Raw genomic sequence first — 57,671 nt, forward strand, 5'->3', positions numbered from 1 at the left:
CTGAGTAATTTTATCTTACATCAGTTTGGAGGTTTACACAAACTTTGGGATACTCCCCCATCTCGGCATTCTTGCGCTCTGCTGTCGCCGCCCGAAAGAAATAACCGGGCGTATTTCGTTCTTTTCCCCTTCTTTTTCCAATATCAATACCAGAAATCGTACGGATTGCTGATCTCCGTGGCATCCTTCTTTCTGCGCGTTTCTGTGTATGTAGAGTAGAAATTCTGCGTAGTGGAAACATTCTGATGCCCAAACATCCTGGACACTACTTCAATCGGAACATCATGATCCAGCAGATAAGTTCCTGAGGAACCACGCAGAGAATGAGGATGCAGATTTTTAGTAATTCCGGCCTCAGCCAGCTACCTCTTCAGTTTTTTATTAAGATTAGAGGGGGATAATAAATTTTTCTTTGTTCCTGGGAAAATCAAATCATCTGTGGATATTCCGTAACAACGCCTATTTAAAATTGCCGCAGCAATTTCTGGTGGAGTCAAAACACGAACAGACCCTACCGTTTTTGTACGACCGTCCTCATACTCTCCTGTTCGCTGAATTGATAATTCTCCTGTCTTTTCATTCCAGTCTCTTTTCTGGAGACCAAGAATTTCTCCCGGGCGTGCACCAATTAATAGAGCTACCGTAAATACATCTGCGCATGTAATATCCAATGCATATTTAGGCTGCTCTCTTATCTTTTGGAAATATGCTAATGCTATTTCAAACTCTTCTCCTACTAAAAAGTCCGCTTCTGTCTTGGCAGGACTGCTTTGCTTAAATTGCTTTAATACAATCGCCGGCGATTTTTCCGGACGATACAAATAATAATCATCAATAGCGGTCACGACAAGGCGGATAATTCGATTTAGCGTGGAAGCACTGTAGTATACATATTCTGGCTCATGCTTCTTCTTTGTAACATGCTTATCATAGCGCGCATTTGAAAGCTGTTTTCGGTAAGTTTCTATATCTTTAACAAAAATGCAGTTCAGCTTTTTGTTTGCAATTTCAAATGGGCAAAGCAGCGAGTGAAAGACATCCCATTCTCGTTTCGTAGAAACGTCTCTACGGGCTTCTCTGCCCTTTTCCCTATCATACTCCTTAGCACACTCTTCAATAAGGTTCTTGACGGCCTCAGCAAGCGTAATATCCCCATCGTCTTTCTTCATTCCATACTGGATACGCTCATTGCGTTTTTCGATATTCAACTGTAAGGCAGCTCTGGCATCTATCCGATTTTTTCCACTTCCTTCCATCCGCTCAACTGATTCATCTATTAATGTTACCCACTGACGTGCCCTTACATAAGAACGTCCACTTTTTTTATATTCGCTAAAAGTTATTTCATCTGATTTTCTATTTTGTTTTGTCATCATAGTCCACCTCGTAAAATTATTTCCTATATAGACTATGGAGGATTAGAAAAACACCGAGAGAATTTTTTCACACTTATAAATACTTATTAGCAACTAATATATCCATTTTTCGATGAAAAATGGTATTTTCTGGTGGAATGCTGGTGGGAAGGCATTTTTCCACCAGTTCCCCCTAAAAACTTCTTAAAATTGCTTATTCATACTTAATCTTAAAAGTATAAAAAAATCTCCCTAAAATGCCGGAAACCCTTAATTTTCCTTGCTTTTTAGGGAGATTTTCTTTTTTCTTATAAGCTCCTGGCCGGACTCGAACCGGCGACCCACGCATTACGAATGCGTTGCGCTACCAACTGCGCTACAGAAGCGACCTAACAAAAATGCTTTGGACTTACATCCAAAGCATATGACCTCATCGGGAATCGAACCCGAGTTTACGCCGTGAGAGGGCGTCGTCTTAACCGCTTGACCATGAGGCCATTTCTTCAGGCATAAGCTGAAGTGAGTCGAGGCGACAAGATTCGAACTTGCGACCTCTGCGTCCCGAACGCAGCGCTCTACCAAACTGAGCCACGCCTCGCTACGTTCTGTAGTATAATATAAATTGTGTTAATTGTCAACAACAATTTGAATTTTTTTATTTTATATTTTGCAGTTACCCGGCATACAGGTGAAGAATGCCGGGTAACAAACTATCATCCCAGTAGATTCATGACCATTTCCCGGTCAAATACCACCGCGGACACATGATCGACTTCTATCTGATACAACGCATTTGCTGCAATGTGCTCGGCCGCCTGCTCCAAATCGCGGATTCCGCTGGTTCCGGCGAAAAACTCCACAACTGCATCCAGTCCGTCTGGCGCTACCACGCACTCTCCGGCCTTTAAGCCCATGCGCTTTAAAACCTTTGGCAGCGCAAACCTGGAGAAGATTATTTTCTTTTCTTCTGCCGTATAATCAGGAATATCAATCACTGCAAAACGTGACATCAGCGGCGCACTGATCTGAGCTTTATCGTTGGCGGTCGCAATGGGATACACGCCCACAGTCGGGATCATACACTCCATGTAATTGTCCGTGAAACCAAGATTATCCAACAGGGTTAAAAGCACATCTGCCGGATTGCCGTTGCCCTTGCCGGAAGCCGCCTTGTCCAGCTCATTGATGATAAACACCAGATTGGACTCGCCGGCCATGGAAAACGCATCCATAATGATGCCGGGCTTTGCATTGGCATAGATGCGGGAGCTTCCGGTAAGCTGCTCCGGGTCATTGATCGAACTCATGTCCAGCGTGGTCCACGGCAGCTTCAGGATCCGGGCTACCGCATAGGCAATCTGGGATTTACCGGTTCCAGCCGGTCCTACCAGTAAAAGTCCATAAGCCGGAAGCGTGTGGGTACGGTTGATCTGAATGATCGTCTCAATGATACGCTGTTTTACCCGCTCCATGCCGTAAAGCTCTTCATCCAGAATGCGGCGGGCCTCCTTCGGGTCGATGGACTCAAAATAATTGCTCTTCCACTGCACATTCATCATGATGGAAAGCGCCCGCTGCGCATGACGGCGTTCTTCCGGAGACACTTCATGAGATCGTGCCACTGCAAGATTTCTTCTGGCCCAGAGACGGATGTTGTCCGGCAAGGTTCTTCCTGCACAATTCATAAAGTCCGTAATACTTTGAAGGCTGGTAAGCTTCATGTCATCTCCGGCCTCTTCCAGGCTCTCATCGCTCTCCGCTTCCCCGGGAGCATTGCTTGCAAACAGGCGCTCGATCATGAACTGCAAAAATCCGTCCTCCGCAGAAAGCTTCGTACCACCGCCAAAGGCAGTTTCCCGGATTTTGTAAACCGCATATCCTTCCGGACGGTTTTCTCCGGATAAACGGACACTGATATGGTTTTCGCCAAGCCATTTTAACAGACTGACAAACCGCGCGTCAATTTTCAAAATATCGGCACTGACGGTGCCGTCCTCCTCATGAAATTCAAAGGTCGTACGTTTGACCGGATTGGTAAACATTCCACAGGAATGGTGCTGCCACTTTTTCCTGCTGTTATCCAGGATCAGGATTGGCTTTTCCGGTGATGCCTCCGGCTCACTGGACTGAAATGTGGTGTATGTACATTCGGCCGGATTCTTTTTGTCCGGCGCGTCACTGAAATCAAATACTGGCATATGGTTCCTCCCGCTTATGCATGCTAAAATTCAAAATCTGCGTAATCTTCCGGTAAAAAACGGTGATAAATGATGTGGCATCCTTCATCTTTAAAACAATAGTAATAAGGATCCTCTGCCTCTTTGTCAAAACGGATCAGAATATCAAATTCTCCGTTTTTCACCGGCTCCACTGTTACCGGCCAGGGCTGTTTTTCAAATAGTGCTTTGATCTCCTCCATGGTACAGCCGTGCTTTCCCACCAGTTCTACAAGATCGCGGATAAATTCATTGGGTCTGGTATGTTCCTTTACATAAGCAACACCCTCCTCCGGAATCAGAAAACAGAAGCGTTCCTTCTTTGCCGCAACCGTCACGCCGCCGAGACATGTCTTTGTTTTTTTGCCGAATTCAGTCAGCAGGGCCAGCATCTCCTGTTCTCCAAGCTTTTCTCCGGTCAGATGGACCAGGGAACTGAGGGGATAATACAGGCGGATATTTTCCCTCCGATAACCAAGCTTGGCCTGCTCCTCCTTGATCATATCAATAATGTTCTGTTCCAGTTTATCAAATTTCATGTCATTCTCTCCTGCCAATACCAAAAATGGGGATGCCTGGCATACTACCATCACATCCCTCATTTTATCGGATCCTGTTGTTTTATACTTCGGTCATCTGAAAGCCCTTTGCTGCCAGACATTTCTCCACGAACTCACAATCATCGGTGTGGAGTACCATGACCGGCTTGCCGGACTGGCGGTTAAAGGACAGATACTGGTAATTTACGTTAATGTTGCTCTCAAGGAATGCTGCCAGCACACGGTTTAAGCTTCCAACCTCATCCTCGACCTCAATGCCAAGCACATTGGTCAGGCGGCAAAGATAACCTGCCTTTTGAAGGATTTCCTGCGCCTTATCCGGATCCGTGACTACCATGCGGATGATTCCATACTCCGCGCTGTCGTTGGTAACAGAACCCAGTATGTTGATCTGAGCTTCAGTCAGAATTCCGGTAATGACCTTTAATGCCCCCTTTTTATTTTCAGCATAAACAGAAACCTGTCTTAACATCGCAAATTTCCTCACTTTCAGTTCTTTGTAATAACATCGCTATTACCTATTGTAACCGAAAAATAAGATTCGTCAATATTTTATTGCTTCACATTGCAAAAGTGGCCGCATTTTCCGGGCTTTTTGTTTTTATGACTCCAGTGCACGGATCAGATTCACCATCTCAATGGCACCGGTGGCGCACTCGTATCCCTTATTTCCCGCCTTGCTTCCGGCCCGTTCAATAGCCTGCTCTATATTGTCGGTTGTCAGCACACCGAACATCACCGGAATATCGCTGTTTAAGGAAACATTGGCAATCCCCTTGGAGACCTCGCTGCACACATAATCATAATGGCTTGTGCTGCCGCGGATCACTGCGCCAACGCAGATCACTGCATCATATTTTTTGCTCTTTGCCATTTTAGACGCAATCAGCGGAATCTCGAAAGCACCCGGCACCCAGGCCACATCAATATCTTCCTCTTTTACGTCATGACGTTTCAGCCCGTCCAGGGCACCTCCCACCAGCTTCGATGTGATAAACTCATTAAATCTTGCTGCCACGATTCCTACGCGGATTCCCTGTGCTACTACTTTTCCTTCCAGTACTCTCATGATTGTTCCTTCTTTCTTCTATATATTATATGATTCTCAATAACCAGTTTTAATACCGCAGCAGATGTCCCATACGCTGCTGCTTAGTCCGCAGATAAAACAGGTCATATTTTGTGGCACTCATCTGAATCGGTACCCGTTCCCTGATCGTCATGCCAAACTCGGAAAGCTGGTACACTTTATCCGGATTGTTGGTGAGAAGCCGCATACTCTTCACCCCGAGATCTTTCAGGATCTGTGCGCCGATGTAATATTCCCGCTCATCTCCCGCAAAGCCCAGAGCCAGATTTGCTTCCAGTGTATCCATGCCCTGTTCCTGCAGCTCATAAGCCTTCAGCTTATTGATAAGGCCAATGCCCCGTCCTTCCTGACGCATATACAAAAGAATACCTCTGCCTTCCTGTTCAATCTGGGTCATAGCTGCGGCAAACTGCTGTCCGCAGTCACAGCGCAGGGAACCGAAGGTATCACCTGTCAGACACTCTGAGTGGATACGGCAAAGAACATCCTCACCATCGCCGATGCTGCCCTTCACCAGTGCCACATGATGCTCGCCGTTCAGACGGTTTACAAATCCGTATGCCGTAAATTCTCCATATTTTGTCGGCATGCGGGTTGCAGTCACCCGGTCCACCAGTTTCTCATGGCATTTCCGGTATGCCTGCAGGGCCTGGATCGTGATAAATTTCAAATCCCACTTTTTCGCCAGCCCTATCAGCTCCGAAGTGCGCATCATCGTTCCGTCCTCCCGCATGATCTCACAGCAGAGGCCGCATTCCTTTAAACCGGCCAGGCGGCACAGATCAACGGTTGCTTCTGTATGTCCGTTTCGCTCCAGCACTCCGTTTTTCTTTGCCACCAGTGGGAACATATGACCCGGTCTGCGAAAATCTGCCGGCTTTGCATCATCGGCTACACAGCGCAATGCCGTCACAGAGCGTTCCGCCGCAGAAATACCGGTCGTAGTATCGACACAGTCCACAGAAACCGTAAATGCAGTTTCATGATTGTCCGTATTGTTCGAAACCATCTGCGGAAACTGGAGCTTTTCCGCATAAGCTGCAGACATCGGCATACAGATCAGGCCTTTTCCGTGTGTTGCCATGAAATTAATATTCTCGGTAGTAGCGTACTCTGCCGCACAGATAAAATCACCCTCATTTTCCCGGTCTGCATCGTCTGTCACCAGGATGACATGTCCCTTTCGAAGCTCTTCCAATGCTTCCTCTACTGTATTGTACTGAATCATAATGCTTATTCTCCTTCCTGTATCCTAAAAACCATATTTGGTCAAAAATTCTTTCGTGATGCCGCCAGCGGATGCTTCTGTCTTATGCTTCATGCCGGCTCCTGTATTCTTATGCGTCTCCGGTTCTTCCGGACGCATAAGTCTCTCCACATATTTTCCGATGATATCGGTTTCCAGATTGACCAGATCTCCAACCTTCCGTTCTCCAAGCGTTGTCACCGCATTTGTATGTGGGATCGTGGATACAGAAAAGTGGTCTGCAGTTGCAGCTGCCACCGTCAGGCTGATACCGTCGATGGTGATGGAGCCTTTCTCTACGATATAGCGGAGAAGTTTTGGCCCCGCACTGATCGTATACCACACGGCATTGTCATCCGTCCGGATTTCCCGGATTGTTCCGGTTCCGTCAACGTGGCCGCTCACAATGTGGCCTCCGAACCGTCCTCCTGCTGCCATAGCACGCTCCAGGTTCACATGCATGCCGGGCTTTGCCCCTTTTAAGGAGGAACGGTTCAGCGTCTCGTGCATCACATCTGCCGTAAAAGCTGCATTTCCCAGACTCGTGACCGTCAGGCAGATTCCGTTCACTGCTATGCTGTCACCTACTGCCGCGTCCGAAAGAACACGATCTGCCTGAATGGTGAGTGCCGCCGAATGGGTGCCCCAGACAATCCTTTTGAGCGTTCCGATTTCTTCAACAATTCCCGTAAACATCCTGCACCTCACTTTCAATCAGTAAATCCTCTCCCAGGTGACGGATTTCCCTGACCTTTAAATGTACCGCCTCTGCAGGGTCAGGCACGCCCCGGCCTTCCACCGGAGTTTTTGCCTCCGAGCCGCCAAAAAGCTTTGGTGCCATATAAGCATGTACCTCACGTACGATTCCGCTTTTTAAGGCTGCCCAGTTCAGGGTTCCTCCGCCCTCTAAGAGAACACTGTCGATCCGTTCTTCCCCAAGCTTTTCCATAAGGGCATTCAGATCCAGATGGCCATCAGCATCAGGCAGTGTCAGGATCTGACATCCGGCCTCTTGATAAGGCTGGTATCTGCTCCTGTCTGTCTCACAGACTGCCAGGATCGTAGGGATTTCTTTTGCCGTCTTCACAACCTGAGAAGAAACCGGTGTCCGCAAATGCGTGTCACAGATAATCCGCACCGGATTTCTCCCGCCGGGCATCCTGCAGCTTAACATGGGGTCATCTGTCAGCACGGTACCGACTCCCACCATGATTCCCCGATAGCGGTGCCGCTCCTGCTGAACATATGCTCTGGCCTGCTCTCCGGTAACCCACTTCGACGCGCCGGTATAAGCAGCAATCTTTCCATCCATCGTCATGGCATATTTCATAACCACGTAGGGCGTTTTTTTTCGGATGTAATGAAAAAATACCGGATTCAAACGATCGCATTCCTCTTTCAGCACATGGGTTTCCACTGTGATGCCCCGCTCCCGCAGATACCGGATCCCTTTTCCTGCTACCAGCGGATTCGGATCATCCGAACCAACGAACACCCTCCGGATCCCGGCCTGCACAATGGCCTCCACACAAGGCGGCTGCTTCCCGTAATGGCAGCATGGCTCCAGCGTTACATACAGATCCGCCCCCTCTGCCGGTTCTGTGCAGGCCATCAGGGCATTTCGTTCTGCATGATATTCACCATATCTGGCATGATAGCCTTCTCCAATGATCTGTCCTTGCTTTACGATCACAGCGCCAACCAGCGGATTTGGACTTGTCCAGCCCTCTCCTTGTTTTGCCAGCTCTATGGCCCGGCGCATCCATTCATATTCCGTCAAAATTACATGCCTCCCTTTGCAGGTCCCAGGTCCAAAAAAAGAAAAAGCTCCGGAATTTGAATTCCAGAGCTTTGATTCTAACTTGATACGGTACATTCCCACCGGAAATGCACATCGTTTTTCTTCTTTCATCCAGACTGTACTGTCGGCTTCGGAATTACACCGAATCATGCCTTGCGGCTCGTGGGCTTTACCACCGGTGGAGAATTTCACTCCGCCCTGAAGACTGTTTTATTTTGCTGATTTGAATGTTACCACGCAATTTTCAGAAAATCAAGTAGTTTTTTAAGAATTTTTCTTTTTCACCATTTTTCTTTCCTATCCTGTCATTCAGTGTTATAATCTGTTATAATCATTTTGATTGTAAAAACGGAGGTTGCACATACATGAACTTACAGGAATCCATTCTGAAAAACCTTGATATAGATTACTCCTACCGGCTGGCCAAGCGTATGGAGCAGTTTCGCACCAATCCGGTTCTGGGCTACCGTCCGGCCGGTTCCCGCGCCGAGTTTGAGACCGGTGAAATGCTGAAACAGGAAATGGAAGCCATTGGCCTTTCCGATGTGAGAAAAGATGCCGTCAAGGTAGATGGCTGGGAATTTAAAAAAGCTGTTCTTTCCTACTCCGGTGAAGATGGTACTCGTCACGAGATCCAGCTTGGCGCTTACCAGACGACGTTTGTTACCGACGGACCGAAGGAATTTTCCCTGATGTATCTTGGAAAGGGAACCGCTGCTGACTACGAAGGGAAGGATGTCACCGGCAAGCTGGTTCTCGTAGATATCAACCAGCGCGATGAATGGTGGATCAATTACCCGGTTTACCAGGCACACTTAAAGGGCGCTGCTGCGCTGATCGCTGTGCAGAGCGGCGGCTACGGAGAGATCGATGACGAAGCCTTAAATGCCCAGGATATCGCAGGCCCGGAGAATGCACCTGCGTTCTCCATCTCCCGGAAGGACTCCGATCCCTTAAAAGAGCTTTTGGAGCGCACTGCCGAGATAACCATCACCCTGGATGCAGACAGCCGTGTCACCCGGGACTGTACCACCTACAACATCGTGGGAAGTATTCCCGGCCGTCATCCGGACCGCATGGTTTTACTGTCTGCCCACTATGATTCTTACTTCAGCGGCTTTCAGGATGACAATACGGCCATTGCCCTGATGTTTGGCATCGCGAAAGCACTTCTCGCAAGTGGTTTTACACCGAATAATACCATTGTGATCTGCGCCATGGCTGCTGAGGAATGGGGGGTTGTGGATTCCAACTTTGACTGGTCCACCGGTGCATACGAGCAGGTGTTCACTGCACACCCGGAATGGGTAGGAAAGGTCATTGCTGACTTAAACTTCGAGCTTCCGGCCCTGGCGCACGGTACCCGCGCACGCATCCGCAGCTGCTACGAATATACACGGTTTCTGGAGGAATACTTATCTGAGCTTCCGGATCTGACCCAGGCATACCCGGAGGAGACCCGCGTCACGTCCCCGATCGAGACCTGGTCCGATGACTTTTCCATGGCCATTGCCGGCATCCCGTCCATGGTCAACGATTTTACGGGCGGAAGCTTTATGGAGACTCACTATCACTCTCAGTTTGATAACGATGCCTTTTATGATGAGCAGGTCTACCGGCTTCATCATGAGCTCTTCGCCCTTCTCATCATGGCTCTTGACGAAACCTGCGTCATTCCGTTATGCTCCGCTCCGGTCATGAAGCGTGCCCTGGACGGCTACAACGCATCCAGTGAGATTCTCCGTTCCTTCGTTGCCATGGATCTCATCAGTCCTATGACTCTGGCTTCTCTGGCAGAAAAGATTTCTGACCTGGAAAAAATGCTCTCCGATGCAGCGGATGTTGCGGAAAGCCGTTATGAATCCCGCAGAAGCTTAAACAGTCATTATCGTGCGCTTCTGGCAGAAGGAAGACAAAAAGAAGCCGAATGCCTGTATCTGGAATCCCGGGAAGCCGAAAAAGAAGCTCTTCGCCGTTTCAAATACGCCCAGGATGAGCTGGTACGCATTGACTGGTACGGCAATGTCCACTACCCGCATGAAATCCTGCTGCAGAACATCCGCCTGATCGGCGGTGCCATTGCCAACTTAAAGGAGCAGAACCTCTCTTCTGCCCTGCGAAAGCTCTATCAGGTAGACAACAATGCCTACGCTTTCATGTTTGATGAAGAGGTTTACAACCATTTCACCGACTATGTGTTAAATCAGCCGCAGGACCGCCTGAAATGGGGATACCGGCGTCTGATGCCGCACGAGAATATCTATGCTCTGGTGAAGGACCTGCTTCAGAAAAAAGAAGAAGAGCCAGACGAGATTTCGCTCTCCGGTGAGATCAGTCATCTGACCAGGATTTTCCAGGATCAGTGCCGCCTGCTGCTGCAGACCACCGATCAGATCCAGAGTCTGGTGCATGACCAGTTTCTGATCTGAGTTTTTACCAACAATATCATGAAATACAGAAAGGACAGACGAAGCTTCGTCTGAACATACTATGGAAAGTGATAAACTATACCGCGTACAGCGTGAAGATCTGCCAAAGCTGGAGCAGCTTTTGTATGCCTGCTTCAAACACGACCCGCTCTATGAGACTCTGATTCCGGATCCTGAAGTCCGTGAGCGCCTTATGCCGGAGCTTTTTCACTGCGATATGGATGAATTTTACGAAACCTGCGAGATTTTCTCCGACTGTGCAGACTTAAACGGAATACTGGTTGTCTCTGACGAGGCCGAGCCCTACAACATTTTCCAGTTCTATTTTGCAGAAGCCCGGGCCACGCTCCAGACCGACACCTACCTCATCAGGGAGGATCACACCCTGAGAACCTTTCACAACTTTTTAAAGGGCGTGGACTATTTAAATTCCAGCTGGACAGACCAGCTGCACCAGAACCAGCGTCTCCATATCATCTATCTTGCGGTAGATCCTAAGATGCAGCATCATGGCATTGCCGCCCGGCTGATGCAGGAAGCCATCGACTATGCTGACTCTCACCGCATGATGATCTCCCTGGAGACCCACAACGAAAAGAACGTAGAATTCTATCAAAACCTTGGCTTTAAAGTCTATGGAATCATGAAGCAGAATTTCCCGCTCAAGCAATACTGTATGATCCGGGAAATTCAGTAACAGAAAGAAAAGGGACAATCCGCTTCATTGGACTGTCCCTTTTCCTTTTGTTTTCTTAATTCATCGCCACCAGTTCTGCGCTCATCAGTGTGGTATCTTCCTTCGTGAGATAACCGCAGGCTTCCATTCGGCTTATAACCTTCTTCTGACGTTTTTCGGCCAATGCCAGATTTTTGCTCGGTGCGTATTTGGATGGGGCGTTTGGTACGCCTGCCAGAAGCGTGCACTCATAATCATTCATCTTTGCTGCCGGTTTTCCGAAGTATCCTTCGCTGGCTTCTCCGACATTGTAGTATCCGTCTCCAAAGTAAATGCTGTTTACATAGAGTTCAAGAATCTCATCCTTAGTATAGTTCCGTTCCAGTTCCAGTGCCAGAAAAACCTCAGCTGCTTTGCGGTTCATGGTCTTTTCCTGGGAAAAGTACAGATTTTTTGCAAGCTGCTGTGTGATGGTGCTGCCGCCCTCTACATAGCGTCCTGCTTTTATATCATTGACCAAAGCCCGGCCGATCGCGATCAGATCCAGGCCGAAATGCTCGTAAAAGCGGTGATCCTCCACCGATACCACAGCCTGCACATAAGTCTCCGGCATCTCTTCCAGGGAAGTAAAACTCTCCCGGCTGCGGATCTCGTTTACCTTTTCCTCCAGGCTTACAGTCTGTACTGCATTTTTATATAATCCATAGCCCTCTCCGGCTAAAGAAAATCCACAGCCTGCCATGACCGTGCATGCAAATGCAAATACCCATCTGGCAATTCGTTTTCCTCTCATCATAATGTAAGCCTCCTCTTTCGTGCTGTCTGAATTCTGTCATCGTTTTCTTATGATAGAATTCTAGCACAAAGAGGAGGCTTAAGACTTTACCGTTCTCTTAGCGATTCTGACACTATTTCTACAATTCTGACGAGAATTGGAAGATTCTGACAAATTTCTTACAGACCGTCAAAAGAACCTTATGGTTTCGGACACAGAATAAACACGATTTTCATTATGCGCCAATGAGCAGGGCCGTCAGAACCTTCATGACTCCGGCCAGCACCATGACCAGGATCGGATTCATCTTTCCCTTCTGCAGCAGCACTACACAGATCACAAAGATTCCCACCATGATCCAGTTGGTTCCCCAAGCAGTAATCTGCGCGCTGTTTTCCCAGAAGGCATTGGTCAAAATGGCAATGCCCGCAGAGCCGATCAGGGCGACCACCGCAGGTCTTAAGGAGGCCAGCACGCCTTGCAGCAGTGACATGTTCCGGTATTTGAGATACAGCTTCGCGATCAGCGTAACGATGACGCAGGAAGGCAGAATACATCCGAATGTTGCTGCGAGAGCTCCAGGTACACCGGCAATCTTCGTTCCGACAAAGGTGGCAGAGTTCACTGCAATAGGACCGGGTGTCATCTGGGAAATCGTGATGAGATCCGTAAATTCCGCCATGGTCAGCCACTGATGCCCGTTCACTACCTGTCCCTGTATAAGAGGCATGGCCGCATAGCCGCCTCCAAAGCTGAACATGCCAATCTGGAGAAAGCTGATAAAAAGCTTAAGATAGATCATTTATGCAGTCTCCTTTCCGGTAAGGAGGGTCCGCGCGACGCCAAGAAGGCCGCAGGCAATCACCACGAAAATGACATTGACCCGGAAGATACAGGATGCAGCAAAGGCACAGACCATAATAAGGATAGATGTCTTGTTCCTTCCATGAACAATACCGGCTCCCATCTCATAGGTAACCGACGCGATGACTGCTCCTACTCCGGACTGCATGCCCTGCAGCATCTGACTCACAATGAAATTGTCTTTTATCAGATTGTAAAAAACCGAGATTGCAGAAATGATCAGAAACGGCGGAATAATGGTTCCAAGAATTGCAATCACCGTTCCGGCCATTCCGGCCAGCTTATATCCCACCACGATGGCCCCGTTGACCGCAATGGCTCCCGGAGAGGACTGGGCGATCGCGACCAGATCCAGCATCTCCTCATTCTCGATCCAGTGATATTCATCTACAAATTTTTTCTTCAGAAGCGAAACGATCACATAACCGCCGCCAAAGGTAAAAGCACTCAGGTAGAGCGTGGAGACAAACAGCTTCCACAACACCCTTCTCTTGTTTTCCATCTTTGATACTTCCATTATCGATATTGCTCCATCCAGACTGCCTTCCCGGCTGCAAGGGAGCGCGCCACATCCAGGATCCGCTGGTTTTCGGAGCCGCGGAATTTCAGGCTTAAATTCTTTAAATCTTCCACAAATTTTCCATCTACCAGAACATCCAGAAGCGGCACCAGCTCCCGTGTTACCTCCGATTCCTTCATCATGCGTCCCAGAATGTCCTTCTCGAAATCATATCCGGAAAAGCACCAGATCGTTTTTTGGGGAAAACGCTTTTTCAGTTCTTTTAAAAACGGCAGCAGCCCAGCCTGGTTCTCCGGCTCCATAGGCTCCCCGCCAAGCAGGGTAATGCCTTCCATGTAGTCGTGATCCAGAGCGGAAAAGATCTTCTGCCAGACCTCTTCCGTAAACGGTTCACCGTACTCAAAATCCCATGCCTGAGCATTGAAACAGCCCTTGCAGTGATGTCTGCAGCCGCTCACAAAAAGCGACACCCGCACACCCGGACCATTGGCAATGTCTACCGGCTTGATGGTTGCGTAATTCATAATTCCAACACTCCTTATTATCCCGCGAACTGGCTGTTATACAGGTTCGCGTAAAATCCGTTCTGTGCCAGCAGGGTCTCATGGGTTCCCTGCTCAATGATATGGCCATCCTTCATCACCAGGATCACATCGGCCTCACGGATAGTAGAAAGACGATGTGCAACAATAAAGCTGGTACGGCCTTTCATCATGGCAGCGAAAGCCTTCTGGATACGGATCTCGGTGCGGGTATCGATGGAAGAGGTTGCCTCATCGAGGATCAGCATCGGAGGCAGGCACAGCATGACGCGGGCAATGCAGAGAAGCTGCTTCTGCCCCTGGGAAAGATTGCCACCATCCTCGGAGATCACCGTGTCATATCCATCCGGCATACGCTTGATAAAGCTGTGGGCATGCGCCTCCTTTGCCGCCCGGATGACCTCCTCCTCGGTCGCGTCCGGCTTGCCGTAGGCAATATTCTCCCGGATGGTTCCGGCCTTTAACCAGGTTTCCTGCAGAACCATTCCATAATTGGTGCGCAGACTCTTTCTTGTAACGTGGCGGATATCTTCACCGGACACCCTGATAGAACCGCTTACTACATCGTAGAAACGCATCAGCAGATTGATCATGGTGGTCTTGCCGCAGCCGGTCGGTCCGACAATGGCAATGCGCTGTCCTGGCTTTACATCCAGGTTTAAATCCTCGATCAGGGAAGTATCCGGAGTGTAGGAGAAATTTACATGCTCCAGCTTTACACTGCCGTCCACGTTCTGAAGATTGACTGCGTCGGCATCCTCCGGGGTAAACGGCGGCTCGTCGATCAGCTCAAATACCCGTGCCGCGCAGGCCAGGGCATTCTGCAGCTCGGTCACAACGCCGGAAATCTCATTGAAAGGCTTTGTGTACTGGTTCGCATAGCTTAAGAACGCAGAAAGCTGTCCCACGGTAAGCAGTCCGCGGATGGCAGCGAAAGCACCGGCGACACCGACGCTGGCGTATACCATACTGTTGACGAAACGGGTGGCCGGGTTGGTGATCGAAGAGAAAAAGATCGCACGCAGGCTGTAGCCCTGAAGGCGTCCGTTGATCTCCTCAAAGCGCTTCTGCGCCTCATCCTGATAGCCAAAGGCCTGTACTACTTTTTCATTTCCCACCATTTCATCTACCAGGGAAGTCAGTTCACCCCTGGTCTGGGACTGAAGCCTGAACATGGAATAGGTTTTCTTTGCGATAAAGCTTGCCACAAACAGGGAAAGCGGAGTCACGCACACCACCACAAGCGTAATGAACGGATTCACCACCAGCATGAATCCCAGGGTTCCGAGAATCGTCAGGACACCGGTAAAGAGCTGGGTAAAGCCCATCAGCAGTCCCTCGGAGAACTGGTCAATATCTGCGATGATACGGCTGATGATATCGCCGTACTGGTGGGAATCAATGTAGCTCAGCGGAAGAATCTCCAGATGGTTGAAGGCCTTCGTTCGGATGTCCTTTACCACCCGGTAGGTGATCTGGTTGTTGATATGGTTCATGAGCCACTGGGCAAGCGCCGTAACGACGATCACGACCGCAATTTTGCGAAGGATCGCAAGCAGTCCGTTAAAATCCACATTGCCGGGACCCAGGATCAGGTCGACACCCTCTCCCACCAGGATCGGCGCGTAAAGGGTGGTTGCCACGGTCACGGCAGCCAGGATCAGGGAGAGAACTACGAGCCATTTGTAGCTTCCAATATAGTTCAGGATCCGCTTTAAGGTTGATTTATGTTTTTCAATCTCAAGTTTTGCCACTTTACTGCACCTCCTCTCTGGAAAGCTGGGACAGACAGATCTCGCGATATACCTCACAGCTTTCAAACAGCTCCTCATGAGTACCAATGCCCATAGCCGCACCATCATCCAGGACTACGATCTGGTCCGCATGCCGGATCGTGGTCGCACGCTGGGATACAATGAAAACAGTCATATCCTTTGTGCCCTTCTGGATCGCCATACGGAGTTTCGCATCCGTCGCGAAGTCCAGTGCAGAGGCACTGTCATCCATGATCAGGATCTCCGGCTCGCGCACCAGGGCGCGGGCAATGGTCAGGCGCTGCCTCTGTCCGCCGGATAAATTCTTTCCGGCCTGGTCAATATAAAGATCCAGTCCCTTTTCCTTGCCATCCACGAATTCGCGGGCCTGTGCGATATCCAGGGCACGGTAGATTTCCTCATCGGTGGCATTCTTTTTGCCCCATCTCATATTTTCACGAAGAGTTCCCTGGAAGAGGATTGCCTTCTGCGGCACAACACCGATTTTTTCTCTCAGGGTTTCCAGCGGATAATCCTTTACATTCACACCATCCACAAGGACTGCACCCTCCCGCACATCATAGAAACGCGGGATCAGGTTTACCAGAGATGATTTTCCGGAACCGGTACCGCCGATGATACCGATAGTCTGTCCCTTCTTTACGGTCATGCTGATGTCTGTCAGGGAATCTGCCTTGGCGCCCTTATAAAGAAAGTTCACATGGTCAAACTGTACCTTGGCCGGTGCTCCTGCTCCCTCTGCCGCAGCTTCCGAAGCCGTTACCATACCCTTAGCAGGACTGACAATGCTGCTCTTTTCTTCCAGGACACTGCTGATACGATTTGCGCAGGCCAGTGCCTTGGAAATGGAAATGATCAGGTTTGCCATCTTGATCAGCTCTACCAGGATCTGCGACATATAGTTGACAAGCGCCACCGTCTCACCCTGGGTGATAATGCCGGCATCCACCTGTTTTCCGGAGATCCAGACTACTGAAATAATGGAAAGGTTGACTACCACATAGGTCATCGGGTTCATCAGCGCGGAAATCTTACCGACAAAGACCTGGAACCTTACGAGAAGTCCGTTGGACTCGTCAAAGTTTCGGATTTCATCCTCCTGTCGGTTAAAGGCACGGATCACACGTGCGCCGGTTAAGTTTTCCCGGGTTGCCTGGGTCACATGGTCTAACTGCTTCTGAACCTTTTTGTACAGCGGCATGCTGACAGCCATGATACCGAATACGATCACAGAAAGCACCGGAATGGCAACTACAAAGATCATGGCTGCCTTCACATTTACGGTGAAAGCCATAACCATGGCTCCGAACACGATGAACGGAGAACGGAGGAGCAGCCGCAGTGTCAGATTCACACCGGACTGTACCTGGTTGATATCGCTGGTCATGCGGGTGATCAGCGTGGAGGTTCCGATGGTATCCTGCTCACTGTAAGAGAGGCTTCCGATATGGGCAAACAGATCATTGCGCAGACCGGTCGCAAAACCGACTGCTGCCTTTGCCGAAAAATATTGTGCCGTGATGGAACAGGTCAGGCCGATCACTCCCAGCAATACAAGAAGTCCTCCCATTCGCAGGATATAGCCCGGATCCTGATTTTTGATACCAACATCCACGATCTGAGCAACAACAAGCGGTACAAACAATTCAAAACTGGCTTCCAGCATTTTAAAGAGAGGGGCCAGCACCGTCTCTTTTTTGTAGGCGTTTAAATAACGCAGCAGCCTCTTCATAGTAAACCTCCAGGTGTCATAGGTTTTTCGTTTTGCAGTTCACAGCAAAACGTATTGGATAATTATAGCACATATTTCCGGCATCCACAAGAAGCCGAAAGCCTCTCCTTGCCATATTCCAAAGCTCATGCTACTATGATAAAGAGTAAGACTTCAGAAAGGAAACGCTATCTATGATTTCTTTTTTCCTTCATTGTAAACAGATCTGGGACCGGTGCGTAAAGGATGAGATCACCGTGTACGCAGCACAGGCATCCTTCTTTATTGTAACCGCATTCTTTCCCTTTATCATGCTGCTCCTGACCCTGATCCAGTTTCTTCCGGACGTCGGAAAATCTGACCTGCTCGCTGTCATGGTAAGGATCATGCCCCAGATGCTGCACGCTCTGGTTGTCAGCATTGTAGAGGATCTTTACATCAAATCTCCGGGAACCATTCTGTCTGTAACCGCGCTGACAGCCCTGTGGTCCGCCTCCAAGGGAATGCTGGGCATTGAGCGGGGCTTAAACCGGATTTACGGGGACTTTAAACGCCGCAATTATCTTTTACAGCGCCTGCTGTGTTCCTTTTACACGCTGATCTTTATGCTGGTCTGTGTCATGTCCCTCGTGCTTCTGATCTTCGGCAAGAATATTGAGCATCTGCTGCTTCGCTTTCTTCCGATCCTTGCCCCGACAGCCCGCATTCTCATCAGTCTGCGCTTCCTTTTTGCCATGGCCATCTTCCTGCTTACCTTTGTGGGACTCTATACCATCGTTCCGTCCAGAAAGCAGAAACCGCGGCAGCAGCTTCCGGGAGCTGTCTTTACCGCGGTTTTATGGCTGGCATTTTCTTATGCCTTTTCTATTTATTTTTCACATTTCCGTAATTTTTCCTATATGTACGGGAGCCTGACAGCCATTGTTCTTCTGATGCTGTGGCTTTACATATGTATCTGTATCCTGTTTATCGGGGCAGAGCTGAACAATTTCCTGAACCGGGAGCATGTTCTGAGCCGGTGGCAGGAGCACTGACCTGATATAAAGACACAGTCTACTCGTGCAGACGGCGGATGATCTTGAAAATGATCGTGCCCTCCATCACCGTAGGCTCATGATAGGCAAAAAAGACAATTCCGTCTGTCGGAGACAGGATCTGGCTGATCACTTCACCCTCCAGCGGGTCAATGATGGAAGCCAGCACCTCTCCCCGGTGCACCTCCTGTCCCGGCTCCACATGCCTGCGGAAAAGTCCCGGAAGATCATTTTTGACATTCGTCAGGTCATCTTCCCGCAGGACGCTTGCAATATAGCCGCTGTGGCTGGTATAACGCAAAATCCCCATACGGGTCAGGAAACGCAGCACGGATGCGACCGCCATACGGGCTGCCCGCTCATCGATCTGCGCTGTGGCACTGCTGTAAACAGAAAACGCATTGGTATTCCAGATCTGCCAGTTATAATTCAGCGTAGCCGTATCGATCGGCTGCGGCTGGCGGATCACTACATACGGAAGTCCGAACAGGTTCGCCAGGCTTGCGTTCTGGTAACCGGTGTCCATCATGCGGACATGCGGCACAAAATCTCCTGGAAGGTAAAAGCTGGTAAACTGAATGCCGTAATTGTATCCCTGGATTGCCCGGAACACACCATCTGCGATCCGCTGGGTAGTTTCTCCGGCATGATATCCCGGAAACATCCGGTTGATATCGGTATTGTCCGTTGCCCAGAAGCGCTTTCCGATGTTCATGGAACTATGGTTGACCGACGGGATTACCAGAATCTCATTATCGTGCACAATGGCGCCCTTCTCCTCCAGTTTCCTTAATGCCTTTACCAGCTGGGAACAGATATACAGCTGCTGTATCTCGTTGCCGCGTATGGCACCTACAATGCAGGCTGCCTTCTCTCCCTTTCCGAAGTGGAAGCCGTACACGTCCATGTTATCCCGGTAACAGTTTTCCAGCGTAAATATAATCTCTTTTCTCATCGGTAGTCACCTCCCAGCACACGGGCGATCAGGGAGCCGCAGGATACCACCGGATATTCCCGCAGCGTAAAAAGCATTCCGTGGATCGGTGCTTTTACTTCCTGGGCAATTTCTCCGGTCAGCGGATTTAAGATCCGTCCAATGATCTGTCCCTCTTCCACATTTTTCCAGTGTTCTACAGAAGGGATAAAGATTCCCGGATGCTCTGCATTCAAAAATCCGACCTCTCCATCATCGGAAATGATCGGTTCCTTTGGAACGATCACATCGCCGTCCCAGATTCCGAGATCCTTCATCACACAGAAAATTCCGTCAGTCAGCTGATGGCAGAAATGCTCCGTAATACGCATGCCTACACCCATCTCAACAACAACCGTCGGGACCCCGATGGAGTTTAAGCTGTGGGCCAGCGTCGATTCCAGCACAGTAGCCGCCGCATGGACCCAGACAAAATCCAGATTCAGACGTGTCGCGAAGGGCAGAAGCTGCTCCCTGGTGTTGACATTGATGCGGGCCTGTGGAATTTCCCTCAGGAAAATATTGCTGGCATGAATATCAATACACAGGTCTGCGCCTGCAATATCCTCCACGATTTTTGCCGCCACATGCTCTGCCACTGAGCCTTCCTCGCTTCCCGGGAAGATCCGGTTCATGTCCAGGTCAAACATAGGAATACCCCGGGATATGGAGTCCACGCCCAGGGGATTTAATGCAGGGTATATCTCGACGATTCCCTTTAAATGTTCCTTCTGTTCTTTTAAGATCCGGTTCAGCTCATAACAGACATACTGGCCTTCCAGCTCGTCTCCATGGGTACCGGTTACCACGCAGATCCTCTTTTCCTTTCCGGTTTTGTATTCCGGCTCGATCACGTGTTTTAAGATCCTTAATTTTTCATCGACAGCAAGTCCTACTTCTGTCACGGTTTTTATCGTAGCATCGTGCTTCACTTTTCTTCCACCTTTATCAATATTGTCTGCTCCTGGCCGGCTTTGCCGAGGAAGCAGCCCCGGTCAACGGCAGCATCCATAAAATCCCATCCAGGCATGACTTGCGCCTTCTCCAAGATTCATGATCTCATTTAATGTGTCTATCTCTGACAGATTATACCGAATCCGGATTTTATGCAAGCGATTTAAGAATTTATTATATTCTTTTTCGATGCCAATTTATCCCGCAGGTCCTTTACAATTCATCAGCAGCATGATAGAATAACCATAGTTTTATAAGGAGGGCTAATATTGGACATCAATTACGAACTATATAAAGTATTTTATCATGTTGCTAATACCCTAAGCTTCTCGGAAGCCTCCAAGCAGCTGTTCATTTCCCAGTCTGCTGTCAGCCAGTCCATCAAGGTACTGGAAAAAAAGCTGAACCAGCCGCTTTTCATCCGCAGCACGAAGCGGGTACAGCTTACGCCGGAGGGTGAGATTCTCTTAAAGCATATCGAACCTGCCATGAACCTGATCCGCCAGGGCGAGAACCAGCTTTTAGAGGCGAATACCTTAAACGGCGGTCAGCTTCGCATCGGTGCCAGTGACACCATCTGCCGTTACTATCTGGTATCTTATCTGAAGGATTTTCACAGGCGCTATCCGAATGTGCATATCAAGGTTACCAACCAGACCTCCATTGCCTGCGCAAAACTGCTGGAATCCGGCCAGGTGGATTTTGCCATCACCAACTACCCAAACTCCGGTCTTTCCAACACCCAGAATGTGCGTATCATCCGGGAATTTAAAGACGTCTTCGTAGCCAACGACGAATACAAGGAGCTGCGGGGCAAAACCATCAGCCTGAAGGATTTAAGGCACTTTCCGATCCTGATGCTGGACCGCAAGAGCACCACAAGTGAGTTTCTGCACAGCATGTTCCAGCGCCATCAGCTGGATCTGGTTCCGGAGATCGAGCTTTCCAGCAATGATCTTTTAATTGACCTGGCCCGCATCGGTCTGGGCGTTGCCTTTGTTCCGGATTACTGTATTCCGGAAAACGAGCACAGCCTTTTTAAGGTTCAGATCCACGAAGAGCTTCCAACCCGTCAGATCGTGGTCGCAAGCAATGACAGCCTGCCTATTTCCCAGGCGGCTAAGCAGTTTATGGAGATGCTGTAGCGCATCTCCATTTTCATTTTCATGCCGGGCTTTCTTTGTCCCATTCCTGAACCAGAATTTTTGTCCAGGCTATCGGTTCTCCCAGAAATGCTTCAGCCACCCTCCTGCCGTTTCCCGGGTCACCAGACCATATTCGGTCCATTCCCGCGGGAACAGTTCCTGGAGCTCCTGCCGCAAAAAGCGGTCATCTAAAAGCAAAATCACGCCCCGGTCCTCAGCCGTGCGGATGACCCGTCCTGCTGCCTGCAGCACCTTATTCATGCCCGGATACTGATAGGCATAATCGTATCCATTCTCTCCCTGTTCCGCAAAATACTGCATCAGGATTTCCTGTTCACTGCATACCATTGGCAAGCCGGTTCCCACAATGATCGCTCCTTCCAGTCGTTCCGCCTTCAGATCAATTCCCTCTGAAAATATCCCGCCAAGCACACAAAGTCCGACAAAGGATTGTTCACGCTTTTCTTCAAACAGCTCCAGAAATTTCTCCCGCTCCTTCTCCGTCATGCGGCTCGTCTGCATCTGCCAGCGAAAGCTTCCGTCATAGCGCTCATCCAGAAGCTGTTCCACTTCCTCCATGTAACGATAGGATGGAAAAAACACCATATAATTTCCCACATGGCTGTGGGCCAGCTCCGTAATATAATCGGCCACCTTGCCAAATTCTGTTCGGTTTCTGCGGCTGTAACGGCTGCTGACATCCTTCGCCACCAGAATCAACCGGTTCTTCCCGTCAAACGGAGAATTTGCATAAACCGCAAAATCCTCCGGATTGCCGCTGAGCAGCTTCTTATAATAGATGACCGGAATCATGGTCGCTGAAAAAAAGATTCCCGCAATACCCTTTTCCAGACAGGCGTTTAAGCACCGGGACGGATCAATACAGAACAGATACAGGCGGAAATTTCCATCCTCCCCCAGCTCCGTATAGATCCGGTAATGATCATCCAGGCCATCATGCATGTTCAGAAAATGCCGCAGGTCAAAATAAAACTGCAGAACCAGTTCCCGTTCCGGAAATTCTTTTTCTTCCTCCAGAAACACTTCAAGCTCTCCCATGACTCCCAGAAGATTCGATGCCAGCAGATTTACGTCCGGCAGCACCCGGTATCTGGCTGATTCCCGCTTCAGCTCCAGCAGATTGCGGTTGCAGCGTTCCAATTCCCGCACAAGCTTTCCGGAACGCCCTCTGACCAGCTTTTTCACCAGCAGGATATCCTCCTTTACCAGGCAGGCGCTGAACATCTCCCGGGCCCGGCTGACCAGATTGTGCGCCTCATCCACCAGAAACAGATAGTCTCCCTGGTTTCCCTCCGCAAAATACCGTTTCAGTCTGGCATTCGGATCAAACACATAATTGTAATCACAGATGATGCCATCCGCCCAGCTGCTGATGTCCAGACAGAACTCAAAGGGGCAGACCTGATACCGGTCCGCATACTCCAGAATGACCTCCCGGGTAATGCCATGTTGCTCATGAATGATGTCAAACACGGCATCATTCACCCGGTCAAAATGTCCCTTTGCGCAGGGACAGGCATCCGGGTTACATTCGGTCTTTTCCATGGGGCAGAGTTTTTCTTTCGCTGTGACAGTCACGGTGGTAAACAACATGCCCCGCTCCCGAAGCAGCGCAAAACAGTTTTCCGCCACACTTCGGGTAATGGTTTTTGCCGTCAGGTAAAACAGCTTCTCTCCGGTCCCATTGCCCATGGATTTTAAGGATGGGTAAACCACGGAAAGGGTCTTTCCAATTCCGGTCGGCGCCTGAATAAACAGATTGCGCCTGCGGGCCAGTGCCCGATACACAGACACGGCAAGCTCTTTCTGTCCGGTCCGGTACTCATACGGAAACTGAAGTTCCCGCAGAGATTCATTCCGTCGAAGGGTATGATGATACAGATATTTAGCCCACTTCACATATTCATGGATCAGTCCCTGAAACCATTCCTCAAGTTCTTCCCGCGTCTTATCCTGCTTCAGGCGGCGGATCTCCTCCGTTTCGAGATTGCAGTAGGTGATCTGGATGGTAATGGAATTTATATTTTCGTGATCCGCACAGTACATATACGCATAGCACAGTGCCTGCGCCAGATGCAGCGTAAGCGGCTCTTCCAGCTGATGAATGTCCAGATAGACACACTTGATCTCATCGATCGTAACTCCGGAGACTGCCTCAATGACACCGTCTGCCCGGCCTTCTACCAGAATCCGGTAATCTTCCTGCTCCACCGTATGCTTCATCGGCACCTCAGCGTGGTAATCCGCGCCCTGACGTTTCTGGATCTTCCGGTGCATGCGGCTTCCCGCCTGCATGGCGTCCTTTTCCGCCGCGGAGGTTCTGCGGTTGTCTATATCTCCGCTCCGCATGACAAACTCCACAAGGTTTCGCACGGAAATGCGGATGATTCCTCGATCAGCGTCCATGAAAATTCCTCCTGTTTTTTGTGGAATGGATCTCTGCGCATAACAAAATGAGCGATAAGACCTTTCGACCTTATCGCTCTTCTTTAGCAGGGGATGAGGGGCTCGAACCCCCATCGACGGTTTTGGAGACCGGTGCTCTACCATTGAACTAATCCCCTATGCGGTTTTGTTGAGCTTTTGTTTCTTTCGTTTTCCTCAACGCTCCATTATAATAACATGGATTATTTGCACTGTCAACAATTTTTTTAATTTTTTGAAAAAAATATATTTTTTATGCGAAAGCAGTGTTTTAAGCAGGAAATCAGCCCCGGGCTGGTTTCCTGCTTTTTCATCAAATCAGCCGAATTGCTTCCCTTACATTGTTCACACCGTACAGTGTGATCTTATCAGTGTTCTTCATCTTATCCAGAGATACCTGCGGCAGGATACAGGACTCAAATCCCAGCTTGATGGCCTCATGTACTCGCTGCTCCGCCTTGGAGACGGCACGCACCTCGCCGGCCAGTCCCACCTCGCCGAAGATCATGCACTTTGGATTCACAGGCTTATCCTTCATGCTGGATACCAGAGCCATAATGATGGCAAGGTCGAGCGCCGGTTCGTTCATCCGCATGCCGCCTGCGATATTCACGTAAGCATCGTAACGGGACATCTCATATCTGCAGCGCTTTTCCAGCACAGCGATCAGCAGGTTCACACGGTTGAAATCCGTCCCTGCTGCGGTACGCCTTGGCATGCCAAAGTTTGTCTGGGTCACAAGCGCCTGCACTTCCAGGAGGATTGGTCTGCTTCCCTCTAAAGAGCATGCTGCCACAGCACCGGAAGCATCCTCCGGACGTCCGCTTAACAGATACTCCGATGGATTTTCTACCTCCTCCAGTCCGTTCTCCTGCATCTCAAACACGCCAATCTCATTGGTGGAGCCAAAGCGGTTCTTTACTCCCCTCAGAATGCGGTAAGAGGCATTGCGTTCACCCTCAAAATAGAGAACTGTGTCTACCATATGCTCCAGCACACGCGGCCCGGCTACCACACCCTCTTTGGTCACATGTCCGACAATGAACACAGAAATCCCCAGGCCCTTGGCAATCTGCATCAACACACTGGTGGATTCCCGTACCTGGCTCACGCTGCCCGGTGCGGATGCCACATCCTCCCGGAACATGGTCTGGATGGAGTCGATGATGACGATCTCCGGTTTTGTCTCGCGGATGGCCTCCTCGATCGTATCCAGATTTGTTTCGCATAAAAACAGAAGTTCTCCGCTTACGGTTCCGATTCGGCCGGCCCGCATCTTGATCTGTTTTAAGGATTCCTCTCCGGAAATATAAAGCACCCGGTGTCCATCCCTGGCCAGATTCCGGCACATCTGAAGCAGCAGGGTCGATTTTCCGATACCGGGATCACCCCCAACTAAAACCAGGGAGCCGGCTACTATGCCGCTCCCCAGTACACGATCCAGTTCCGGATATCCCGTTGGGATCCGGTCCTGTTCTTCTATGGACACCTCCTCCAGCTTTACAGGCTTTGCCGGTACACGCTGGGAAATACCGCCGGTGCGGCCGGCCGGAGCTTTCTTTGCCACCGGTTCCTCCACCAGTGTGTTCCACTCCTTACATGCCGGACACTGTCCAAGCCATTTGCTGGATTCAAAACCGCATTCCTTGCAGAAAAAAACGGTTGTCTTTGCTTTTGCCATGCTATGTATGCCCTTCCTGAAAGAGGATGTTTAGCGTTTTACCACCTTAACCTGGCAGGTGACACCCTCGCTTAACTCTACACTGACTACCAGCTTGCCGCTCATGTTGGTCTTCATGCCGCCTACCGCAACACCGTCAACATAAACCTCGTATTCTGTATCATCCTCCAGCTGAATGGTGATCTGGGCATCTTTGTCGCCGGATACGGTAAACTCTACGCCATCATGCTTTGCGGAGAAATGCTCTACTGCTGTTCCCGGTACAGACTCATAAACGAAAGAACCGTTGCGCTCTAATTTTGTGATCTCATAGAAGGTTTTGATCTTATATAAATCTCCCGCATGTTCAAAATTATCAAGCTTGCTCTTGGTGTCTAATTTGTAATTGCCGAAGCTGATGGTTCCATCAGCTTCGGAGCGGATTAAAGATTCGATTACTGGCATGTGTTTGCCCTCCTGGTATTTTCATATTTCTCATAGGATTATACAACAACCGACAAAATTAATCTAGTTTTTTATCACTTCTGCCGATAAAAATTTCAAGCTGTCTTCTCCTTTGGTAACGGTTACTTCATCACCGGCTTTAACTTCACCGTCCAGCACAGCCTCAGCGAGCTTATCTTCCAGCAGATTCTGGATCGCGCGGCGCAGCGGACGGGCACCGTACTTTTCGTCATAGCCCTTTTCCACAAGAAATGCCTTTGCCGTGTCATCTACCGTGAGCTTTAAGTTCATCTGGGTCAGAGTGCGTCTGCAGATACTCTTCAGCATGATATCCACGATTTCTTTCATATGATCCTGAGAAAGCTGGTGGAATACGATGATCTCATCAATACGGTTTAAAAACTCCGGCTTGAACATCCGCTTCACCTCTTCCATGACACGCTCCTTCATGAAGCGGTAGCGCTCTTTCGCGTCATCATTGGAGGCAAAGCCCAGGCGTTTCGGGGAAATGATGTTCTCCGCGCCTGCATTGGAGGTCATGATGAGCACAGTATTCTTAAAATCAATCCTGCGGCCCTGGGCATCCGTGATGTGGCCATCATCGAGTACCTGCAGCAGAATGTTAAATACATCCGGGTGTGCCTTCTCGATCTCATCAAAGAGGATCACGGAATACGGGTTCCGGCGGACCTTCTCACTGAGCTGGCCTCCCTCCTCATAGCCTACATATCCTGGCGGTGATCCGATCATCTTTGAGACACTGTGCTTCTCCATGTACTCCGACATGTCAACGCGGATCAGGGCATTTTCCGTACCGAACATCGCTTCCGCCAGTGCCTTGCAGAGCTCGGTCTTTCCAACGCCAGTTGGTCCCAGGAATAAGAAGGAACCAATCGGACGCTTCGGATCTTTTAAGCCCACACGGCCTCTGCGGATAGCCTTTGCCACAGCGGTCACAGCCTCCTCCTGACCCACTACGCGCTCATGCAGAATGGACTCCAGCCTGCGCAGACGCTCTGATTCCTCCTCTGCCAGCTTTCTCACCGGGATTTTGGTCCAGCCGGAAACCACATCCGCAATCTCGCCTTCTCCGACGATCAGCTTCCTGGATGTTTTTTCCTTCTGCCATTTTTCGCGAAGCTTTTCGATCTTTTCCCGCTTCTTCTGCTGGCGCTTCTTGATGTCACCGGCTTTCTCATATGCCTCATTTTTAATAGCCTGTTCCTTCTGGAGCTCTAACTTGTCAATGTCCTCTGTCAGGCTTTTAATCTCCGCAGGCTCCACATATGTGGTCAGGCGGATTTTGGAGGACGCCTCATCGATCAGATCAATGGCCTTATCCGGAAGGAAGCGGTCATTGATGTAGCGGGCAGACAGACGGACCGCAGCCACAAGTGCATCATCCGTAATGGTTACCTTATGATGCTCCTCATATTTCGGGCGCAGGCCCTTTAAAATGGCGATGGACTGCTCCTCTGTCGGCTCCTCTACCACAACCGGCTGGAAACGGCGCTCCAGTGCTGCATCTTTCTCAATGTACTTGCGGTATTCCTCCCGAGTTGTGGCGCCGATCAGCTGGATCTCTCCACGGGCCAGGGAAGGCTTTAAGATATTGGAGGCATCAATGGCTCCCTCCGCACCGCCTGCTCCGATGATGGTATGGATCTCATCCAGGAACAAAAGTACATTGCCGTCTTCGGTTACTTCGGAAATCACCTTCTTGATGCGCTCCTCAAATTCACCGCGGTATTTGGATCCGGCTACCATGCCGGACAGATCCAGCGTCATCACGCGTTTATCTGCAATGGTTTCCGGCACATTGCCGCCTGCGATCATCTGGGCAAGGCCCTCCACAACTGCGGTTTTGCCGACACCCGGCTCACCGATCAGGCAGGGATTGTTCTTCGTTCTTCTGCTCAGGATCTGGACAACACGCTGGATCTCACTTTCCCGGCCGATCACCGGATCCAGCCTCCCCTCCCGGGCAAGCTTCGTCAGATCACGGCTGAAACTGTTTAATGTCGGAGTCGCCGCACTGCCATCTGCTCCGGATCCGGAGGACTGAAGCTCCTCTCGCGCATCTGCTCCGTCCTCGCCCATGGCACCGCGCAGATCCACGTACAATTTCTGCAGGCTTACATCCATGGTATTCAGCAGCCGTACTGCTGCGCAGTCGCTTTCCCGGATCATGGCGATCAGCAGGTGCTCCGTTCCGATGAGCGGCGCCTTGAACCGCACAGCCTCCCGATAGCTCTGGTTCAATACCCGTACAGCCCCTGGCGTATATACGGTCTCTCCGATGGTTCCCACATTCTGGTTGGGAAAAATGAGCTGGCTGATCAGCTCTTTCACCTTATCTGCCGTTACACCGTTGGCATCGAGAACTCTTGCCGCAACGCCTTCTTCCTCCAGCAGCAGCCCAACCAGAAGATGTTCGGTTCCCACATAATTATGGCCCAGCTCATTCGCTGTCCGGGTAGACAGTGCGATGGCATTCCAGGCCTGTTCTGTAAAACGATTTCTGTCTATCAAAATTCAGGTCCTCCTTGTATCTGTCTTAAGCCAAAAGCTGGGGCAGCTCTGCCCGCAGATAAGCAGCCCGTGCCATCTCCAGTTCTTCCCTTCCCAGAGGTCTGGTGGAAAGCTTCTGAAGATTAGCCGGCTGGATCCCCAGCATCAGGCGGTATACCGCGCAGGGCTCCTCCATACGCAAAAGCCCATCTGCGCAGCCGGCCATGAGCCGGGAAAGCAGCGTCATAGCTTCCTTCATCGTCAGCTTTCTGGCATATTTCAATGTGCCATAAGCACGACAGGCATCATCCTCTCTGGATACCCGGTTCTTATCCAGCGCCAGCTTTCGCATCTGCTCCTCCTGGGCAGTAAGCTGCAGTGCCACCTTGGTCACCATGTCCAGGATTTCTTTTTCCGTCATGCCCAGGGTTTTCTGATTGCTGACCTCATACAGGGATCCGCAATTTTCTTCACCCTCCCCATACATGCCCTTCACCGAAGCTCCAAACCGCGTCATCTCGGTCACCATGCCGTTAAAGCGCTTGCTCTGGGATAACAGCGGCAGGTGCAGTACCACCGACGCCCGGAGCCCGGTTCCCACACTGGTGGGGAATGAGGTCAGGTAACCATACTTATCATCAAAGGCATAATCAAAACGTTCATTCAGATAATCATCGATCAGCCCTGCCTGGGTCCAGAGCTCATCCAGATGCAGACCGGAGGCAAACAGCTGGATGCGGATGTGATCTGTTCCGTTTAATACGATGCCCACGCGTTCATCATCTGATACCATGACCCCAGCAGGCGCTTTTCCGGAAGCGATGGTGGAGTTAAACACCCGGCGCTCCCGAAGTGCTCTGCGGTCCAGATCACTCAGCTCCTGCAGCCTTGCCTGCTCATAATGGCGGCCGTCAGCAGTGCCGAGATCTTTCAGGCCATCCTCCAGGCGTCCGATCATCTCTTCTGCCAGTTTTCCATCAAGCCTGGATGGAAATGCATATTGTTCCAGATTCCGCACAAGACGCACACGGCTGCAGATCACGGCAGGCCGTGTCCGGTTTACTTCCTCAAACCATTTCATCATGACTGCGCCTCCTTCAGTGCCCGGATCTGGTCACGGCAGTCAGCTGCGATCTCATACTCTTCCGCACGCACCGCCTCCCGGAGTCTTGCCTCCAGCTTTCGGATCTGCAGCTGAGTTTCATTTTCCACTGCCGCATCCGTATTCAGAGTCTGTTCTTTGCAGCTTGCGGGAGTCATGTCTGCGGTGCCTTTCTCCGGCTGGTCACAAGAGGCCAGATGGAATGGATCCGCCTTGATTTTCTGGAATTTCGGATGCTTTCCGGTGTGACGCACATTGCCCTGAAGCTGCCTGATCTTATCGTGGATCAGCAGATCAAACACGCTGTAGCAGTCCGCACAGCCAAACCGGCTGTTTTTCACAAAATCATCATAGCTGGTGCCACAGGTCGGACAGATGATCTGACCGGTCTTTTCTTCCTCCGATTCCTCCCCCGGCACTCCTAAAAGCCCCGACAAAAGCTTGCCTAACGGAAATTCCCCCTCAAAAATGGCAGAATAGGGACCAAAATCCATCTCTTTGGCGCACTGTGCACAGTAATTGTGCTCGGTGCGAACTCCATTGGCAATTTCTGTATATTGAATATTTGCTTCTCTTATCTTACAACGCTCACATAACATGGCAATTCCTCCATCTAACTCTCGCGGCTGCCGGTGTAGTAATCATAAATCTCATCAACCAGAGCATGAACTTCCTCTCTGGAGACATTTTTACAGACACTCCTTGCCAGAAGAACGGAAAGTTCCTCTCTCAAATGCTCGATCGAGCGAAGCTTGTCGATATCCAGAGCAATTACAGCCCCGCGCCGTCGGTCCAGTTTGATATATCCTTCCTGCTTCAGGACCGCATAAGCTTTATTTACGGTATGCATGTTGATTCCGATATTCTCTGCAAGCTGACGGACAGATGGCAGAGAATCGCCTTCTCGGATCCGGTCTGTGGCTATGCCCATGATGATCTGGTTCCTGAGCTGGATATAGATTGCCTCCTCGCTTTCAAAATCAATCTTAATGATCATGTTTTCACCATCTTTCGAATTCTCTGTTATAGAAATTGTATAACAGTATTATAGCAAAAAAAGCGGCGAAGTCAATACACCGCTTTTTTGCTTTTTCCTTTCAGCTTTTAAAGGTCGTCATCCAGATCGAAGACTTCAAAATCATCGCTCTCCGAATCTGCTCCTGCCGCCGGTTCTTCACCGCGTTTTTCCGCGCCGTGCTCCGGTTTCTCTGCCACACTGGCAGCCAGCTCCTTTTTCATTTCGTCCAGCTGGGCATCTGCATCATCTGCTGCTTCCGGCAGATATTCCTCTGCATCAGGATCTTCGGATGCGTTATCCCGGAAATCAGGATCCTCTTCGTAATCGTCCTCTTCTCCCATCATATAACGCTCTTCTTTGCTGAGTCTGCGTCCGTTCTTTTTGGATTCTTTTTTCTGTTTCTTCTCTGCCGGCTCGTCAAGCTGATCGTAATCCATATCATCTGTCTCTTCCATCCGGCGGTTTCTTCCAATGCGGCTGATGATCAGGAGGATCAGAAGAATGACTGCGACTGCCGCTACAGCCACCAGAGCGATTCTTGCAATATTGTAATCATCTACCAGAGCATTATACTTTTCTGCCAGATCCTGAAGCTCCAGGCTCTGAGAATTGCCCTCACTGCTCTGCTCAAAGTAACGCTGGATGGTCTTATCAGTCAGGTCATAACGGTAGAAGCCGACTGTTCCGGCGTCACTCACACCGTAGAAGATGCAGTACTCCGGCTGTCCGCCCTGAGTATCCGGTACCCATCCCTGAACCTTGGTCTCGCCTATGGTGATGGAGGTTTCCTTCATGCCATACGGAACCGTTACATCTGCCGGCAGTGCAGCAATGCCAATCTTAAGTGGGGTTCTGGATGCCTCCAGCTCTGCCAGGACCTCAACATTCTCAGCCGAAGCTGTCGTTTCCTCCTGTCCGTCGGCAAGGCTTTCACCGCCCTCTACACGGTTCACCAGGATCGTATAGGTATGGCTGGTACCATTCTCAGCGGTTACCGTACAGGTTACGGTATTCTCACCCTCCTGCAGATCAGTTCCGCTTAAAGCAACGGTTGCCTTATCGCTGGCCGGTACTGCGCTCACGGTAAGCTTTTCGGTATCCAGGCTTACAGATGCGGTGTAACTGTCAACCTCAGCGCTGAACGCAGGGCTCAAGGTACCAGGAGAAATCTGAAGGGAGGACAGGGAAGTGTCACCAGATGCCGCTGCCGCTGTGCTTGTGCTGTTAATAGTAACAGAAGAACTTCCAAGCTGGGTAATGTCCAGCAGCTGCTCATCTGCGTCATAACCTTCATAATCGGTTACTTCAATCTTACTGCTTCCTGCCTTCAGTGCTTTGAAACGAATGGTAGAGGCAGACTCGCTGCTTCCGCTCACACTGCCGATCACACGGATGGCTCCGTTTCCGCCGCTGACATCCGGCTCACCGCCAATAAATTCCATGGCACTGGTATCATAAGAAAGCATCACAACCGTCTTGCCAATTTTCTCACCGGTCGTACAGGTAAATTTTACGTTTACCGTAAATTCACTTCCCACCTCCGCGGTAGGATCTGAGAACGCGATACGCGCATTCCCTGCAAAACTCTGAAACGGGATTGCCACAGCCAGCATCAGCACCATGGCAAACCGGATCCAGATCTGTTTCCAATTTCTGTTCATAATTATTTTATCTCCTGTTTCTTTACTGAAGCGGCGGCTTCTTTCAGCCGCCGCCCTCACTGATTTTAATTACCGCCCGGACTGGAAAATGTCACCTGGCTTCCTCCTGAGGAAGATCCGGAATTCGGGGACGAGCTCGTAGATCCGCCTGCTGGTCCCACCGTGATCACTCCGGAGGATGTGGTTCCGGAGGAGCTGCCCGCCGAGCTGCTTCCAGGACCTCCAACGGTAACGCTGGAAGAACCGCTTCCTGAAGTCCCGCTGCTGATCCCTCCGTTATAAGTCGGACCGCCGGCCTGACGGACTACATGGATCGTGTAAGTGCGCTCAGTGCCATTCTCAGCTCTTACAACTACAGAAATATCATTGATTCCGCTGGAAAGAGATACATTTCCGTTGCCACGTACCGATGCCTTGGAATCAATCGCTGATGCGCTGACCGTTACATTGGATACAGAATGGTCTACGATCAGATCGTAGGAGTAGGTATCGCGGTTAAAGGTCGGCGTTAAGGTAAAGCCCTCCACTCCCAGACCGTTTAGCTTATTGTTCGGGCTGCCGCTAAGAGTCGGCTGCGCGCACGGAGTTTCCGGCATATTGCTGTATACCGGAATTTTGAAATTCAGTGCCGTACTCTTCTGCTGGGAAGTGAAGCCCTCTGCAAAAATAGACCCCTCAGAAGCCGCTCCATCTACGTTGGTCATGTACTGGTGCTTATATATATTGGAGCCCTGGACATTGTATTTTTTTAAATAGAGGGTATCCTGTCCGGCCTTCACATAGTTGGTGCCATAAAACTGGGCACCGCCTGCAATGGAGGATTCCGGCGTAGTCCACGGTCTGCCATAGCTTCCGCTCTGGGATGCATACCAGAGACCTCTCTGCACCGCTCCCATCCCATCGGAAGCATACGCGCCTACATTAAAATAATTGTAATAGCCGGTATATCCTGCATAGTTTCCGGAAATGGAATTACCGGTACCGTTGCGTCCCTGCTCCTGAATGATCATGGCTGCGATCACATACGGGCTGACGCCGGAGCCTTTCGCTGCACTCATGATCGCATCGGCATAGCTGACACTAGAAACCGAAGCTCCGCTTCCTGCAGCCACACCCGGTGTCTGTGCAGCTGAAGATGTCGCACCGGACGGACTGCTTCCCGCAGTGCTTCCATTGTTTGAAGACGCAGCTCCCGGGCCAACACCGATCACAACACTGGACGTCAAAAGCTCTGCACGGTTTCTGCTGATGGAGGCACTCGGTCCTTCCAGACGTACCTGATGATCTCCGTCAGAGGACGGCGTCTGACTGGCACTGCCGGATGAGGAACCTTCGTTTTTCCCCGGTGTTGATGAGGTAACACCGGAATTGCCTCCCGACACGCCGGGGCCCACAGTAATGACCTTCGATGAACCGGAGGAACTGCTGCCGGAAGTACTTCCTGATGAGCTGCCGCCGGATGTACTTCCGGAAGCAACCGCACCCGTTCTTACATTGCCTTCCATAAAGGTTCCCTTTAACATGGACTGAAGTCCCTCTGTTGTATGAAGGGATGCGTTATAGCTCTGATCCAGGAACTGGAATACGTTGACTTCATCCAGAAAATTCCGCGGATCCATATAATAACTGATGATCTCAGTGGATGCCGCCACCCAGGTGTTTCCGTCAAATCCTGTCCAGGTGCCGGAATCCCAGTTGTAAGCTCCGTCTGCCAGTGATTTATAGGAAGAGATACTGTTGGTATGTACCAGATTTCGTCCAAGCACTCCCTCGTTCTGAATAACCGTATTCCAGTCCAGCCCGGTCTTCACAGCAGTGAAGGTCCAGTTCGGATACTGGGCATGGATCTGACGCAGCCCGGTCTTATAGGATTCCGGAAATCCCTGCGCGGAAAGCTGGGACTCAAAGCTGGAATCATGGCTGTAGGACACCGGAAACTTCACATAGGTGCTTAATACATATCCTGTCTGAGTCGAGCCGCCGCTGGTATAACGGATCTGATACCAGGTTTTCCCGTCAGAAGCGGCTTTTTCACCTACCACGGTAACTGCCGCGCCTTTTCCCAGTTTTCCAACCGAAGAATAGGAGGTTCCCGCACCACTCCGGACATTTAAGCTGGAAGCATTGATGGTAGCGGCACGTTCCTGCGCATATGCGGAAAGCTGCAGTGCACTGTTCACAGATGGCATCTGCATGCATAAAGCCAGTCCCAGAACCGCAGCCAGACCTTTTTTCAAGGTTTGTTTTCTCATTTGATGATCTCCTTAGTATCGCATTTGTCTGGGACAGGATCCTGCTCCCGACAAATTTACGCTATGTTACATTATAATGACAAAATCCGACTGCGTCAACGGAAAGCAAAGAAACTTCACAGAATCACAAAAAATTGTAAGAATTTCATGGATTGTAACATGGAAAAACAGGAAGAAACCTGTTTTCACAGATTTCTTCCTGCTCCTATCGTTAATTCTGTATTAATTATACCGGATAAGCCTTGCTCTCGGTGTCTGCCACAGCAGCGTCTACCTTGGTCTGCTGAGCCTCTCTGTATTTGAAGAACTCTTCTGCTACCTTCGGGAACAGAGCGTAGGAAAGGACATCCTCATCCTGCTGCTTCCACTGAGCACACTCTTTCTCGAACTGCGGCAGCTGCGGAGCGATCAGATCTGCAGGTCTGCAGGTGATCGGAGTTTCGTCGCCGATGATCTTCTTCTGCACTTCTGCGTTGAACGGCTTTACAGTCTGGCCGAACTCGCCGAGCATGATCTTCTTGGACTCCTTCGGAACCAGTTTGTAACGCTCGCCGGAGATAACGTTCATAACAGCCTGGGTACCAACGATCTGGGAAGACGGGGTAACAAGCGGCGGCTCACCGAAGTCCTTACGAACACGCGGGATTTCCTCAAGAACCTCCTGATACTTATCTTCCTTACCTGCCTCTTTCAGCTGGCTGACCAGGTTAGAGAGCATACCGCCCGGAACCTGATAGCGAAGGGTCTTGATATTAACGCCAAGTACCTTCGGGTTTAACAGACCGGTTTTCAGAGCCTCTTCACGGATCGGTGCGAAGTAATCGGTGATCTCAGCAAGCTTGTCCTGGGATAAACCGGTATCGTACGGAGTTCCCTTGAAGGTCTCTACCATAACCTCGGTTGCCGGCTGGCTGGTACCAAGTGCCAGCGGAGACATTGCAGTATCGATGATATCGCAGCCTGCCTCTACAGCCTTTAAGTAAGTCATGGAAGCTACACCAGAGGTATAGTGGGTATGCAGGTCGATCGGCAATTCGGTAGACTCTTTTAATGCACTTACCAGCTCCTGTGCTGCATACGGGGTTAACAGACCCGCCATATCCTTGATACAGATGGAATCTGCGCCCATATCTTCGATTCTCTTTGCGATGTCCTTCCAGTAATCCAGAGTGTATGCATCGCCCAGGGTATAGCACAGAGCAATCTGAGCGTGTGCCTTCTCTTTATTTGCTGCCTTTACAGCGGTCTGCAGGTTGCGCAGATCGTTTAAGCAGTCGAAAATACGGATGATATCAATACCGTTTGCAACGGATTTCTGTACAAAGTACTCTACTACATCATCTGCGTAGTGGTTGTAACCCAGAATGTTCTGGCCACGGAACAGCATCTGTAATTTTGTATTTTTAAAGCCGGCTCTTAACTTTCTCAGTCTCTCCCACGGATCTTCCTTCAGGAATCGAAGAGAAGCATCAAAGGTTGCGCCGCCCCAGCACTCTACTGCATAATAGCCAATCTTATCCATTTTATCGATGATCGGAAGCATCTGCTCGGTGCTCATTCTGGTTGCGATCAGGGACTGATGAGCGTCACGCAGGACAGTCTCAACGATCTTAACCGGTTTTTTCTGAATCTCAGCCATGATTCTTTACCTCCAAATTTATATGTTGCGGCAACTTTATATTGCTGCAGCAAGAAATGATTGAATTTTAAACGCCGAAAATTGCCATGAATGTACCGGCTGCAACTGCAGTACCGATAACACCTGCTACGTTCGGGCCCATTGCATGCATCAGCAGGAAGTTCGTCGGGTCTGCCTCAGAACCAACCTTCTGGGATACACGGGCTGCCATCGGCACTGCAGATACACCTGCGGAACCGATTAACGGGTTTACCTTACCGCCGGTAAGCTTGCACATGATCTTACCGAAGATAACGCCGGCTGCGGTACCTACTGCGAATGCTACCAGACCCAGGGCAACGATCTTTAAGGTGGTTACCTTTAAGAAAGCCTCTGCACTGGTGGATGCGCCTACGGAAGTACCAAGCAGGATAACTACGATATACATCAGGGCATTGCTTGCGGTTTCGGACAGCTGTTTTACAACGCCGGACTCACGGAACAGGTTACCAAGCATTAACATACCAACAAGCGGTGCGGTAGTCGGCAGAATCAGGCAGACTACTACGGTTACGATAACCGGGAACAGAATCTTCTCCAGCTTGGAAACCGGACGGAGCTGATCCATCTTGATCTTACGCTCTTTTTCTGTGGTCAGAGCCTTCATGATCGGCGGCTGGATGATCGGAACCAGAGCCATGTAGGAGTAAGCTGCTACTGCGATCGGTCCCATGAACTCGGACTGTCCAAGCTTACCTGCAAGGAAGATGGAAGTCGGGCCGTCTGCTCCACCAATGATGGAGATAGCTGCTGCTGCCTTATCATTGAAGCCCATGAAAATTGCCAGGAAATAAGCACTGTAGATACCAAACTGAGCTGCTGCGCCAAGCAGGAAGCTCTTCGGGTTTGCGATCAGCGGACCGAAATCGGTCATTGCGCCGACACCCATGAAAATCAAAGACGGAAGGATACTCCACTCATCCAGAATGAAGAAGTAGTGAAGAAGTCCGCCTACGCCATTGGACATATCTTCCGGGTTAGCCATAATATCCGGGTAGATATTAACTAACAGCATACCAAACGCAATCGGAACCAGTAAGAGCGGCTCGAATCCTTTTCTGATCGCCAGATACAGGAACACGAATGCCACCAGGATCATGATAAAGTTTCCAAAGGTCAGATTGAAGAATGCGGTCTGCTGAAGAAGATTGGCCAAAGTAGATCCAATATAATCCATTTTAATCCCTCCATGTGGAACTTGCTTTTTTGCAAGCTATTAGTTTAATGTAGCAAGAGTAGCGCCAGCTTCTACTGCGTCGCCTGCTGCTGCATTAATGCTTGCAACGGTTCCATCCTGAGGAGCTACGATATCGTTCTCCATCTTCATAGCCTCGAGAACCATGATAACATCGCCTTTCTTTACAGTCTGTCCGGCGTTAGCCTTTACTGCCAGGATCTTACCCGGCATCGGAGCGGTTACAACTACAGAACCCTGAGCGCCGGCCGGAGCTGCTGCCTTCGGAGCTGCCGGAGCTGCCTTCGGTGCTGCTGCCGGAGCCTGAACTACACCAGCAGTGGTTCCCTCTTCAACAGTTACATTGTATACATTGCCATTCACAGTAATTGTGTAATTTTTCATGATAAGAATCCTCCTATTCGCTTATGCTCTTTTCCATTTTGCGCCCGGTGCACGTTTGATGGAGCGTACTACCAGGGAGTCGGTTGATGAGTTGGTTGATGCTGCGATAGCCGCAGTAATGACAGCCACCAGTTCCAGATCATCCACAAGCTCTTCCTCTTCTGCTGCCGGTGCTGCCACTGGAGCTGCTGCCGGTGCCGGAGCTGCGTTCTTTGCTTTCATCTTGTTTTCGAAGACGCTGATGAACTTGAAGCAGCTGATCAGGATGCTGATGAAGATCAGTACCAGGAATACGGTACCCATACCAAGTAAGGTATTCATACCTGCCTTTGCCATATTCTCGCCTACGGTGTACTCCGGGCTGAAGGTCAGGCTGACCGGATTTAAGTTCTGGCTCTGCGGATCCATGGTGTAGAATGCTTTGAACTCTACGTTGCGTTTCTCAAACTGTGCCTGAATCACACATACATACTGATCATCCTCGCCAAGCTCGGTATCGGAGGAAAGGACGCTTACGAACGCGCCGGTGTCCTTCATGACACCGATCCAGGAAGTCAGGCCGCTTGCAAGTCCGTCCTCGCCCTGCTTTAACAGGCCGGTCTCAGACTCCTCTGCTGTGGCTTCGTCCATCTCGGCGATGGTCTGGAGCAGGTTTTCCGAGATCTGAGAAATGTAGGAAGCTGTCTGCGGATCCATAGTTTCTGCCTCAGCAGCATTCTTGTTGGAGCATGCGGACAGAGCAAAGAGGCTGACTACCATGCTTAACACTAACAAAACTCGTTTCATATACTGTTTCATATATTTGTCACCTCATTCTAAACCGTTCCATGTTTTCTGTCCGGACGATCCTCTCTTTTGGTAAACAGCATCTCGAATGCTGCGATCACGCGTTTTCTGGTGTCGCATGCCTCGATGATATCGTCTACATATCCTCTCTTTGCCGCTGCAAGTGCGCTGGACTGCATTTCACGATAAGCAGCTGCCTTCTCATTGATGAGTGCAACGGAATCATCTGCCTTTGCAATTTCGTCTGCGTACATGATCTTAGCTGCAGCGGAAGCATCCATCATGCCGATGGTTGCGTTCGGCCATGCATATACCACATCTGCACCGATGGACTTGGAGTTCATGGTCAGGTATGCGGTACCATAAGCCTCGCCGACTACGACGGTTACCTTCGGAACGCTTGCGTTTGCAAAAGCGTAGGTCAGACGGCCTGCGTTCTTTGCGATGCGGCGCTCAGTGCATTTGCATGCCTTGTAGCCCTTTACGTTCACCAGGGTCAGTAACGGAATGTTGAATGCGTCACAGAAGGAAACAAACTTTGCTGCCTTTTCTGCGCCGTTAGCGGAGAGAACTGCATCGAACTCGTCTTCCTTCACACCGTCTGCCGCGTAAACAGCAGTGCGGTTTGCCACGCAGCCCACGGTGGTTCCGTTCAGACGGATAAAGCCGGTTACCATGGACTTGTCATAGTTCTTCTTCACCTCTAAGAAGAAGTTGTCATCGGAGATCTGTGCCAGTGCCAGATCGGTTGCTCCTGCATAATTTTCAAGATCGGAGCATACACGGTTTAAATCGTCGGTGCACTCGCTGTAGGACATGTCATCCTCGTTATTGGCCGGAAGGATGGTTACCAGGGAGCGGATCTGGGATAAGATATCCTCTTCGCTTCCGGTGAAGTCCACAAGTCCGGTTTCCTCACTCTGGAATGCAGCGCTGGAAGTATCGCACTTCTCAACACGGTTTCCATCAATTGCGTTCGGAGAATTTACAAATAATTTTGCGTTTTTCTCTTCCATAAAGATAAAGTCAGCCATAGCGGAAGCTACTGCCATACCGCCGCCGCAGGTACCAAAGATAGCGGAGATCTGCGGAACCACGCCGGATGCCATGGTCTGGCTTAAATACATCTCACCAAAACCGTTTAATGCGTCCGTTGCTTCCTGCAGACGAAGACCTGCACAGTCTACCAGACCGATGACAGGTGCGCCCATCTTTACTGCCATGGAATAGATGTTGGAAATTTTCTTTGCGTGCATCTCACCTAAGGAGCCGCCCAGTACGGAAGCGTCCTGGCTGTACACATACACAAGGTTTCCTTCGATGGTACCGTAACCGGTGATCACGCCATCTGCCGGAGTCTCCTTGTCAGTCATGTTAAAATCGGTGCTTCTTGCTGTAATATAAGCGCCAACTTCAACAAAACTGTTCTCATCAAGTAATGCGTTGATTCTGTTACTTGCTGATGTTTGATTACTCATTTTGCAATCCTCCATTTTGAAATATTTGACGATTTCTGTACTTTTCCGTTCACATTGTTAAGGGAAAGACAATAAATCGCTTAGTAAATCCAATTTCTGCCGATTATAATAATATAATGTCATCGTATAAAATTCAAGTCTTTTTGAAATATTTTTACAATTTCAAAATATCCAGAAATCGAGGATCCGCTGTAGACAGTACGACAGCCCCCAGGCCGCTGCATCCTCCTCTGAGCAGTAGTGGCTCTGGCCGATTTCCTCCTGCCCGAGCCGGTAACGGACCACTCCGACTTCATCCCCTGCCTTCACCGGAGCATCCAGGATCGTTTTCATATCGTACTCTGCCACAGGCCGCTCCGTTTCCGATACCAGAAGATGAAAACTCCTCTTCTGTTCCGGACTTTCAGAAACTGCGTAAATCCAGTCTTTATACGCTCCTCCCAGCAGTGGGACCCGGAGTCTGTTTTCCTCAAAAGCAAAATCGCAATAGAAATAATTCTGTTTGCCATAGCTGTACAGCTTCTGTACGTCCTCCCATTTCCAGGCTTTATGCGGAGGCCAGCCACATCCTAAAAGCGTGAGGATAAAGCTCCTTTCACCGTCGGACAGTTCAGCCGCATAACAGTAGCCGGCGCCTCCGGTAAATCCGGTCTTTCCGGTCACAGCCTCCTGTGTCATATCCAGAAGAGCGTTATGATTCTGACAGCTGTAGGTATTATATCCCTCAGAGTCAGAAAAAGAATAACTTCGGCAGCGCGTTATCGTTAAAAATTCATCATGTTTTGGGGACGTTTTCGTACAATAACGCAGGATTTTTGCCAGCTCAGCGGCTGTCGTACCATGACGGATCACCTCTCCATCTGCATTTTGCTTCTCCGCATCCAGTCCGTTCGGTGTCAGGAACGTGGTATCCACGCAGCCAATATCCTGTGCCTTGCGATTCATCTTTTCCGTGAAGGCCTCTACGCTGCCGCTGATATGCTCCGCAATTGCCACTGCTGAGTCGTTGTGGGACTCAAGCATCAGGGAATACAAAAGATCCTTAAGCCTGATACGGCTCCCAGCCGGCGCGCCAAGCTTCACTTTTGGCTGCCCTGCCGCTTTTTCTGAAATCTCACAAAAATCCTCCGGATTTCCAAGCTCCAGCGCAAGAATGCAGGTCATGATCTTTGTAGTGCTGGCCATAGGCCGTACCTGATGCTCGTCCTTTCCATACAAAATACGCCCGCTGTCTGCATCCATCAACACGGCACTCAGGGAATGCAGGGACAGCTGCTGTTTCGTCTCTGATACCGGCCGGCTGCTCTCTGCCAGCATACTTTCCGCCCCCTGCCACAGATCCGGCTCCGGGCGTACGCTTCCCCACACCGCAAACCCGATGCTGATCCCTGCCATCAGTCCGATGATCCTGTTTTTCTTTCCTGTTCTGTTCAATTCACACGCCCCGCGATTATCGCATTGTCTTTCTATCCTATTCTGGTAAAAATCCGGATATTCTGCTATGATAGGAAGCATATCAGGCTCACCATGCAGCAACAGGAGGAATAGAATTGTGGAATCCAGAAAACGGCTGATCTTTCATATTGATGTAAACTCTGCCTTTTTAAGCTGGGAGTCCGTATATCGCCTTTCCCGGGATCCAAAGGCTCAGGATCTCAGGCTGATCCCGTCCGCGGTCGGAGGCGATGTCCGTTCCCGTCACGGCATTATCCTGGCCAAATCCACGCCGGCGAAAAAATACGGCGTGGTAACGGCAGAAACCATTGCTTCCGCCCTGCGCAAATGTCCGGAGCTGGTCATTGTCCCCTCCCGTTTTGATATCTATTCCGGATATTCCCGGCAGATGCTCGCCCTGCTTTCTGAATATACGCCGGATATTGAAAAATTCAGTATTGACGAAGCCTTTCTGGACATGACCGAAACCATTCATCTGTTCGGACCTCCCAGAAAAGCCGCAGATCAGATCCGCAGGCGCATCCGGGAGGAACTGAACTTCACGGTGAATGTTGGAATTTCATCCAATAAGCTTCTGGCAAAAATGGCTTCCGATTTTGAGAAGCCGGACAAGACCCATACGCTATTCCCATCTGAGATCGTAGCGAAAATGTGGCCGCTTCCCCTGCGCGACCTGCTCTTTGTAGGCGAATCTGCCGCAGATAAAATGGCCCGCATCGGGCTTCACACCATTGGTGATGCAGCATCCTGTGATCCGGATATCTTAAGAGCCCACCTCGGTGATAAATATGGCACCCAGGTGTACCGCTACGCTAACGGCATTGACCAGGATCCTGTGGCCCCTCCGGATCCCACACGCAAAGGTTACGGAAACAGCATTACCCTGGCGCAGGATGTTTCTGACTTTGACACCGCCAGTCAGGTCCTGCTTGCCTTAAGCGAAACCGTGGGAGCAAGGCTCCGGGAGGCCAGTGTCCGCTGCAACAGCGTTACTGTGGAATTAAAGGACTGGCGCTTCACCAGCCAGTCTCATCAGTGCGTCTTAAAAAGCCCCACTGACTCCACCTCGGTTCTCTATGACACCGCCTGCCGCCTCCTGAAGGAATTCTGGGACAAAACGCCGGTCCGGCTGATCGGACTGCGCACTTCACAGATCCAGGAGGATCCGTTTGAACAAATGAGCCTGTTTGAAGATGAGCGGCAGAAGAAAATGCGGGCTATGGAAAAAGCTGTGGACCATATCCGCGGCCGCTACGGCATCGACAGCGTGCAGCGCGCCAGCTTTCTTAAGGAAAACAGCCCGACTCCCCACGCCGTAAGCCGTAAGAAACATTTAAATCAGGCATCGCAGCATAACACCGGAAAGGAATTCTGACAACATGGACCATATCATCCGCCACTCCTACACTGCTTCCACAGACGGACAGTCCGTAGAAGCACTGCTTCGCTCCCATGGATATTCCAAAAGTCTGATCAACCGTATCAAACTGACTGAAGACGGACTGATGATCCGCGGGGCAAAGGTTTATACCACCTTCCGCATGAAAGCCGGTGACCGGCTGGATGTCACATTTGCAGAAGAGACTTCTTCGGAAAATATTGTTCCTGTGCGCATGCCGCTGTCCATTCTTTACGAAGATGAGGATCTGATGGTCATAAACAAAGCCGGGAATGTTCCCATCCACCCATCCCAGGGCAATTTCTCCAACTCTCTGGCAAACGGACTTGCCTGGTATTTTAAACAGAAACAAAAACCCTTTGTTTTCCGTGCCGTCAACCGCCTGGACCGTGATACCACCGGGCTTCTGATCGTCGCAAAAAATGCACTGAGCAGCTGTATCCTTTCTGATATGGTGAGGAACCGCCAGATTCACCGCACCTATCTGGCCGCAGTCAGCGGGAACCTCTCAGAACAGCCGGAAGGAACGATTGACGTTCCCATTGCGAGACTCCCGGGCTCCACGATCGAGCGTGTCCCGGACCCCGTCCACGGAGAAGCTGCTCTGACCCATTATGAGCTGCTCTTCTACCAGCCGCAAACCGACACCTCTCTCCTTAAAATTTACCTGGAAACAGGACGTACCCACCAGATCCGGGTCCATATGAAGCATATCGGCCATCCCCTCTACGGTGATTTCCTTTATAATCCGGATTACCGTTTTTTACAGCGTCAGAGCCTGCACTCCTGGAAGCTGTCCTTTTCACATCCGATTTCCGGCATCCCCATGGAATTTACAGCCCCTGTCCCGGCGGATATGCAGCAGTTTTTACCAGATGCCTGAACAAATGCCTGCCCTGCAGGCACACAGTAACTTTGCACTGAATTCCGTACAAGTTTCGTTAAGAAATTACCTTGAAATGAAATACCCGCTGCTCTATAATTGAAAATCAGAACACTACTCAGAATGAAAAATATCGCTACAGGGGATTTATGCATGGAAGGTAAAAAAATATCCAACAGTACTATCATCAACGGGATAGCTCTCGGCTTCTCCGTTTCTTTTCTGATTTCTTCGCTGGTCGCAGCCATCTACACAGGAGAACTTGGCAGCATACTCCACGGCTGGTATCTTATCATGACATCACCAAGCCCGCTGGTTACAGACTATCTGGAGATCGGCGGTCTGCCGAGCGCCATGTTAAATGCCGGCGCCTGCGGCATGGCCTGCTGGCTTTTTATGGTCGGTTTAAAAGGAGATTCCCGTCCCAGCACACTGGCCGGTTATTTTCTTGTAGTAGCGCACTGCTTTTACGGACTGAACTTTCTGACCATGTGGCCATGCTTTCTGGCCCCGTTTCTCTATCTTCGATTAAAGAAGCTGAATTTTAAAAACAACCTGCACGTCTGCATGTTCACAACTTCATTCAGCCCATTTATCGGTGAACTTTTATTCCGTTACACCCAGGATACCTTTGTGTTCGGGCATCCGACACTAACGGTCAGCGGCGTGCTTTTGACCATCGCCTTTTCGATCATGCTGGGCTTTATCGTACCGGCCATTCTCCCGGGGGCCCACGCATGGCACAAAGGTTACAACTTGTATAATGGCGGACTGGCATTCGGCGTGTTCGGTTTTTTCCTGTTTAACCTTTTTTACAACACCATGGGAATTGATCCATCTTCCAAGCTGACCCGCTTCAATCCGGTTTACGAACAGTTTGGCCGCTCCTTTCAGCTGTATGCCAACTGTTTCTTCCTGCTTGCTTTTATCATCTGCATTCTGACCGGATTTTTCTTAAACGGCAAAAGCTTTCTTGGATATGAAGAGCTAACCCGGGACACCGGACATCAGAGTGATTTTGCCTCTCAATACGGTATGCCGCTCTGCCTCATTAACATTGGCACAGTGGGAATATTCTTCCTGTTCTACCTGGATATCATCATGGTCTACACGGAAGGTGCCGGTTTTACCGGTGCCACCATCGGTGTGATCCTGGCAGCTCTGACTTTTACCTGCATGGGGCAGCATCCGAAAAATATCTGGCCGATTCTTGCGGGATATCAGCTTCTGTATCTGTTCACACTGACGATCTGCTATCTCAACGGCAGAGAGATCAGCTGGACCATTACCACGCAGGGATACATCAACGGTGTGGCATTTGCCACCGGCCTGTGCCCGATTTCCGGGCGCTACGGCAGACGCGCCGGCATTGCCGCCGGCTTCATGTGCGCATCCATGTGTACCGCAACCTCTGCCCTGCACGGCGGCCTGGTGTTGTACAACGGCGGCTTCACCGCAGGTATCACAGCGCTTATACTGCTACCGATCCTGGAACATTACATTCCGGAAACCAGAAACTTTATGAACAATAAAAAGCTGAACAAAGAAGATATGATCGCAATTGTTGAAACGTTCCGAACCCATGACTGAGCAGCACATCGGCAATGCATCTGTTTTCCATGATACAAAAAAGAATGTGCCTTGGCGCATCCTCGCGGAGCGTTTTTATATGATAGGACGCAATTTCCTATCATATAAAAAAGGGCTTCGCACATCAGGGATCTAACCCTGTATGCGAAGCCCTTTTGGATAATGATTTTTTACCACACCGGAAACTGCCTTTCCCCATCCAAGAGGATACTTCCCAATGCAGACCAGCGTCCAGCCAGAGAGGCCGGCCTCCCCACGGACTGTGTTTCCCTTCAGATAATCCAGCACCTGGGGATCTTCCGGATCCAGACGGCACACAGATACTGCATGCTGAGGCTTCAGAAAATGAGAAAGCGCATGGGACGGCTCAAAACGTTTTGTTTTGAATTCCCCAAGATGCAGTCCGGGACGAAGCACTCTCAGACGGTCCAGTGCCGGCATGCCATCCGGCAGCATATACAGCTGATCTCCAAACAGAATCAGCTGTTCCATACCGTCCTTTAACAGCGCATATCCTTCTTCCGTCAGGGACTTTTTGAAAAATTCCCCGAGATAGGCTCTGCCTGCCTTGTCATTCCAGTATTTTGGCTGTTTTCGCTTCCGGCTGTCTTCCGGCGCCCAGGTTCCGTCCTTTTTCAGCAGAGCCAGATAATGTCCCTCTCCCTCCGCCTCATGGGGCCAGATACGGAAGGTGTACTTAAGATCTGGATTTTGATCCTGACTCCATTCCGGGTGCCCGCAGGACAGACCCTCGGGATATCCGCCCGGCTCCAGGCGCACTACCGAGAACTCCGGATGTCGTTTCAAAAAGTCAGAGATTCCGGCTTCATCTTCTTCCGGTGCGAACGTGCAGGTAGAATATACCATTCTGCCGCCCGGCTTTAACATCTCTGCCGCATTGTCCAGAATCTCCTGCTGGCGCTCTGCGCAAAGCTTTACGTTTGCCTCACTCCACTCATTTCTGGCCTGTTCATCTTTCCGGAACATCCCCTCTCCGGAGCACGGCGCATCCACGACCATACAGTCAAAAAACTCCGGAAAAAATGCAGCCAGGGTTCCCGAATCCTCATTTGTCACGACAGCGTTGCCAATTCCCATACGCTCCACATTCTGGGAAAGGATTTTTGCCCGCGCCGGATGGATTTCATTGCTGACCAGAAGTCCGCGTCCTTCCAGGCGTGACGCGATGTGTGTTGTCTTGCCCCCCGGAGCCGCGCACAGATCCAGCACACGTTCACCCGGCTTTGGAGCAAGCAAAGCCACAACTGCCATGGCACTCGGTTCCTGAATGTAATATACTCCTGCTTCATGGTAAGGATGGCGTCCCGGACGGCTCTCCCGGTCATAATAAAAGCCTTCCCGGCACCAGGATACCGGTCGCAGGGAAAACAAAGCCTGATTTTGACCGGCAAACTCCGCTGCCGGAACCTTCATGGTATTTACCCGGAGCCCCAGTGCCCGCTCTTTTTCATAGCTTGCAAGAAATATATCACATGCGTCTCCCAGCATCGCTTTCATTCTTGCCACAAATGCCTCTGGAAGTTTCCAGGTCTCCTGCTGCTGTTCCATCCGTTTCTCTCCTTTATCCGTTTTATCCGGCAGCGATTTCTGCTCCCGATCCTTATTTCCCGTAATTTATAACAAACAAATGAAGGGTTGTCACAACACGGAATCCAGAACGTTCTGGAACCTGTCTGCAACAGCCCCTCCACTCTTTACAAAGTATACAGATACAACTGAGAATCCTGAATTATAAGATTACCTTATAATCGTCAGAACCTTCTCCGTTTACAACATAGTAAGCAACATTTTCTTCCGGTTTTACATAAACTTCAATGGTTTTGATCTCTGCGCCCTTATGGTCTGCCTCATATGCTTTCACTGCCTTGTCCAGAACATCTTTTGCTACGATCTGTTTGCCTGAGAACTCAATAACTACGCAAGCCTTAGGGTCTGCCTTCTTTGCAGGAGCTTTCTTTGCTGGTGCTTTTTTGGTGGTCTCGACTGGCTTTGCTGCCGGTGCTTCAACAACTGCTTTTACCGGAGTTTCTGCTTTAACCTCTGCTGCAGCTGTCTTAGCTTCTGCTTTTACGGTCTCGGTCTTCGGTGCTGCTTTTGCTGGTGCCTTAGCTGCGTTTCTTCTTGTTGCCATAGTTCTTATCCTCCTCATTCGATTCCAATTATGAATTGCTCCCCATCACCTGTTTTTTGACAGACGATGAAGGCATTATAAATCTGTTTCCTGTTTTTGTCAATGTTTTCCAGTGGTTTACAGGCCTCTGCACACGTTTGTTCCGACTTTAATGCAAAATCATCTCCGCAATATAGACTGCTACACAGGCACCAATGGAAACACGGAACAGATTTCCGTCGATCCAGGCAAGGATCACCCCTGCCACAAATCCGACAATTCCCGTGATCCGGTTTCCTGTTGCAGAAAGGATGGACGGAAACGTCATAACAGAAAGACTCACATAAGGAACATAATATAAGAAAGACTGAATAAACGGATTCCTGATTTCCCTGCGGATCAGCGTCAGCGGCAGGGCCCGCACGGCATAAATTGTCAGGAACATGACCAGAATGGAAGCGTAAATATTATGATGCATGCTGCTCCTCCTGTACCGGGAACAGAATTGCCGCTGCAGCCGAAATCAGCACGGTCAGCAGGATAATCTGAAATCCCGATGAGATATTTTTAAGTCTCGGAATGCTTTGGAATAAAAGGCTTACCGACATGGATATAACTACCACTGCGGCAATGATCTTGTTCTTTCTTGCCGGCGGAACCACGACTGCAAGAAACATGCCGTATATGGCCACACTCATAGCGCTCATGACCGGGGCCGGAAGGACCATTCCTACAACCGTACCAAGAAAGGTTCCGATTACCCAGCCGGGCGCTGCAACACTGGCTGCACCGTATTGATAAAACGGATTCAGCTTTCCCGGAACTGTCATGGATATGCCAAAAATCTCATCTGTCACCGCATAAGACATGAAGATTCTGTGGAGAAATGACCTGTTCTGCTGCACCTTCTGGGATAAAGCACTTGACATCAGCAGGTAGCGCATATTGATGACCACTGTAGTAACGATCATCTCCATAACCCCTGCTCCAGATCCGATCATGCTGATTGCCGCAAACTCCCCCGCCGATGCGAGCATCAACGCAGACATCAGCGAAGACTGCAGGGCATTCATCCCTGCCTTTCCTGCGGTAATGCCAAGCGTAAAAGCAACAGCAAAGTACCCAAGCGCGATGGGTACTCCATCGCGCATTCCCTTAAAAAAAGATATTTTGTCGTTTTGTTGTTCCATGGTCTGCATTATAACACATCCTGACGCATAATATGACGGATGCGCTCATCATTTAAACCGCGGATAACCTCAACAGCCATTTTGATGGTAGATTCGATATCTTCCTTTGCGCAGAAGTTGTAGTGAGTATGCACATAACGGGACGGAATACCAAGAACCAGAACCGGAACCGCCTGATGGGTCAGATGGATTTTACCTGCATTGGTACTTCCGCCGCGTCTTACCGCATCCTGACACTTGATTCCGTATTTGTCAGCAATCTCATGTGCATAGGCCATAAATGCGTCATTTGCCACATAGCTGTTATCCATATGGCGGATCTGCACACCTTTCTTTAAGCAGCCCTGGGCTACACCGGTACGGTAATAGAAATCGTCTGCCGGAGATCCCTCAAATACGATAGCAAGATCCGGCTTTACCTGCTGTGCAGTCACGGTTGCGCCGCGCATGCCAACCTCCTCCTGGGAAGCAAAGGCACCGACCACATCCACGGCCAGGCTCTCCGTCTCCTTCATCAGGGCTTTCATGGTCTCAATGATGCAGACACAGCCAAGACGGTTATCAAAAGCCTTTCCGGAACAGATGCCGTGTTTTTCATCATAGGAGAAGGTCACATCCGGCATGATCGGATCACCGACGTGGATTCCGTAATCCTCTTCGATCTCCTGTCTGCTGCTGGCTCCGACATCCACCTTTAATTCCTCGATCGTCAGGGAATTGTCGGCCTTCTGGGCAGCCGTTAAGAAATGTACCGGCTTGGATGTAATGATTCCCTTGATTTTTTCGCCTTTACTATTGCGCACAATGACACTGTGGGCCGGAAGGCTGGTCATATGAAATCCGCCCAGGGTGATGATGCTGAGAAGTCCGTTATCCTCCACGTTCTGGACCATAAAGCCACATTCATCGGTATGCGCATCCAGCATAAACACCGGACGGTTTCCCTTTGCGTCCGGCATCGTCGCATATACATTATACATTGCGTCGTTTCTTAAATTCAGCCCCTCGCAATGCTTCTGTACCGCTTTCACAACCTCTTCTTCAAAACCGCTCGGGCCAAAAGCGTTGGTTAAATCCTCAATCGTCTTTAAATCTGCCATGATTCATATCCTCCCTGTATGTTCTTCTAATATACCACAAATGAATGCGCTGTCACAATATCCATCCAGTTTCTACTGGTAAAGCGGTTGGTGCGCGCGTCTACGGCCTTCATGCCCGGATAAAAGGACATCTGGTAAGCAAAAGCACCTCTGCGACAGAAGCCTTCAGATCTGCAATCACAGTCTTTGGCGATATGTTCCAGGCACTTCCGCCCACACTCTTCTTGGAGAACACCGTCGTAATCTGCGGGACCAGCTCTTTTGATAGTTCACAGATACGCTCATCACCGGATAAGAACAGCACCGGGACACCCTCGGATCAGAGTAACGTGCTCAGGCATGGCCATTACATCAATGTTGGTGGCATCTCCGTGTCATCCTTTACTACGATCTCATCCACGCCGGCAGCCAGAGCGGCCTCGCAGACAGCCACGACCTCATCGGTCATCTGCTTTGCGTATTTCTGATAAGCCGGTTCTTCTTTGTGGGTTTCATAATTGAGGGTTGTTCCGGCACAGCCTTCAAGATATTGCGACAGACTGTAGTAAAGCTCACCTGCACATCCGCGGGTGAGCTCTGCTGCCGTCATGGAATTTAAGATGGCCTCCTGTTCCGCTTCTGCAGCGGCAAGAAACGCCCGGTTTATAATCTGCTCCGGAATAGCCTGAATTTGAAGCAGTTCCTCCTCTTCGTTGGATGGGATCCGGTTTGCTGTAGTAAATCCGATCATGACCTCGCCGCTTCCATGTCCGGTATAGCCGCCCGTGCGGGCAATGCCTACGCCGGTTCTCCGAAGAATACGCTTCAGCTGACGGCTGGTCAGCGGAAGATCCGTAGCCAGAATACTCATGATAGAACCTTTGTCTTCTTCCGATGCTGCCATATCATCCTTTTCCTGCTTCCAGTCCAGAATCTCTGCACCGACAGCCTCTCCATTTAACACAAAATCCTCTGTTGCTCCAAAATTTGACTGGACCAGCACTCCAATGGTATATTCTGTTTCTCCAATACGGATTACACGGGAAGCAGAGCCAATACCACCCTTCAGGCCATAGCAGAGCGTTCCTGCTCCGGCTCCCACATCTCCCTCTTCAAAATCATCGGAGGCAGACGCAAAGGCACGGCGGACCTCTGCTGTTCCCACTGCCCGCTTTTGAATCTGATTAATGCGGCAGTCATTGCACTCGCCCACTACCGGATTGATGCTCATGGGATCCAGACCATCCTGCTTACACTGTTCCACCACGATATCCACCATGGCGTCCCATACCTTTCCCACATTTAGAGTATTCGTCAGGGCAATAGGGGTCTCCAGCGTCCCCAGTTCTTCTATCTGAACTAGTCCGGCACTTTTTCCAAATCCGTTGTGAACATAAGCTGCTGCAATATATTTCTTTGCAAATGCATTGTCCCCGCCGGGAAGGACTACCGTCACTCCGGTATGATTTTCTTCTGTTTTTACCGTGCAGTGTCCGACCTTTACCCCAGGCACATCCGTAATCTTATTTCGTTTTCCGGTCTGCAGGCGTCCAGGCACAAGGCCAAAGTCCCGGATTCGTTTTCTCTCCATGTTATTCTTCCTCTCTGCTTTTTATCAGGAACTGCCACAGCAGATCATTTCCCGATTTCACTTAAATATTTATCACGCAGCTTCTGGATCAGTTCCGGATTCTTCATACCGACAGCCCTTTTGTTTAACTCCATGGCACGCATGCTCGGATGGCTGGTACTGGTCACCAGGATCTCATCTGCGGTGTAGAGCTCTTCCAGGGTAAATGCACGCTCCTCTACCGGGATTCCCAGTTCACCGCAATAGCGGATGATGTGCTTTCTCTCAGTTCCCGGAAGAATCAGATTATCTAACGGATGCGTAATGAACACGCCATCCTTCACCATGGAAATATTCGAATGTGAACATTCCGTCACAAAGCCGTCCCGTACAAAAACAGTCTCATTGCAGCCTGCCTCAGATGCCTGCTGGGCTGCCATGACATTCGGGATCAGATTCAAGGTCTTGATATTGCAGTGATAGAAACGGGTATCCGGAATGCTGATCAGCCGGTATTCATCGGACATCTGCACACCGCTCCACGGCTTGCTGTATACATACAGATTGCTGGAAACTCCCTTTCCCGGGAACAGATGATTACGCGGAGAGGTTCCTCTGGTCACCTGCCAGTAAAGGAACTGGCAGCTGCTCTCTAACTTCTGAACCAGATCCGTCAGAAGCGCGCCGACTTCTTCTTTGGTATAGGGAAGTTCAATGCGAAGCATGGCTGCACTGTTGAACATGCGGTCCAGATGATCCTGCAGAGCAAAGATCTTATGATCAAATACCATTGCCGCCTCGTAAATTCCATCTCCAAAGTAGAATCCGCGGTCATTAGCCGGAATCATCATGTCGTCAATTGCTGTAATCTTTCCGTTATAATAAGCAAGGTCCTTCATCTTATCCATACTATTCCTCTCCTTATCTTCCGGCCCATGGCAGCTTTGCTGCACTTTCATTCTTCTGCAGTAGAGAATGCACTGTCATGAAGTCCGTATGTGTCTTTGCTGTAAGTATACAATGTGGATTTTCAAAAGTAAATAGTTGTGCTGAACGAACCTTGAAGCTGAACCTTGAAGCTTTGTGTGTTTTAGATTATAATTTCCTATGGAAACATCGAAAGAAGGATAAACCATGACAAGCAAAGAATTATTATATGTAAAAACGGTAGCAGACGAAAAAAATATATCCCGGGCAGCCAAAAAGCTCTTCATTGCCCAGCCATCCTTAAGCCAGTCGATCCAGAGGATTGAGGATTCCGTTGGCGTACCCTTGTTCAACCGGACAGCCGGAGGACTCACACTGACCTTTGCCGGGGAACGCTATTACCACATGGCTGTCCAGGTGTTAAAGATCTATCAGGATTTTGAGCTGGAGGTCAGTGACATCAATAACCTGAAAACCGGCAAGATCCATCTTGGCACCACCAACCATCTCAGTACCCTGACCCTTGCCAAAATTCTGCCGCGCTTCTGTGATGTATGTTCCAACATCGAGCTTACCATCTCAGAGGAAAACTCTTCCAGACTGGAGCAGATGCTGATGTCAGGAGAACTGGACTTTGCCATCATGCATACCCCGGCCGATATCCGGACACAGCCTCAGTTCCGCTTTGATATCATGCGCCGCGATCCATTCGTGATCGCGCTCGCACCAGATCATCCGCTGATCAAGCAGTCGGAACGCAAGGACGGATATCCATACCCGGTCCTGGATGTAAAACTGCTGAAAAACGAAAGTTTCCTGATGCTGCACAAATCTCAGCGTATCCGTCAGATCACGGATGAAGTGCTTGGACGCGCCGGAATCCAGCGTCCGAAAATTTCACTCACACTGCGCAATTTTGAAACCGCCCAGCTTCTTGCTGCCCAGGGAATGGGGGTTACTTTCGTGCCTTTGGAATACTCCCGGATTACTTCAGAGGAATACCATCCGGCACTGCTGTCCATTGATAACGTATACCAGGCTCACTGGGATATGTGCATTACATCTTTAAAAGACGGCTTTCTCTCAAAAGCAGATCAGCTCTTTATCCGGATTGCAAAGGAAGAACTGGCATGAGTTTTGCAAAAGAGTAGACTGTTACATTTTCAAAATCAGCCTATTGTGATAAACTAGGGAAAGAACAGTCAACTATCCAGAACCCAGAGGAGGAAAGATTATGGAAAAAATTAAAATGACTACACCACTTGTCGAGATGGACGGCGACGAGATGGCTGCAATCCTGTGGAAAGAAACCAAGGAAAAACTGATTCTGCCTTTTGTGGATCTCATGGTCGAGTATTATAACTTAGGCATCCGCAACCGTGACTTCACTGATGACCAGGTTACAATAGACTCCGCCAATGCCGCCAACAAATACGGTGTTGCCGTCAAATGCGCCACCATCACGCCAAACCTGGAGCGCATGCAGGAATATCAGTTGAAAAAAATGTGGAAGAGCCCGAACGCTACCATCCGCTCCATCATGGACGGTACCGTGTTCCGTGCACCGATTCTGATCAAAGGCATCGAACCCTATATCAAAACCTGGACGAAACCCATCACCCTGGCCCGCCATGCATATGGCGATCTCTACCGTGCTTCCGAAATGAAGATTGACCAGCCGGGCAAATGTGAGCTGGTTTTCACTGCTGAAGACGGGACGGAAACAAGAGAGCTCATCCATAACTTTACCACGCCTGGTGTTGTCCAGGGCATCCATAACCTGGATTCTTCCATCCAGAGCTTTGCCCGCTGCTGCATGTCCTATGCACTGGATGTAAAGCAGGATCTGATCTTTTCCGCAAAGGACACAATTTCAAAGGTCTATGACCGTAATTTCCGCGAGATTTTCAAAGATGTTTTCATGAATGAGTTTATGGAAAACTTTGAGAAGGCCGGTATTTCCTACCAGTACTGTCTGATCGACGATGCAGTGTCCCGTGCCGTAAAAAATCAGGGCGGCTATGTCTGGGCCTGCCAGAACTATGACGGCGATGTTATGAGTGATATGCTGGCTACCGCATATGGTTCCGCAGCTATGATGACCTCCGTGCTGGTATCACCGAACGGCAATTATGAGTACGAGGCTGCTCACGGAACCGTGCGCCGTCACTACTACCGCTATTTGGAGGGCGGTGTTGCATCTACCAACCCGCTTGCCATCATTATGGCCTGGGCCAGCGCTCTGGAAAAACGCGGCGAGCTGGATCAGAACAAAGAGCTGGAAACCTTTGGCCGCCAGTTAAAAGAAGCAGCAGTCAATACCGTAGAAAACGGCATTATGACTGCTGATCTGAAAAAAGTAACCACGATTAAAAATCCGCATGTTGTTACCGGACTTGTATTCATTGCTACTGTCCAGGAACGGCTGATGAAGCTTCGCGGTTAAATTTCTGCTTCATCAGATCGATCAGGCAGCGCTCCGCGCGCCCCAGATACATCTCTTCTTTGTAGACTGCGTTGACACTCCAGGACTCCGGAGTCACAGAAAAATCATAGCAGTTGAAACGTTCCATTCCCCCCAGCGCATCAACCGCCCGCTGGGGGACAATGGCAACACCAAGACCTGCTGCAGCCAGCTGGACTGCGGAAATACAGCTTGAGAGCTCAATCATGATTTTTGGCTCGATTCCATACTGGCGCAGCACCAGGTCTGTTTTTTTTCGAATCGAATGTCCCTTTTTCAGCATAATGAACGGAATATCTTTCATAGCATTCAGATTCAAACAGCGCTTTGTCGGTGACAGAGACATTCGGTCTGCAGCCTGCTCCGTCTCTAAAAACATATCATCCTGAATCATGCTTTTTTCTGCCACCAGCAACAAGCGTTCCCGGTAGATCGACTCTGCCTTCAATCCGACCGGAAGCTCACCCTGGCTCCTGGGAATCACATAAAAGCTGATATCATCCCGCAAAAGTGCCTTTAGCAGTTCATCTGATTTTGCTTCCATCACCTGCAGTTCAATCCCCGGATACTGTTTTTTAAATTCCGGGATCACAGCTGGGAGCATATATCCGGCACGTTCTGTCGGCATTCCGAATACAATGCGCCCCTTCTCTCCCAGTCCTGCATCAATCAGTTCTTTTCTTAAGTTATCACTCATCAACAGGATTTTTCTGGCTGTCTCCACATACTTTTCTCCCGCATAGGTAATCGTAAGCGGTGAGGTACCGCGATCAAACAGCTTTACCCCTACGTCCTGCTCCACCTTGGATACAATATGGCTCAGGGATGGCTGGGAGATATAAAGCTTGCGCGCAGCTGCGGTGATGCTGCGGCAATCCGCAACGGTTGTAATATAAAGCATTTCGCGAAAATCCATGCATTTCCTCCCGATGTCAAAATTTCTCCTCTTATTATATCCACTTTTCTTTCCTTCCGCAAGCGCCGAAACAGGACGGTTCCCGCAAGGTGACCGCCCTGTTTCTATGCTGCATTGCAAGCATTTACCCTCTATAATAATTGATCAGACATCCCGATAATAAAATCTTCCGCTCATCCTCTGTCAGCGCATCCAGTGTGCACGTGATCTCAGACTGTACTGTTGCGGATGCCGGATCCAATACCTGGACCATAATCGGATTTTTACACTCAGACACCACATTCCGCACATCCCGGATCAGCAGATAACTTCCCACAGGAATCTTCAGCGTCTCCTCGGTACGAAGCGGCAAAAGACCCCAGTTGATCAGATTGGAACGGTAGCGCTTGGTTGCATACTCATTGGCCAGATTTGCAAATCCACCCAGCACCTTCTGGCAGCTGGCGGCCTGCTCTCTTGAGGAACCATCGCCGATCTTATCGCTGACCATCAGGCTGCCAAGAGTAATATCAGAAACGCTGCATCCCAGTTCTGCAGTAAGCTTCGCCAGCAGATTGCTGCACTCTGCATCTCCTGTCTGAATGCTGCCGTCAGCCTGTTCTCTCCGGCATTTTTCCAGCGCTCTTACAGCCTTTGCCCGACCCACATACTCCGGATCACGGCTGATCATGGTGTACTCCGAAATTTTCTCCGGATTGGAACGGAAGGAGGAGGCCTCGCCGGACGGTATCAGCTCATCAGTCGTTACTGAACCGTGATAGGAACCGGCGGTCTTTAACAGCAGATGCTTTGTTAAAGGCTGCATTTCCGGCCAGTCCGCAATATTCGGCCCCATGGTCAGTTCTACGCTGTCGTCGCCCTTATTATAGTTGTCAAATACCTGATTTTCATAGATCTTCGGATCAAAATGATGCTTTAAGGTCCGGTACTCTACGTTCAGTTCGGTAGCTGCTGTCAGTTTTCCGCCATTTCGCACAGTAGCCGCGATGGAGCGGGCATCCATCAGGCAGGCACAGGCCATCTGACCCTGTCCCGGTTTAGAGCCTTCACGGTTCGGATAGTTTCGTGTCATATGGCGGATGCTGACCTGATTATTGGCCGGAACATCGGTCACGCCGAAGCACGGACCGCAGATACACGGACGAAGCGTTGCGCCGCTCACCGCCAGTTCTCCGGCAACCCCCTGCTCCATCAGATCTGCCATGATCGGAAGACTGGCCGGATTGATACCCAGATTCAGTCCGTTTCCCGGAATTCCATAGCCCTTTAAGATATCCGCCATGGCAACGATATTCTCAAACAGACCGCCGCTGCAGCCGCTGACTAGGGCCTGATCCACATAGAATGCTCCATCTCTCATATGAGACTGGATGGAGAAGGGCTCACCATGCTTTCCTTTGATCTTATTTCCTGCTTCTTCTATCTCTTTGATGACTTCCGGCATCCGCTCCTTAAACTCGCGGATCGGCATGGCATTGCTTGGATGGAACGGCAGCGCGATCATACACTCCACACTCGAAAGATCAATCTCGATGAGCCCGTCATAGTACGCTCCGGTCTCCGGTGCCATCTCTCGGTAAGCATCGCCCCGGCCGTGCTCTGCCAGAAACTCTTCCGTCTTTCCATCGGTACACCACACGCTGGAAAGCGCAGCGCTTTCCGTAGTCATGACATCAATGCCCATGCGGTATTCCATGCTTAAGTTGGAAACGCCGTCCCCCACAAACTCCAGCACCTTGTTCTTGTTGAAGTTGTTCTGGAAGGTT

Annotated in this window: 50 protein-coding genes, 4 tRNA genes and 1 riboswitch (1 of these 55 running past the window's edge); of the genes, 9 read left to right on the forward strand and 45 right to left on the reverse strand. The window is 50.1% G+C overall.

Going from position 1 to position 57,671, the window contains the following annotated elements:
• Positions 1-362 precede the first annotated feature (362 nt).
• The 11 genes from DW819_RS04770 to ribD form a co-directional block, all read right to left on the reverse strand.
• The gene (locus tag DW819_RS04770) at positions 363-1,376 is read right to left on the reverse strand and encodes a hypothetical protein (protein ID WP_147353159.1); all 1,014 of its coding nucleotides are present in this window, start codon (positions 1,374-1,376) and stop codon (positions 363-365) included.
• Positions 1,377-1,668: 292 nt separating this feature from the next.
• A tRNA-Thr gene (locus tag DW819_RS04775) sits at positions 1,669-1,741 on the reverse strand.
• 39 nt (positions 1,742-1,780) lie between these two features.
• Positions 1,781-1,852, reverse strand: a tRNA-Glu gene (locus DW819_RS04780).
• 27 nt (positions 1,853-1,879) lie between these two features.
• Positions 1,880-1,953 (reverse strand) — tRNA-Pro (locus DW819_RS04785).
• 115 nt (positions 1,954-2,068) lie between these two features.
• On the reverse strand, positions 2,069-3,553 hold the full coding sequence (locus DW819_RS04790; RefSeq protein ID WP_118732323.1) for an AAA family ATPase: 1,485 nt from the start codon (positions 3,551-3,553) through the stop codon (positions 2,069-2,071).
• Positions 3,554-3,576: 23 nt separating this feature from the next.
• Complete coding sequence (locus tag DW819_RS04795; protein WP_118732324.1) at positions 3,577-4,110, reverse strand: DUF3877 family protein; 534 nt, start codon at positions 4,108-4,110, stop codon at positions 3,577-3,579.
• Positions 4,111-4,192: 82 nt separating this feature from the next.
• A complete protein-coding gene (locus tag DW819_RS04800) occupies positions 4,193-4,603 on the reverse strand; it encodes an ACT domain-containing protein (RefSeq protein ID WP_118732325.1) in 411 nt (136 codons plus the stop codon).
• Between the two features lie 129 nt (positions 4,604-4,732).
• Positions 4,733-5,200 (reverse strand): 6,7-dimethyl-8-ribityllumazine synthase, encoded by a 468-nt coding sequence (gene ribE / locus DW819_RS04805; RefSeq protein WP_118732326.1) that lies wholly within the window; start codon positions 5,198-5,200, stop codon positions 4,733-4,735.
• 49 nt (positions 5,201-5,249) lie between these two features.
• On the reverse strand, positions 5,250-6,449 hold the full coding sequence (locus DW819_RS04810; protein WP_118732327.1) for a bifunctional 3,4-dihydroxy-2-butanone-4-phosphate synthase/GTP cyclohydrolase II: 1,200 nt from the start codon (positions 6,447-6,449) through the stop codon (positions 5,250-5,252).
• A gap of 24 nt (positions 6,450-6,473) precedes the next feature.
• Positions 6,474-7,163, reverse strand: a complete 690-nt coding sequence (locus tag DW819_RS04815; protein ID WP_118732328.1) for a riboflavin synthase — start codon at positions 7,161-7,163, stop codon at positions 6,474-6,476.
• A complete protein-coding gene (gene ribD / locus DW819_RS04820) occupies positions 7,144-8,247 on the reverse strand; it encodes a bifunctional diaminohydroxyphosphoribosylaminopyrimidine deaminase/5-amino-6-(5-phosphoribosylamino)uracil reductase RibD (protein ID WP_243025584.1) in 1,104 nt (367 codons plus the stop codon). Before ribD ends, DW819_RS04815 begins: the two co-directional genes overlap by 20 nt.
• Positions 8,248-8,363: 116 nt before the next feature.
• Positions 8,364-8,478: riboswitch (FMN riboswitch) on the reverse strand.
• 155 nt (positions 8,479-8,633) lie between these two features.
• Here ribD and DW819_RS04825 point away from each other — a divergent pair.
• Both DW819_RS04825 and DW819_RS04830 read left to right on the forward strand, forming a co-directional pair.
• Entirely contained in the window at positions 8,634-10,697 is a 2,064-nt protein-coding gene (locus DW819_RS04825) for a M28 family peptidase (RefSeq protein ID WP_118732329.1), read from the forward strand.
• A 61-nt stretch (positions 10,698-10,758) separates the two neighbouring features.
• Positions 10,759-11,394 (forward strand): GNAT family N-acetyltransferase, encoded by a 636-nt coding sequence (locus DW819_RS04830; protein ID WP_118732330.1) that lies wholly within the window; start codon positions 10,759-10,761, stop codon positions 11,392-11,394.
• 55 nt (positions 11,395-11,449) lie between these two features.
• Here the strand turns inward: DW819_RS04830 and DW819_RS04835 are convergent, their stop codons facing one another.
• From DW819_RS04835 to DW819_RS04860, 6 genes are all read right to left on the reverse strand, one after another.
• Positions 11,450-12,169, reverse strand: a complete 720-nt coding sequence (locus DW819_RS04835; protein ID WP_347560163.1) for a transglycosylase domain-containing protein — start codon at positions 12,167-12,169, stop codon at positions 11,450-11,452.
• A 214-nt stretch (positions 12,170-12,383) separates the two neighbouring features.
• On the reverse strand, positions 12,384-12,950 hold the full coding sequence (locus tag DW819_RS04840; RefSeq protein ID WP_118732331.1) for a chromate transporter: 567 nt from the start codon (positions 12,948-12,950) through the stop codon (positions 12,384-12,386).
• On the reverse strand, positions 12,951-13,514 hold the full coding sequence (locus tag DW819_RS04845) for a chromate transporter (protein ID WP_118732418.1): 564 nt from the start codon (positions 13,512-13,514) through the stop codon (positions 12,951-12,953).
• A gap of 14 nt (positions 13,515-13,528) precedes the next feature.
• Positions 13,529-14,056: an anaerobic ribonucleoside-triphosphate reductase activating protein gene (gene nrdG / locus DW819_RS04850; RefSeq protein WP_118732332.1), complete on the reverse strand. Its 528-nt coding sequence runs from the start codon at positions 14,054-14,056 to the stop codon at positions 13,529-13,531.
• Between the two features lie 17 nt (positions 14,057-14,073).
• Positions 14,074-15,828, reverse strand: a complete 1,755-nt coding sequence (locus DW819_RS04855) for an ABC transporter ATP-binding protein (RefSeq protein ID WP_243025586.1) — start codon at positions 15,826-15,828, stop codon at positions 14,074-14,076.
• Position 15,829: 1 nt separating this feature from the next.
• Entirely contained in the window at positions 15,830-17,581 is a 1,752-nt protein-coding gene (locus DW819_RS04860) for an ABC transporter ATP-binding protein (RefSeq protein WP_118732334.1), read from the reverse strand.
• Positions 17,582-17,754: 173 nt separating this feature from the next.
• Between DW819_RS04860 and DW819_RS04865 the strand changes: the two genes are divergently transcribed.
• Complete coding sequence (locus DW819_RS04865) at positions 17,755-18,594, forward strand: YihY/virulence factor BrkB family protein (protein WP_118732335.1); 840 nt, start codon at positions 17,755-17,757, stop codon at positions 18,592-18,594.
• Positions 18,595-18,613: 19 nt separating this feature from the next.
• On the opposite strand, the gene DW819_RS04870 is transcribed toward DW819_RS04865, so the two are convergent.
• Both DW819_RS04870 and DW819_RS04875 read right to left on the reverse strand, forming a co-directional pair.
• On the reverse strand, positions 18,614-19,549 hold the full coding sequence (locus tag DW819_RS04870; protein ID WP_118732336.1) for a M14 family metallopeptidase: 936 nt from the start codon (positions 19,547-19,549) through the stop codon (positions 18,614-18,616).
• Positions 19,546-20,499 (reverse strand): M14 family metallopeptidase, encoded by a 954-nt coding sequence (locus DW819_RS04875; protein WP_243025588.1) that lies wholly within the window; start codon positions 20,497-20,499, stop codon positions 19,546-19,548. Before DW819_RS04875 ends, DW819_RS04870 begins: the two co-directional genes overlap by 4 nt.
• A 291-nt stretch (positions 20,500-20,790) precedes the next feature.
• Between DW819_RS04875 and DW819_RS04880 the strand changes: the two genes are divergently transcribed.
• Positions 20,791-21,666: a LysR family transcriptional regulator gene (locus DW819_RS04880; protein WP_118732337.1), complete on the forward strand. Its 876-nt coding sequence runs from the start codon at positions 20,791-20,793 to the stop codon at positions 21,664-21,666.
• 69 nt (positions 21,667-21,735) lie between these two features.
• Here DW819_RS04880 and DW819_RS04885 read toward each other — a convergent pair whose 3' ends face one another.
• The 16 genes from DW819_RS04885 to DW819_RS04960 form a co-directional block, all read right to left on the reverse strand.
• Positions 21,736-24,093: an ATP-dependent DNA helicase gene (locus tag DW819_RS04885; protein ID WP_118732338.1), complete on the reverse strand. Its 2,358-nt coding sequence runs from the start codon at positions 24,091-24,093 to the stop codon at positions 21,736-21,738.
• 87 nt (positions 24,094-24,180) lie between these two features.
• Positions 24,181-24,251, reverse strand: a tRNA-Trp gene (locus tag DW819_RS04890).
• A 173-nt stretch (positions 24,252-24,424) separates the two neighbouring features.
• Entirely contained in the window at positions 24,425-25,792 is a 1,368-nt protein-coding gene (gene radA / locus DW819_RS04895; protein ID WP_118732339.1) for a DNA repair protein RadA, read from the reverse strand.
• Positions 25,793-25,822: 30 nt separating this feature from the next.
• A complete protein-coding gene (locus DW819_RS04900; RefSeq protein WP_118732340.1) occupies positions 25,823-26,236 on the reverse strand; it encodes an endosialidase in 414 nt (137 codons plus the stop codon).
• Positions 26,237-26,299: 63 nt separating this feature from the next.
• A complete protein-coding gene (locus DW819_RS04905; protein ID WP_118732341.1) occupies positions 26,300-28,768 on the reverse strand; it encodes an ATP-dependent Clp protease ATP-binding subunit in 2,469 nt (822 codons plus the stop codon).
• A 25-nt stretch (positions 28,769-28,793) separates the two neighbouring features.
• On the reverse strand, positions 28,794-29,831 hold the full coding sequence (locus tag DW819_RS04910) for an ATP--guanido phosphotransferase (RefSeq protein WP_118732342.1): 1,038 nt from the start codon (positions 29,829-29,831) through the stop codon (positions 28,794-28,796).
• Positions 29,828-30,448, reverse strand: a complete 621-nt coding sequence (locus DW819_RS04915; protein ID WP_118732343.1) for a UvrB/UvrC motif-containing protein — start codon at positions 30,446-30,448, stop codon at positions 29,828-29,830. The genes DW819_RS04910 and DW819_RS04915 overlap by 4 nt, the downstream gene beginning before the upstream one ends.
• A 14-nt stretch (positions 30,449-30,462) precedes the next feature.
• A complete protein-coding gene (locus tag DW819_RS04920; RefSeq protein WP_118732344.1) occupies positions 30,463-30,846 on the reverse strand; it encodes a GntR family transcriptional regulator in 384 nt (127 codons plus the stop codon).
• Between the two features lie 107 nt (positions 30,847-30,953).
• A complete protein-coding gene (locus DW819_RS04925) occupies positions 30,954-32,528 on the reverse strand; it encodes a cadherin-like beta sandwich domain-containing protein (RefSeq protein ID WP_118732345.1) in 1,575 nt (524 codons plus the stop codon).
• 65 nt (positions 32,529-32,593) lie between these two features.
• On the reverse strand, positions 32,594-34,780 hold the full coding sequence (locus DW819_RS04930; protein ID WP_118732346.1) for a cadherin-like beta sandwich domain-containing protein: 2,187 nt from the start codon (positions 34,778-34,780) through the stop codon (positions 32,594-32,596).
• Positions 34,781-35,006: 226 nt separating this feature from the next.
• On the reverse strand, positions 35,007-36,419 hold the full coding sequence (locus DW819_RS04935) for an oxaloacetate decarboxylase subunit alpha (RefSeq protein WP_118732347.1): 1,413 nt from the start codon (positions 36,417-36,419) through the stop codon (positions 35,007-35,009).
• Between the two features lie 67 nt (positions 36,420-36,486).
• Positions 36,487-37,635 carry a sodium ion-translocating decarboxylase subunit beta gene (locus DW819_RS04940; protein ID WP_118732348.1) on the reverse strand — a complete coding sequence of 383 codons (1,149 nt, stop codon included), beginning with the start codon at positions 37,633-37,635 and terminating at the stop codon, positions 36,487-36,489.
• Between the two features lie 39 nt (positions 37,636-37,674).
• A complete protein-coding gene (locus DW819_RS04945; protein ID WP_118732349.1) occupies positions 37,675-38,037 on the reverse strand; it encodes a biotin/lipoyl-containing protein in 363 nt (120 codons plus the stop codon).
• Positions 38,038-38,058: 21 nt separating this feature from the next.
• Positions 38,059-38,835 (reverse strand): OadG family protein, encoded by a 777-nt coding sequence (locus DW819_RS04950; RefSeq protein ID WP_118532163.1) that lies wholly within the window; start codon positions 38,833-38,835, stop codon positions 38,059-38,061.
• A 17-nt stretch (positions 38,836-38,852) separates the two neighbouring features.
• Entirely contained in the window at positions 38,853-40,301 is a 1,449-nt protein-coding gene (locus DW819_RS04955) for a carboxyl transferase domain-containing protein (RefSeq protein WP_118732350.1), read from the reverse strand.
• Positions 40,302-40,463: 162 nt separating this feature from the next.
• Positions 40,464-41,735 carry a D-alanyl-D-alanine carboxypeptidase family protein gene (locus DW819_RS04960; RefSeq protein WP_182432567.1) on the reverse strand — a complete coding sequence of 424 codons (1,272 nt, stop codon included), beginning with the start codon at positions 41,733-41,735 and terminating at the stop codon, positions 40,464-40,466.
• A 118-nt stretch (positions 41,736-41,853) separates the two neighbouring features.
• Between DW819_RS04960 and DW819_RS04965 the strand changes: the two genes are divergently transcribed.
• The 3 genes from DW819_RS04965 (at position 41,854) to DW819_RS04975 (ending at position 45,628) form a co-directional block, all read left to right on the forward strand.
• Positions 41,854-43,131, forward strand: coding sequence for a DNA polymerase IV (locus DW819_RS04965; RefSeq protein WP_243025591.1), 1,278 nt, complete (start codon positions 41,854-41,856; stop codon positions 43,129-43,131).
• 4 nt (positions 43,132-43,135) lie between these two features.
• Positions 43,136-44,038, forward strand: a complete 903-nt coding sequence (locus DW819_RS04970; RefSeq protein ID WP_118732352.1) for an RluA family pseudouridine synthase — start codon at positions 43,136-43,138, stop codon at positions 44,036-44,038.
• 153 nt (positions 44,039-44,191) lie between these two features.
• Positions 44,192-45,628, forward strand: a complete 1,437-nt coding sequence (locus DW819_RS04975) for a DUF1576 domain-containing protein (RefSeq protein WP_182432568.1) — start codon at positions 44,192-44,194, stop codon at positions 45,626-45,628.
• 132 nt (positions 45,629-45,760) lie between these two features.
• Here the strand turns inward: DW819_RS04975 and DW819_RS04980 are convergent, their stop codons facing one another.
• The 8 genes from DW819_RS04980 to DW819_RS05015 all read right to left on the reverse strand — a co-directional run bounded on the left by DW819_RS04980 (position 45,761) and on the right by DW819_RS05015 (position 52,497).
• The gene (locus DW819_RS04980) at positions 45,761-47,197 is read right to left on the reverse strand and encodes an RsmF rRNA methyltransferase first C-terminal domain-containing protein (protein ID WP_118732354.1); all 1,437 of its coding nucleotides are present in this window, start codon (positions 47,195-47,197) and stop codon (positions 45,761-45,763) included.
• Between the two features lie 181 nt (positions 47,198-47,378).
• Positions 47,379-47,780 carry a DUF6465 family protein gene (locus DW819_RS04985; RefSeq protein WP_118732355.1) on the reverse strand — a complete coding sequence of 134 codons (402 nt, stop codon included), beginning with the start codon at positions 47,778-47,780 and terminating at the stop codon, positions 47,379-47,381.
• A gap of 148 nt (positions 47,781-47,928) precedes the next feature.
• The gene (locus DW819_RS04990; RefSeq protein ID WP_118719679.1) at positions 47,929-48,237 is read right to left on the reverse strand and encodes an AzlD domain-containing protein; all 309 of its coding nucleotides are present in this window, start codon (positions 48,235-48,237) and stop codon (positions 47,929-47,931) included.
• Complete coding sequence (locus DW819_RS04995) at positions 48,227-48,958, reverse strand: AzlC family ABC transporter permease (RefSeq protein WP_243025593.1); 732 nt, start codon at positions 48,956-48,958, stop codon at positions 48,227-48,229. The genes DW819_RS04990 and DW819_RS04995 overlap by 11 nt, the downstream gene beginning before the upstream one ends.
• On the reverse strand, positions 48,958-50,049 hold the full coding sequence (locus tag DW819_RS05000) for a M20/M25/M40 family metallo-hydrolase (protein ID WP_118719677.1): 1,092 nt from the start codon (positions 50,047-50,049) through the stop codon (positions 48,958-48,960). The genes DW819_RS04995 and DW819_RS05000 overlap by 1 nt, the downstream gene beginning before the upstream one ends.
• Before the next feature lie 109 nt (positions 50,050-50,158).
• Entirely contained in the window at positions 50,159-50,353 is a 195-nt protein-coding gene (locus DW819_RS05005; RefSeq protein ID WP_118732356.1) for a M55 family metallopeptidase, read from the reverse strand.
• Between the two features lie 42 nt (positions 50,354-50,395).
• Positions 50,396-51,619, reverse strand: a complete 1,224-nt coding sequence (locus DW819_RS05010; protein WP_118732357.1) for a P1 family peptidase — start codon at positions 51,617-51,619, stop codon at positions 50,396-50,398.
• Positions 51,620-51,663: 44 nt separating this feature from the next.
• Positions 51,664-52,497, reverse strand: coding sequence for a D-amino acid aminotransferase (locus tag DW819_RS05015; RefSeq protein ID WP_118732422.1), 834 nt, complete (start codon positions 52,495-52,497; stop codon positions 51,664-51,666).
• 235 nt (positions 52,498-52,732) lie between these two features.
• On the opposite strand from DW819_RS05015, the gene DW819_RS05020 reads away from it, so the two are divergent.
• Both DW819_RS05020 and DW819_RS05025 read left to right on the forward strand, forming a co-directional pair.
• Positions 52,733-53,659 (forward strand): LysR family transcriptional regulator, encoded by a 927-nt coding sequence (locus DW819_RS05020; protein WP_118732358.1) that lies wholly within the window; start codon positions 52,733-52,735, stop codon positions 53,657-53,659.
• Between the two features lie 100 nt (positions 53,660-53,759).
• Complete coding sequence (locus tag DW819_RS05025) at positions 53,760-54,971, forward strand: NADP-dependent isocitrate dehydrogenase (protein ID WP_118732359.1); 1,212 nt, start codon at positions 53,760-53,762, stop codon at positions 54,969-54,971.
• On the opposite strand, the gene DW819_RS05030 is transcribed toward DW819_RS05025, so the two are convergent.
• Positions 54,934-55,905, reverse strand: a complete 972-nt coding sequence (locus DW819_RS05030; protein WP_118732360.1) for a LysR family transcriptional regulator — start codon at positions 55,903-55,905, stop codon at positions 54,934-54,936. The genes DW819_RS05025 and DW819_RS05030 overlap by 38 nt on opposite strands.
• Positions 55,906-56,029: 124 nt before the next feature.
• Positions 56,030-57,671: the 3' portion of a hydratase gene (locus tag DW819_RS05035; protein WP_118732361.1), read on the reverse strand. 620 nt of this gene lie beyond the right edge of the window; the window shows 1,642 of its 2,262 coding nt (coding positions 621-2,262); its start codon lies beyond the right edge, outside the window — the gene reads right to left on this strand; its stop codon occupies positions 56,030-56,032.

Source organism: Clostridium sp. AM33-3, assembly GCF_003480315.1.
Lineage (GTDB): Bacteria > Bacillota > Clostridia > Lachnospirales > Lachnospiraceae > Brotaphodocola.

Bases quoted from the DNA above. Each gene is read 5' to 3' on its own strand.
- DW819_RS04835 (WP_347560163.1), bottom strand. From the start codon at position 12,169: ATGATGAGAGGAAAACGAATTGCCAGATGGGTATTTGCATTTGCATGC.
- DW819_RS04955 (WP_118732350.1), bottom strand. From the start codon at position 40,301: ATGAGTAATCAAACATCAGCAAGTAACAGAATCAACGCATTACTTGAT.
- DW819_RS04995 (WP_243025593.1), bottom strand. From the start codon at position 48,958: ATGCAGACCATGGAACAACAAAACGACAAAATATCTTTTTTTAAGGGA.
- DW819_RS04865 (WP_118732335.1), top strand. From the start codon at position 17,755: ATGATTTCTTTTTTCCTTCATTGTAAACAGATCTGGGACCGGTGCGTA.
- DW819_RS05020 (WP_118732358.1), top strand. From the start codon at position 52,733: ATGACAAGCAAAGAATTATTATATGTAAAAACGGTAGCAGACGAAAAA.
- DW819_RS04985 (WP_118732355.1), bottom strand. From the start codon at position 47,780: ATGGCAACAAGAAGAAACGCAGCTAAGGCACCAGCAAAAGCAGCACCG.
- DW819_RS05025 (WP_118732359.1), top strand. From the start codon at position 53,760: ATGGAAAAAATTAAAATGACTACACCACTTGTCGAGATGGACGGCGAC.
- DW819_RS05015 (WP_118732422.1), bottom strand. From the start codon at position 52,497: ATGAAGGACCTTGCTTATTATAACGGAAAGATTACAGCAATTGACGAC.
- DW819_RS04795 (WP_118732324.1), bottom strand. From the start codon at position 4,110: ATGAAATTTGATAAACTGGAACAGAACATTATTGATATGATCAAGGAG.
- DW819_RS04940 (WP_118732348.1), bottom strand. From the start codon at position 37,635: ATGGATTATATTGGATCTACTTTGGCCAATCTTCTTCAGCAGACCGCA.
- DW819_RS04870 (WP_118732336.1), bottom strand. From the start codon at position 19,549: ATGAGAAAAGAGATTATATTTACGCTGGAAAACTGTTACCGGGATAAC.
- ribE (WP_118732326.1), bottom strand. From the start codon at position 5,200: ATGAGAGTACTGGAAGGAAAAGTAGTAGCACAGGGAATCCGCGTAGGA.
- DW819_RS05000 (WP_118719677.1), bottom strand. From the start codon at position 50,049: ATGGCAGATTTAAAGACGATTGAGGATTTAACCAACGCTTTTGGCCCG.
- DW819_RS04925 (WP_118732345.1), bottom strand. From the start codon at position 32,528: ATGAACAGAAATTGGAAACAGATCTGGATCCGGTTTGCCATGGTGCTG.
- DW819_RS04970 (WP_118732352.1), top strand. From the start codon at position 43,136: ATGGACCATATCATCCGCCACTCCTACACTGCTTCCACAGACGGACAG.
- DW819_RS04825 (WP_118732329.1), top strand. From the start codon at position 8,634: ATGAACTTACAGGAATCCATTCTGAAAAACCTTGATATAGATTACTCC.
- DW819_RS04920 (WP_118732344.1), bottom strand. From the start codon at position 30,846: ATGATCATTAAGATTGATTTTGAAAGCGAGGAGGCAATCTATATCCAG.
- DW819_RS05030 (WP_118732360.1), bottom strand. From the start codon at position 55,905: ATGGATTTTCGCGAAATGCTTTATATTACAACCGTTGCGGATTGCCGC.
- DW819_RS04810 (WP_118732327.1), bottom strand. From the start codon at position 6,449: ATGATTCAGTACAATACAGTAGAGGAAGCATTGGAAGAGCTTCGAAAG.
- DW819_RS05010 (WP_118732357.1), bottom strand. From the start codon at position 51,619: ATGGAGAGAAAACGAATCCGGGACTTTGGCCTTGTGCCTGGACGCCTG.
- DW819_RS04840 (WP_118732331.1), bottom strand. From the start codon at position 12,950: ATGATCTATCTTAAGCTTTTTATCAGCTTTCTCCAGATTGGCATGTTC.
- DW819_RS04830 (WP_118732330.1), top strand. From the start codon at position 10,759: ATGGAAAGTGATAAACTATACCGCGTACAGCGTGAAGATCTGCCAAAG.
- radA (WP_118732339.1), bottom strand. From the start codon at position 25,792: ATGGCAAAAGCAAAGACAACCGTTTTTTTCTGCAAGGAATGCGGTTTT.
- DW819_RS04860 (WP_118732334.1), bottom strand. From the start codon at position 17,581: ATGAAGAGGCTGCTGCGTTATTTAAACGCCTACAAAAAAGAGACGGTG.
- DW819_RS04800 (WP_118732325.1), bottom strand. From the start codon at position 4,603: ATGTTAAGACAGGTTTCTGTTTATGCTGAAAATAAAAAGGGGGCATTA.
- DW819_RS04815 (WP_118732328.1), bottom strand. From the start codon at position 7,163: ATGTTTACGGGAATTGTTGAAGAAATCGGAACGCTCAAAAGGATTGTC.
- DW819_RS04975 (WP_182432568.1), top strand. From the start codon at position 44,192: ATGGAAGGTAAAAAAATATCCAACAGTACTATCATCAACGGGATAGCT.
- DW819_RS04845 (WP_118732418.1), bottom strand. From the start codon at position 13,514: ATGGAAAACAAGAGAAGGGTGTTGTGGAAGCTGTTTGTCTCCACGCTC.
- DW819_RS04900 (WP_118732340.1), bottom strand. From the start codon at position 26,236: ATGCCAGTAATCGAATCTTTAATCCGCTCCGAAGCTGATGGAACCATC.
- nrdG (WP_118732332.1), bottom strand. From the start codon at position 14,056: ATGAATTACGCAACCATCAAGCCGGTAGACATTGCCAATGGTCCGGGT.
- DW819_RS04945 (WP_118732349.1), bottom strand. From the start codon at position 38,037: ATGAAAAATTACACAATTACTGTGAATGGCAATGTATACAATGTAACT.
- DW819_RS04980 (WP_118732354.1), bottom strand. From the start codon at position 47,197: ATGGAACAGCAGCAGGAGACCTGGAAACTTCCAGAGGCATTTGTGGCA.
- DW819_RS04790 (WP_118732323.1), bottom strand. From the start codon at position 3,553: ATGCCAGTATTTGATTTCAGTGACGCGCCGGACAAAAAGAATCCGGCC.
- DW819_RS04990 (WP_118719679.1), bottom strand. From the start codon at position 48,237: ATGCATCATAATATTTACGCTTCCATTCTGGTCATGTTCCTGACAATT.
- DW819_RS04915 (WP_118732343.1), bottom strand. From the start codon at position 30,448: ATGTTATGTGAGCGTTGTAAGATAAGAGAAGCAAATATTCAATATACA.
- DW819_RS04930 (WP_118732346.1), bottom strand. From the start codon at position 34,780: ATGAGAAAACAAACCTTGAAAAAAGGTCTGGCTGCGGTTCTGGGACTG.
- DW819_RS04910 (WP_118732342.1), bottom strand. From the start codon at position 29,831: ATGATGAAATGGTTTGAGGAAGTAAACCGGACACGGCCTGCCGTGATC.
- DW819_RS04885 (WP_118732338.1), bottom strand. From the start codon at position 24,093: ATGGACGCTGATCGAGGAATCATCCGCATTTCCGTGCGAAACCTTGTG.
- DW819_RS04770 (WP_147353159.1), bottom strand. From the start codon at position 1,376: ATGATGACAAAACAAAATAGAAAATCAGATGAAATAACTTTTAGCGAA.
- DW819_RS04935 (WP_118732347.1), bottom strand. From the start codon at position 36,419: ATGGCTGAGATTCAGAAAAAACCGGTTAAGATCGTTGAGACTGTCCTG.
- DW819_RS04950 (WP_118532163.1), bottom strand. From the start codon at position 38,835: ATGAAACAGTATATGAAACGAGTTTTGTTAGTGTTAAGCATGGTAGTC.